47 protein-coding genes, 1 rRNA gene, 1 other RNA gene and 1 other annotated feature (1 of these 50 running past the window's edge) are annotated in these 57,671 nt (G+C 49.5%); of the genes, 28 read left to right on the top strand and 21 right to left on the bottom strand.

The window, feature by feature from the left end; genetic code table 11:
- Positions 1 to 10 precede the first annotated feature (10 nt).
- The 5 genes from OGV52_RS10770 to rluD all read right to left on the bottom strand — a co-directional run bounded on the left by OGV52_RS10770 (position 11) and on the right by rluD (position 6,380).
- Positions 11 to 1,552 (bottom strand): 16S ribosomal RNA (locus tag OGV52_RS10770).
- Positions 1,553 to 1,745: 193 nt separating this feature from the next.
- A complete protein-coding gene (locus OGV52_RS10775) occupies positions 1,746 to 1,997 on the bottom strand; it encodes a hypothetical protein (protein ID WP_287108478.1) in 252 nt (83 codons plus the stop codon).
- The gene (gene clpB / locus OGV52_RS10780) at positions 1,969 to 4,542 is read right to left on the bottom strand and encodes an ATP-dependent chaperone ClpB (protein ID WP_016154061.1); all 2,574 of its coding nucleotides are present in this window, start codon (positions 4,540 to 4,542) and stop codon (positions 1,969 to 1,971) included. The genes OGV52_RS10775 and clpB overlap by 29 nt, the downstream gene beginning before the upstream one ends.
- 129 nt (positions 4,543 to 4,671) lie before the next feature.
- Positions 4,672 to 5,403 (bottom strand): purine nucleoside phosphorylase YfiH, encoded by a 732-nt coding sequence (gene yfiH / locus OGV52_RS10785; protein WP_016154062.1) that lies wholly within the window; start codon positions 5,401 to 5,403, stop codon positions 4,672 to 4,674.
- Entirely contained in the window at positions 5,400 to 6,380 is a 981-nt protein-coding gene (gene rluD / locus OGV52_RS10790; protein WP_016154063.1) for a 23S rRNA pseudouridine(1911/1915/1917) synthase RluD, read from the bottom strand. The genes yfiH and rluD overlap by 4 nt, the downstream gene beginning before the upstream one ends.
- 131 nt (positions 6,381 to 6,511) lie before the next feature.
- Between rluD and bamD the strand changes: the two genes are divergently transcribed.
- The 4 genes from bamD to pheA all read left to right on the top strand — a co-directional run bounded on the left by bamD (position 6,512) and on the right by pheA (position 9,267).
- Positions 6,512 to 7,249 carry an outer membrane protein assembly factor BamD gene (bamD, locus tag OGV52_RS10795; protein WP_016154064.1) on the top strand — a complete coding sequence of 246 codons (738 nt, stop codon included), beginning with the start codon at positions 6,512 to 6,514 and terminating at the stop codon, positions 7,247 to 7,249.
- Between the two features lie 268 nt (positions 7,250 to 7,517).
- Entirely contained in the window at positions 7,518 to 7,856 is a 339-nt protein-coding gene (raiA, locus tag OGV52_RS10800) for a ribosome-associated translation inhibitor RaiA (protein ID WP_003031244.1), read from the top strand.
- A 102-nt stretch (positions 7,857 to 7,958) separates the two neighbouring features.
- Positions 7,959 to 8,084: a sequence feature (Phe leader region), on the top strand.
- The gene (gene pheL, locus OGV52_RS10805; RefSeq protein WP_100250063.1) at positions 7,960 to 8,007 is read left to right on the top strand and encodes a pheA operon leader peptide PheL; all 48 of its coding nucleotides are present in this window, start codon (positions 7,960 to 7,962) and stop codon (positions 8,005 to 8,007) included. It overlaps the preceding feature by 48 nt.
- Before the next feature lie 22 nt (positions 8,085 to 8,106).
- Positions 8,107 to 9,267, top strand: coding sequence for a bifunctional chorismate mutase/prephenate dehydratase (gene pheA / locus OGV52_RS10810; RefSeq protein ID WP_080860763.1), 1,161 nt, complete (start codon positions 8,107 to 8,109; stop codon positions 9,265 to 9,267).
- A 99-nt stretch (positions 9,268 to 9,366) separates the two neighbouring features.
- On the opposite strand, the gene tyrA is transcribed toward pheA, so the two are convergent.
- Complete coding sequence (tyrA, locus tag OGV52_RS10815; RefSeq protein ID WP_287108480.1) at positions 9,367 to 10,488, bottom strand: bifunctional chorismate mutase/prephenate dehydrogenase; 1,122 nt, start codon at positions 10,486 to 10,488, stop codon at positions 9,367 to 9,369.
- A gap of 10 nt (positions 10,489 to 10,498) precedes the next feature.
- Positions 10,499 to 11,569, bottom strand: coding sequence for a 3-deoxy-7-phosphoheptulonate synthase AroF (aroF, locus tag OGV52_RS10820; RefSeq protein WP_016154067.1), 1,071 nt, complete (start codon positions 11,567 to 11,569; stop codon positions 10,499 to 10,501).
- A 215-nt stretch (positions 11,570 to 11,784) separates the two neighbouring features.
- On the opposite strand from aroF, the gene OGV52_RS10825 reads away from it, so the two are divergent.
- The 4 genes from OGV52_RS10825 (at position 11,785) to OGV52_RS10840 (ending at position 14,548) form a co-directional block, all read left to right on the top strand.
- Positions 11,785 to 12,159, top strand: a complete 375-nt coding sequence (locus OGV52_RS10825; RefSeq protein WP_016154068.1) for a DUF2799 domain-containing protein — start codon at positions 11,785 to 11,787, stop codon at positions 12,157 to 12,159.
- Between the two features lie 158 nt (positions 12,160 to 12,317).
- Positions 12,318 to 12,836, top strand: a complete 519-nt coding sequence (gene yfiR / locus OGV52_RS10830; RefSeq protein WP_153690124.1) for a regulatory sequestration protein YfiR — start codon at positions 12,318 to 12,320, stop codon at positions 12,834 to 12,836.
- A complete protein-coding gene (gene dgcN, locus OGV52_RS10835) occupies positions 12,829 to 14,055 on the top strand; it encodes a diguanylate cyclase DgcN/YfiN (RefSeq protein ID WP_141875541.1) in 1,227 nt (408 codons plus the stop codon). The genes yfiR and dgcN overlap by 8 nt, the downstream gene beginning before the upstream one ends.
- Before the next feature lie 10 nt (positions 14,056 to 14,065).
- Positions 14,066 to 14,548: an OmpA family protein gene (locus OGV52_RS10840; protein ID WP_016154071.1), complete on the top strand. Its 483-nt coding sequence runs from the start codon at positions 14,066 to 14,068 to the stop codon at positions 14,546 to 14,548.
- A gap of 127 nt (positions 14,549 to 14,675) precedes the next feature.
- Here OGV52_RS10840 and rplS read toward each other — a convergent pair whose 3' ends face one another.
- The 5 genes from rplS to ffh all read right to left on the bottom strand — a co-directional run bounded on the left by rplS (position 14,676) and on the right by ffh (position 18,307).
- Positions 14,676 to 15,023 (bottom strand): 50S ribosomal protein L19, encoded by a 348-nt coding sequence (rplS, locus tag OGV52_RS10845; protein ID WP_002914145.1) that lies wholly within the window; start codon positions 15,021 to 15,023, stop codon positions 14,676 to 14,678.
- A gap of 41 nt (positions 15,024 to 15,064) precedes the next feature.
- The gene (gene trmD / locus OGV52_RS10850; RefSeq protein ID WP_016157187.1) at positions 15,065 to 15,832 is read right to left on the bottom strand and encodes a tRNA (guanosine(37)-N1)-methyltransferase TrmD; all 768 of its coding nucleotides are present in this window, start codon (positions 15,830 to 15,832) and stop codon (positions 15,065 to 15,067) included.
- Between the two features lie 44 nt (positions 15,833 to 15,876).
- Positions 15,877 to 16,425 carry a ribosome maturation factor RimM gene (gene rimM / locus OGV52_RS10855; protein ID WP_003031230.1) on the bottom strand — a complete coding sequence of 183 codons (549 nt, stop codon included), beginning with the start codon at positions 16,423 to 16,425 and terminating at the stop codon, positions 15,877 to 15,879.
- Positions 16,426 to 16,443: 18 nt separating this feature from the next.
- The gene (gene rpsP / locus OGV52_RS10860) at positions 16,444 to 16,692 is read right to left on the bottom strand and encodes a 30S ribosomal protein S16 (RefSeq protein WP_003031228.1); all 249 of its coding nucleotides are present in this window, start codon (positions 16,690 to 16,692) and stop codon (positions 16,444 to 16,446) included.
- Between the two features lie 253 nt (positions 16,693 to 16,945).
- Positions 16,946 to 18,307: a signal recognition particle protein gene (gene ffh, locus OGV52_RS10865; protein ID WP_287108481.1), complete on the bottom strand. Its 1,362-nt coding sequence runs from the start codon at positions 18,305 to 18,307 to the stop codon at positions 16,946 to 16,948.
- 165 nt (positions 18,308 to 18,472) lie between these two features.
- Here ffh and OGV52_RS10870 point away from each other — a divergent pair, with 165 nt between their 5' ends.
- Positions 18,473 to 19,264: a cytochrome C assembly family protein gene (locus tag OGV52_RS10870; RefSeq protein ID WP_003031224.1), complete on the top strand. Its 792-nt coding sequence runs from the start codon at positions 18,473 to 18,475 to the stop codon at positions 19,262 to 19,264.
- An 18-nt stretch (positions 19,265 to 19,282) separates the two neighbouring features.
- Complete coding sequence (locus tag OGV52_RS10875) at positions 19,283 to 20,572, top strand: HlyC/CorC family transporter (protein WP_008785520.1); 1,290 nt, start codon at positions 19,283 to 19,285, stop codon at positions 20,570 to 20,572.
- Between the two features lie 50 nt (positions 20,573 to 20,622).
- Here the strand turns inward: OGV52_RS10875 and grpE are convergent, their stop codons facing one another.
- A complete protein-coding gene (grpE, locus tag OGV52_RS10880) occupies positions 20,623 to 21,216 on the bottom strand; it encodes a nucleotide exchange factor GrpE (protein WP_003031221.1) in 594 nt (197 codons plus the stop codon).
- Between the two features lie 122 nt (positions 21,217 to 21,338).
- Here grpE and nadK point away from each other — a divergent pair, with 122 nt between their 5' ends.
- The 3 genes from nadK to bamE all read left to right on the top strand — a co-directional run bounded on the left by nadK (position 21,339) and on the right by bamE (position 24,458).
- Positions 21,339 to 22,217, top strand: a complete 879-nt coding sequence (nadK, locus tag OGV52_RS10885; protein ID WP_103766802.1) for an NAD(+) kinase — start codon at positions 21,339 to 21,341, stop codon at positions 22,215 to 22,217.
- A gap of 85 nt (positions 22,218 to 22,302) precedes the next feature.
- A complete protein-coding gene (gene recN / locus OGV52_RS10890; protein ID WP_019077416.1) occupies positions 22,303 to 23,964 on the top strand; it encodes a DNA repair protein RecN in 1,662 nt (553 codons plus the stop codon).
- 149 nt (positions 23,965 to 24,113) lie between these two features.
- Positions 24,114 to 24,458, top strand: a complete 345-nt coding sequence (bamE, locus tag OGV52_RS10895) for an outer membrane protein assembly factor BamE (RefSeq protein WP_003826401.1) — start codon at positions 24,114 to 24,116, stop codon at positions 24,456 to 24,458.
- Positions 24,459 to 24,508: 50 nt separating this feature from the next.
- On the opposite strand, the gene OGV52_RS10900 is transcribed toward bamE, so the two are convergent.
- Together OGV52_RS10900 and ratA are read right to left on the bottom strand one after the other, a co-directional pair.
- Positions 24,509 to 24,805, bottom strand: coding sequence for an RnfH family protein (locus OGV52_RS10900; RefSeq protein ID WP_003839823.1), 297 nt, complete (start codon positions 24,803 to 24,805; stop codon positions 24,509 to 24,511).
- The gene (gene ratA / locus OGV52_RS10905; RefSeq protein ID WP_003031213.1) at positions 24,789 to 25,232 is read right to left on the bottom strand and encodes a type II toxin-antitoxin system toxin RatA; all 444 of its coding nucleotides are present in this window, start codon (positions 25,230 to 25,232) and stop codon (positions 24,789 to 24,791) included. Before ratA ends, OGV52_RS10900 begins: the two co-directional genes overlap by 17 nt.
- A gap of 154 nt (positions 25,233 to 25,386) precedes the next feature.
- Here ratA and smpB point away from each other — a divergent pair, with 154 nt between their 5' ends.
- The 10 genes from smpB (at position 25,387) to OGV52_RS10950 (ending at position 47,507) form a co-directional block, all read left to right on the top strand.
- Entirely contained in the window at positions 25,387 to 25,869 is a 483-nt protein-coding gene (gene smpB / locus OGV52_RS10910; protein ID WP_003031211.1) for an SsrA-binding protein SmpB, read from the top strand.
- A 581-nt stretch (positions 25,870 to 26,450) separates the two neighbouring features.
- Positions 26,451 to 37,730, top strand: a complete 11,280-nt coding sequence (locus OGV52_RS10915; RefSeq protein ID WP_287108483.1) for a BapA/Bap/LapF family large adhesin — start codon at positions 26,451 to 26,453, stop codon at positions 37,728 to 37,730.
- 100 nt (positions 37,731 to 37,830) lie between these two features.
- Complete coding sequence (locus OGV52_RS10920; protein ID WP_287108485.1) at positions 37,831 to 39,240, top strand: TolC family outer membrane protein; 1,410 nt, start codon at positions 37,831 to 37,833, stop codon at positions 39,238 to 39,240.
- The gene (locus OGV52_RS10925) at positions 39,237 to 41,423 is read left to right on the top strand and encodes a type I secretion system permease/ATPase (RefSeq protein WP_153690122.1); all 2,187 of its coding nucleotides are present in this window, start codon (positions 39,237 to 39,239) and stop codon (positions 41,421 to 41,423) included. Before OGV52_RS10920 ends, OGV52_RS10925 begins: the two co-directional genes overlap by 4 nt.
- A gap of 7 nt (positions 41,424 to 41,430) precedes the next feature.
- Complete coding sequence (locus OGV52_RS10930; RefSeq protein WP_085951071.1) at positions 41,431 to 42,594, top strand: beta-barrel domain-containing protein; 1,164 nt, start codon at positions 41,431 to 41,433, stop codon at positions 42,592 to 42,594.
- A 72-nt stretch (positions 42,595 to 42,666) separates the two neighbouring features.
- Positions 42,667 to 43,030, top strand: a transfer-messenger RNA (tmRNA) gene (gene ssrA / locus OGV52_RS10935).
- Positions 43,031 to 43,197: 167 nt separating this feature from the next.
- Positions 43,198 to 44,424: an integrase domain-containing protein gene (locus tag OGV52_RS10940; RefSeq protein WP_162660833.1), complete on the top strand. Its 1,227-nt coding sequence runs from the start codon at positions 43,198 to 43,200 to the stop codon at positions 44,422 to 44,424.
- Positions 44,425 to 44,974: 550 nt separating this feature from the next.
- Complete coding sequence (locus OGV52_RS10945) at positions 44,975 to 45,574, top strand: hypothetical protein (RefSeq protein ID WP_123907451.1); 600 nt, start codon at positions 44,975 to 44,977, stop codon at positions 45,572 to 45,574.
- Positions 45,571 to 45,810: an ABC-three component system middle component 6 gene (locus OGV52_RS23440; RefSeq protein WP_353622598.1), complete on the top strand. Its 240-nt coding sequence runs from the start codon at positions 45,571 to 45,573 to the stop codon at positions 45,808 to 45,810. The genes OGV52_RS10945 and OGV52_RS23440 overlap by 4 nt, the downstream gene beginning before the upstream one ends.
- The gene (locus OGV52_RS10950; RefSeq protein ID WP_213761272.1) at positions 45,801 to 47,507 is read left to right on the top strand and encodes a DUF2326 domain-containing protein; all 1,707 of its coding nucleotides are present in this window, start codon (positions 45,801 to 45,803) and stop codon (positions 47,505 to 47,507) included. The genes OGV52_RS23440 and OGV52_RS10950 overlap by 10 nt, the downstream gene beginning before the upstream one ends.
- A gap of 381 nt (positions 47,508 to 47,888) precedes the next feature.
- On the opposite strand, the gene OGV52_RS10955 is transcribed toward OGV52_RS10950, so the two are convergent.
- A complete protein-coding gene (locus tag OGV52_RS10955; RefSeq protein ID WP_162660829.1) occupies positions 47,889 to 48,200 on the bottom strand; it encodes a conjugal transfer protein TraD in 312 nt (103 codons plus the stop codon).
- An 821-nt stretch (positions 48,201 to 49,021) separates the two neighbouring features.
- Here OGV52_RS10955 and mobQ point away from each other — a divergent pair.
- On the top strand, positions 49,022 to 50,509 hold the full coding sequence (mobQ, locus tag OGV52_RS10960; protein ID WP_162660827.1) for a MobQ family relaxase: 1,488 nt from the start codon (positions 49,022 to 49,024) through the stop codon (positions 50,507 to 50,509).
- 83 nt (positions 50,510 to 50,592) lie between these two features.
- Here the strand turns inward: mobQ and OGV52_RS10965 are convergent, their stop codons facing one another.
- The 3 genes from OGV52_RS10965 to OGV52_RS10975 are packed head-to-tail and all read right to left on the bottom strand — an operon-like array spanning position 50,593 to position 52,409.
- The gene (locus OGV52_RS10965; RefSeq protein WP_064839910.1) at positions 50,593 to 51,252 is read right to left on the bottom strand and encodes a hypothetical protein; all 660 of its coding nucleotides are present in this window, start codon (positions 51,250 to 51,252) and stop codon (positions 50,593 to 50,595) included.
- A gap of 14 nt (positions 51,253 to 51,266) precedes the next feature.
- A complete protein-coding gene (locus tag OGV52_RS10970) occupies positions 51,267 to 51,827 on the bottom strand; it encodes an SEN1982 family lipoprotein (protein WP_049110045.1) in 561 nt (186 codons plus the stop codon).
- A gap of 15 nt (positions 51,828 to 51,842) precedes the next feature.
- Positions 51,843 to 52,409 (bottom strand): hypothetical protein, encoded by a 567-nt coding sequence (locus tag OGV52_RS10975; RefSeq protein ID WP_106481986.1) that lies wholly within the window; start codon positions 52,407 to 52,409, stop codon positions 51,843 to 51,845.
- A 342-nt stretch (positions 52,410 to 52,751) separates the two neighbouring features.
- On the opposite strand from OGV52_RS10975, the gene OGV52_RS10980 reads away from it, so the two are divergent.
- From OGV52_RS10980 to OGV52_RS10995, 4 genes are all read left to right on the top strand, one after another.
- Positions 52,752 to 53,201, top strand: a complete 450-nt coding sequence (locus OGV52_RS10980) for a hypothetical protein (RefSeq protein ID WP_149843242.1) — start codon at positions 52,752 to 52,754, stop codon at positions 53,199 to 53,201.
- Between the two features lie 125 nt (positions 53,202 to 53,326).
- Positions 53,327 to 53,797, top strand: coding sequence for a hypothetical protein (locus tag OGV52_RS10985; protein ID WP_162660825.1), 471 nt, complete (start codon positions 53,327 to 53,329; stop codon positions 53,795 to 53,797).
- A 114-nt stretch (positions 53,798 to 53,911) separates the two neighbouring features.
- The gene (locus tag OGV52_RS10990) at positions 53,912 to 54,190 is read left to right on the top strand and encodes a hypothetical protein (RefSeq protein WP_227699799.1); all 279 of its coding nucleotides are present in this window, start codon (positions 53,912 to 53,914) and stop codon (positions 54,188 to 54,190) included.
- A gap of 123 nt (positions 54,191 to 54,313) precedes the next feature.
- Positions 54,314 to 54,721, top strand: a complete 408-nt coding sequence (locus OGV52_RS10995; RefSeq protein ID WP_108704824.1) for an H-NS family histone-like protein — start codon at positions 54,314 to 54,316, stop codon at positions 54,719 to 54,721.
- 63 nt (positions 54,722 to 54,784) lie between these two features.
- On the opposite strand, the gene OGV52_RS11000 is transcribed toward OGV52_RS10995, so the two are convergent.
- Together OGV52_RS11000 and OGV52_RS11005 are read right to left on the bottom strand one after the other, a co-directional pair.
- Positions 54,785 to 56,035 carry a conjugal transfer protein TraW family protein gene (locus OGV52_RS11000; RefSeq protein ID WP_162660823.1) on the bottom strand — a complete coding sequence of 417 codons (1,251 nt, stop codon included), beginning with the start codon at positions 56,033 to 56,035 and terminating at the stop codon, positions 54,785 to 54,787.
- Between the two features lie 376 nt (positions 56,036 to 56,411).
- Positions 56,412 to 57,671, bottom strand: partial view of a DotA/TraY family protein gene (locus tag OGV52_RS11005; protein WP_162660821.1) — the 3' portion only. 1,401 nt of this gene lie beyond the right edge of the window; 1,260 of the gene's 2,661 nt are visible here — the last part of the coding sequence; its start codon lies beyond the right edge, outside the window; its stop codon occupies positions 56,412 to 56,414.

The following is a 57,671-nucleotide window of genomic DNA, read 5'->3' on the forward strand; positions in this document are numbered from 1 at the left end:
TTCTTTAAGGTAAGGAGGTGATCCAACCGCAGGTTCCCCTACGGTTACCTTGTTACGACTTCACCCCAGTCATGAATCACAAAGTGGTAAGCGCCCTCCCGAAGGTTAAGCTACCTACTTCTTTTGCAACCCACTCCCATGGTGTGACGGGCGGTGTGTACAAGGCCCGGGAACGTATTCACCGTGGCATTCTGATCCACGATTACTAGCGATTCCGACTTCATGGAGTCGAGTTGCAGACTCCAATCCGGACTACGACATACTTTATGAGGTCCGCTTGCTCTCGCGAGGTCGCTTCTCTTTGTATATGCCATTGTAGCACGTGTGTAGCCCTACTCGTAAGGGCCATGATGACTTGACGTCATCCCCACCTTCCTCCAGTTTATCACTGGCAGTCTCCTTTGAGTTCCCGGCCGAACCGCTGGCAACAAAGGATAAGGGTTGCGCTCGTTGCGGGACTTAACCCAACATTTCACAACACGAGCTGACGACAGCCATGCAGCACCTGTCTCAGAGTTCCCGAAGGCACGTTCGCATCTCTGCAAACTTCTCTGGATGTCAAGAGTAGGTAAGGTTCTTCGCGTTGCATCGAATTAAACCACATGCTCCACCGCTTGTGCGGGCCCCCGTCAATTCATTTGAGTTTTAACCTTGCGGCCGTACTCCCCAGGCGGTCGACTTAACGCGTTAGCTCCGGAAGCCACGCCTCAAGGGCACAACCTCCAAGTCGACATCGTTTACGGCGTGGACTACCAGGGTATCTAATCCTGTTTGCTCCCCACGCTTTCGCACCTGAGCGTCAGTCTTTGTCCAGGGGGCCGCCTTCGCCACCGGTATTCCTCCAGATCTCTACGCATTTCACCGCTACACCTGGAATTCTACCCCCCTCTACAAGACTCTAGCCTGCCAGTTTCGGATGCAGTTCCCAGGTTGAGCCCGGGGATTTCACATCCGACTTGACAGACCGCCTGCGTGCGCTTTACGCCCAGTAATTCCGATTAACGCTTGCACCCTCCGTATTACCGCGGCTGCTGGCACGGAGTTAGCCGGTGCTTCTTCTGCGAGTAACGTCAATCACTGCGGTTATTAACCACAATGCCTTCCTCCTCGCTGAAAGTACTTTACAACCCGAAGGCCTTCTTCATACACGCGGCATGGCTGCATCAGGCTTGCGCCCATTGTGCAATATTCCCCACTGCTGCCTCCCGTAGGAGTCTGGACCGTGTCTCAGTTCCAGTGTGGCTGGTCATCCTCTCAGACCAGCTAGGGATCGTCGCCTAGGTGAGCCGTTACCCCACCTACTAGCTAATCCCATCTGGGCACATCCGATGGCAAGAGGCCCGAAGGTCCCCCTCTTTGGTCTTGCGACGTTATGCGGTATTAGCTACCGTTTCCAGTAGTTATCCCCCTCCATCGGGCAGTTTCCCAGACATTACTCACCCGTCCGCCACTCGTCACCCAAGGAGCAAGCTCCTCTGTGCTACCGTTCGACTTGCATGTGTTAGGCCTGCCGCCAGCGTTCAATCTGAGCCATGATCAAACTCTTCAATTTAAGTTTGATGCTCGTGAATTAAACTTCGTAATGAATTACGTGTTCACTCAGAGACTTGGTATTCATTTTTCGTCTTGCGACGTTAAGAATCCGTATCTTCGAGTGCCCACACAGATTGTCTGATAAATTGTTAAAGAGCAGTGCCGCTTCGCTTTTTCTCAGCGGCGCGGGGTGTGCATATTACGCCATCCCGCTACAGAGTCAAGCGTTTATTTTCGCTCTTCTCCGCTGACCCGGCGGTTTGTAATCCGTTGTTCCGTGTCAGTGGAGGCGCATTATAGGGAGTTATTTCAGGCTGACAAGTTAAAAATACAAAAAACTTATCAAGCGGCTGCTTTTCAACCGTTACATTGCTTTTCGCTTTGTTTTTAAACAAAAACGAGCCCCACAGGGCTCGTTTATTGTCATTTTGTGACTTACTGCACTGCCACAATGCGATCGTCATTCACTTCCAGCCGAATCGTTTTGCCAGGAATCAGCTCACCAGACAGAATTTGCTGCGCCAGCGGGTTTTCGATCTGTTGCTGGATAGCACGTTTGAGTGGACGTGCGCCATACACCGGATCGTAACCATTCGCACTCAGCAGTTTAAGCGCCTCGTCAGAGATATGGATTTCATAGCCACGCTCTTCCAGACGTTTATACAGACGTTGCAGTTGGATCTGTGCAATAGAAGCAATGTGCTGCTCACCCAACGGATGGAATACAACAACTTCATCTATACGGTTGATGAATTCCGGGCGGAAATTATGGCTCACGACGCCCAGGACCATATCCTTCATGTGGCCGTAGTCCAGCTCACCGAAGCGTTCCTGAATCAGATCGGACCCCAGGTTCGAGGTCATGATGACAACCGTATTACGGAAGTCGACCGTTCTCCCCTGCCCGTCAGTCAGACGACCATCGTCAAGCACCTGCAACAGAATATTGAACACATCCGGGTGCGCTTTCTCCACTTCATCCAGCAGAATGACAGAGTAAGGACGGCGACGTACCGCTTCTGTCAGATATCCACCTTCCTCATAGCCGACATATCCCGGAGGCGCCCCGACCAGACGAGACACCGAGTGTTTCTCCATAAACTCGGACATATCGATACGCACCATGGCATCGTCACTGTCGAACATAAAGTTTGCCAGCGCTTTGCACAGTTCAGTTTTACCGACACCGGTTGGGCCGAGGAACAAGAATGAACCAATCGGGCGATTTGGATCGGACAAGCCAGCACGGCTACGACGGATGGCGTTAGAAACGGCTTCCACCGCTTCGTTCTGGCCAATCACGCGGCTGTGCAACTGCTGCTCCATACGCAACAGTTTTTCCCGTTCGCCTTCCAGCATGCGAGCAACCGGGATACCGGTCCAGCGCGCCAGCACTTCTGCAATTTCTGCATCCGTGACTTTATTACGCAGCAGACGCATGGTTTTGCCTTCAGACTGGGTGGCTGCTTCCAGTTGTTTTTCCAGTTCAGGAATTTTGCCGTACTGCAGTTCAGACATCCGCGCCAGATCGCCGACGCGACGCGCCTGTTCGATGGCGATTTTCGCCTGCTCCAACTCAGCCTTGATAGTTTGCGTTCCCGAAAGGGATGCTTTTTCAGCTTTCCACTCTTCTTCTAATTCAGAATACTGGCGCTCTTTATCGTCCAGCTCTTCGTTGAGCATATCGAGACGTTTTTTACTCGCCTCATCAGACTCTTTCATTAATGCCTGCTGTTCCAGTTTGAGCTGGATAATCCGGCGGTCGAGTCTGTCGAGTTCCTCAGGCTTGGAGTCAATCTGCATACGAATGCTGGATGCCGCCTCATCGATAAGGTCGATAGCTTTGTCCGGCAACTGACGATCGGCAATATAGCGATGAGACAGCGTAGCTGCCGCAACAATCGCCGGGTCAGTGATCTGCACATGGTGGTGCAGCTCATAACGTTCTTTCAGGCCACGCAGAATCGCGATGGTGTCTTCTACTGAAGGTTCGGCTACAAATACTTTCTGGAAACGACGTTCCAGTGCCGCATCTTTTTCGATGTACTGGCGATATTCATCAAGCGTTGTTGCGCCTACACAGTGCAGTTCCCCGCGTGCCAGCGCCGGTTTCAGCATGTTCCCGGCGTCCATTGCGCCATCAGCTTTACCCGCCCCAACCATAGTATGCAGCTCATCAATAAACAGGATGACATTGCCTTCCTGTTTCGAGAGATCGTTCAGCACGCCTTTTAAGCGTTCTTCAAACTCACCACGATATTTGGCCCCAGCCACCAGCGCGCCCATATCCAGCGCCAGCACACGGCGACCTTTTAAGCCTTCCGGCACTTCACCATTGATAATTCGTTGGGCCAGCCCTTCAACGATGGCCGTTTTACCAACACCTGGTTCGCCGATTAACACCGGGTTATTTTTAGTACGCCGCTGCAGTACCTGAATGGTACGGCGAATTTCTTCATCACGCCCGATAACCGGATCGAGTTTGCCCTGCTCGGCACGTTCAGTCAGGTCGACGGTATATTTTTTCAAGGCCTGACGTTGGTCTTCAGCCCCCTGGTCATTCACGCTTTCACCTCCACGCATTTGTTCAATTGCCTGAGTGATATTCGCGGTCGTCGCACCTGCTGATTTTAGTAAATCGGTCAGCGTACCGCGTGACTCAAGCGCCGCCAGTACGAACAGTTCTGACGAAATAAAGTTGTCCCCACGTTTTTGCGCCAGCTTGTCGCAAAGATTCAGTACACGCACCAGATCCTGAGAAGGCTGCACATCACCGCCGGTACCTTCTACCTGCGGCAACCGGCTCAACGCCTGGTCAATGGCTGTACGTAACTGGCCAGCATTAATGCCAGCAGACGTTAATAAAGGACGTACCGATCCCCCTTCCTGATTCAGCAAGGCGCTCATTAGATGAAGTGGTTCGATGAATTGATTGTCGTGCCCCAATGCGAGTGACTGGGCATCGGCAAGAGCAAGCTGGAATTTATTAGTAAGACGATCCAGACGCATAACTCCTCCCATAACAGGTCAAAATTGCTACTGGAGATTAAATGAGGTCATCCCTCAATTATTCAAGGTGAATGACCTGAATTATGTGAAAAGAAAATTACACGCACCGGATCGTCTTGATTCTTTAGGTTATATCAGCCAAATAAAACTTGCCATACGACCCGTGGTATTGTCGCGACGATAAGAGAAGAACGTCTCACTTTCGCTGAAGGTGCAACGGTCGCCACCGTAGATGTTCTCTACTCCGATATTTGCCAGACGCTGACGCGCAAGCTGGTAAATATTCGCCAGATATTTATCACCATGCGGTACAAATGCGAGGTCCGCTTGCGGATCTTTCGCCATGAACGCTGCGCGAACTTCTGCTCCCACTTCAAACGCGTTCGGGCCAATCGCCGGGCCTAGCCAGGCAATAATGTTTTCAGGTTTGTCGGCAAAACACGCCACCGTCTCTTCCAGCACGCCGGCGCATAATCCGCGCCAACCCGCATGTGCCGCCGCGACTTCCGTTCCAGCGCGATTGCAAAACAGCACCGGCAGACAGTCGGCCGTCATCACTGCACACACGGTGCCCGGCGTATTGCTGTAAGAAGCATCCGCACGTTTGGAGGCGTAAGGCTCGCCGGTCAGTTTCAGGACATCCTTACCGTGGACCTGCTCCAGCCAGACTGGCTTTGACGGCAGATTGCCCGCAGCAAACAGCCGCTTGCGGTTCTCTTCAACATGCTCCGGGTTGTCGCCGCAATGGGCGCCCAGATTCAGCGAATCATAAGGCGGCATGCTAACACCGCCAATACGGGTAGAACTACACGCCACAACACCTTGCGGTATCGGCCACTGCGGGACAATTAGCTTACTCATAGCCAGGCAATATCATCCTTATGTTCTTCGAAATCAGCGCGCATCACTTCAATCAATTGCACCATATCTTGTGGAATAGGTGCGTGCCATTCCATTTCGATACCTGAAATTGGGTGATATAAACGCAGCATAGTCGCGTGCAGCGCCTGACGATCGAACTTACGCAGAACGGAGATAAATTCGTCAGAAGCGCCTTTCGGTGGACGCGGACGACCGCCGTAGACCTGATCGCCCACCAGCGGATGGGTGATATGCGCCATGTGCACGCGGATCTGGTGCGTACGTCCGGTTTCCAGACGCAGCCGCAGACGCGTGTGCACACGGAAGTGTTCCATTATGCGATAGTGCGTCACCGCCGGTTTCCCCATTGGGTGTACCGCCATGTGCGTACGCTTGGTCGGGTGGCGGCTAATCGGTTCCTCAACGGTTCCGCCTGCCGTCATATGACCAATCGCCACGGCTTCGTACTCACGGGTAATTTCACGTAGTTGCAGCGACTCCACCAGACGCGTTTGCGCCGGAACGGTTTTTGCCACCACCATTAATCCGGTCGTGTCCTTATCCAGACGGTGCACGATACCAGCACGTGGAACATCCGCGATTGGCGGGTAGTAATGCAGTAATGCATTCAATACCGTGCCATCAGGATTACCGGCACCCGGATGCACTACGAGATCACGGGGTTTGTTGATGACAAGAATATCGTCATCTTCATAAACGATATCCAGTGGGATATCCTGAGGTTCAAAACGAACCTCTTCATCAATTTCTGCAGTGATGGAGACGCGCTCTCCACCCAACACTTTTTCTTTCGGTTTATCGCAAAGATTGCCATTTACCAGTACGCGCTGGTCAAGGATCCATTCTTTTATGCGCGATCGCGAATAATCAGGGAACAATTCGGCCAAAGCCTGATCTAAGCGTTGACCGAGCTGATTTTCGGAGACTGTTGCGGTGAGTTCTACTCGTTGTGCCATAAACTGCTTCTTCGTTTAACGTTGGGTTTTACGGCTTTGCCGTTTAATATAGTGTGCTATTGTAGCTGGTCTTAACCGGGAGCAGGAACAGAGAATCTCCCGTAAAACATTTTGAGGAAAGTCAAAACGTCATGACGCGCATGAAATATCTGGTGGCAGCAGCCACGTTGAGCCTGTTTTTGGCGGGTTGCTCTGGTTCAAAGGAAGAGGTGCCCGATAATCCGCCAAATGAAATCTACGCGACTGCTCAGCAAAAGCTGCAGGACGGTAACTGGAAACAGGCAATAACGCAATTAGAAGCGTTGGATAACCGTTATCCATTTGGACCGTATTCTCAGCAGGTGCAATTAGATCTCATCTACGCCTACTACAAAAACGCCGATCTGCCACTTGCTCAGGCTGCCATCGATCGTTTTATTCGTCTTAACCCGACACACCCTAACATTGATTATGTCATGTATATGCGTGGCCTGACCAATATGGCGCTGGATGATAGCGCACTGCAAGGATTCTTTGGTGTTGATCGCAGCGATCGCGATCCGCAACATGCCCGAGCTGCGTTTAATGACTTTTCCAAACTGGTACGTGGCTATCCAAACAGCCAGTACACCACTGACGCCACCAAACGTCTGGTATTCCTGAAAGACCGTCTGGCGAAGTATGAATATTCCGTTGTGGAATACTACACTGCCCGCGGTGCATGGGTTGCCGTGGTAAACCGTGTGGAAGGCATGCTGCGCGACTTCCCGGATACCCAGGCAACACGCAATGCCCTGCCGTTAATGGAAAATGCTTATCGCCAGATGCAGATGAATGCGCAGGCAGAAAAAGTAGCGAAAATCATTGCCGCCAACAGCAGCAATACCTGATTTATCTCAGAATGCAAACGGCAGCCCAAAGGCTGCCGTTTTTTTATCCGTAAACGTCACAACTGAAGCGGTTTAGCTGCAACGCATCTCATCAAATATGGCCTGCTTTCAGGTATTCCTCAAGTAAAAAATCGCTTGTTCCTGCGGTGCCTCACAAAAAGGTTTTCTTGACAAAAAGCGACAAAAAAATGTGATTAATATCACACATTTTGACATTAGGAACGGTATGCTGGAATCACCAAGACGGGAAAGACAAGAGGTAAAATTTATGACAATGAACATTACCAGTAAACAAATGGAAATTACTCCGGCAATTCGCCAGCATGTCGCAGACCGTCTCGCCAAACTCGAAAAATGGCAAACTCATCTGATTAATCCACATATCATTCTGTCTAAGGAGCCGCAGGGTTTCATTGCTGATGCCACCATCAATACACCGAACGGACATCTGGTTGCCAGCGCAAAACACGAGGATATGTACACCGCAATTAACGATTTGATCAACAAGCTGGAACGGCAGCTCAATAAAGTGCAGCACAAAGGCGAAGCCCGTCGTGCAACAACTTCAGTCAAAGACGCCAACTTCGTCGAAGCAGAAGAAGAGTAGTCCCTTACATTGAGTGTATCGCCAACGCGCCTCCGGGCGCGTTTTTTGTTGACAGGGTGAAAACAGTACGGGTACTTTACTGACGTAGCCAAAGGAAAATTACATGAAACTTGTCCCGTTCTTCTTCGCATTCTTTTTTACCTTCCCCTGAATGGGAGGCGTTTCGTCGTGTGATAAAGAATGCGAAGACGAACAATAAGGCCTCCCACAACGGGGGGCCTTTTTTATTGATAACAAGAAAGGCAACACTATGACATCGGAAAACCCATTGCTGGCGCTGCGCGATAAGATCAGCACGCTGGATGAAAAATTACTGGCCCTGCTGGCTGAGCGACGTGGACTGGCCGTAGAAGTTGGCAAAGCTAAGCTCCTTTCACATCGTCCAGTTCGTGATATCGACCGTGAGCGCGATCTGTTGGACCGACTGATTCAGCTTGGCAAAGCACATCATCTTGATGCTCACTACATCACTCGCCTGTTCCAGCTCATAATCGAAGACTCCGTCCTGACTCAGCAGGCACTGCTCCAGCAGCATCTGAATAAAATTAACCCGCACTCAGCACGCGTTGCTTTCCTCGGGCCAAAAGGGTCATATTCTCATCTTGCCGCACGTCAGTATGCTGCCCGCCATTTTGAACAATTTATAGAAAGCGGCTGCGCGAAATTTGCCGATATCTTTAATCAGGTCGAAACCGGACAAGCTGACTACGCAGTGGTTCCGATTGAAAACACCAGTTCCGGTGGGATTAATGATGTTTACGACCTGCTGCAGCACACCAGCCTGTCTATCGTTGGCGAGATGACTATCACGATTGACCACTGCCTACTGGTGTCCGGCACAACAGATCTCGAGACCATTGAAACGGTATATAGCCATCCGCAGCCATTCCAGCAGTGCAGCAAATTCCTGAGTCGTTACCCACACTGGAAGATTGAGTACACCGAAAGCACCTCGGCGGCGATGGAAAAAGTTGCGCAGGCTAACTCACCGCGCGTGGCGGCTCTGGGGAGCGAAGCCGGAGGCGTACTATACGGTTTGCAGGTTCTTGAGCATATCGAAGCTAATCAGACGCAAAACATCACCCGCTTCGTGGTACTGGCGCGCAAGGCAATCAATGTTTCCGATCAGGTGCCAGCAAAAACCACGTTGCTGATGGCGACAGGACAACAAGCCGGTGCGCTGGTAGAAGCTCTGCTGGTACTGCGCAACCATAATCTGATTATGACTAAACTGGAGTCACGCCCGATTCACGGCAATCCGTGGGAAGAAATGTTTTATCTTGATATCCAGGCCAACCTGGAATCACCCCAGATGCAAAAAGCATTGAAGGAGTTAGGTGAGATTACGCGCTCGATGAAAGTACTTGGCTGCTATCCAAGTGAGAATGTGGTGCCGGTCAATCCAGGCTAACGTTTGACAATGCCGGATGGCGCTACGCTTATCCGGCATTCTTTAGCCGATCCTTGTATGACTGATACAACGCATCAGCGTTGCCATCAAGCATCGTATTTATTGGCGACTATCGTTAGCCTGGCGCAACAAAGTACGGCTTTCGTTCTGGAAGCGTTTCGCATAATCACCAAACCAGTGCTCCACCTTACGGAAGCTGTCGATGAACGCTTGCTTATCGCCCTGCTCCAGTAAACCGATCGCCTCACCAAAACGTTGGTAGTAGCGTTTGATCAGCGCAAGGTTACTCTCAGACGACATAATGATATCGGCATAGAGCTGCGGATCCTGGGCAAACAGACGTCCGACCATCGCCAGTTCAAGGCGATAAATCGGCGAAGAGAGTGCCAGTAACTGCTCCAGTTGAACATTCTCTTCCGCTAAATGCAGACCGTAAGCAAAGGTCGCAAAGTGACGCAATGCCTGAATAAATGCCATGTTCTGATCGTGTTCAACAGCACTGATCCGATGCAGTCGCGCGCCCCACACCTGAATCTGTTCCAGAAACCACTGATAGGCTTCCGGCTGGCGTCCGTCACACCAGACGACGACCTGCTTTGCCAGACTGCCGCTGTCCGGGCCAAACATGGGGTGTAATCCCACCACCGGGCCGTCGTGCGCCGCCAGCATCGCCTGCAAAGGACCATTTTTCACCGAAGCCAGATCCACCAGGATGCAGTCGGACGGCAGACGCGGTAATTTGGCGATCACCTGCTCAGTGACGTGGATCGGCACGCTGACGATCACCATGCCAGCATCAGAGACGATCTCCGGCGCACGCTCCCAGTCCTGCTGTTCCAGGATCCGTACCTGATAACCTGACAGGGTGAGCATTTTTTCGAACAGACGTCCCATCTGACCGCCGCCGCCGACAATCACCACCGGTCGCAGAGAAGGACAAAGCGTTTTAAATCCTTTGTCGTTCTCACTGGAGTAAGACTCGCGCATAACCCGGCGCAGCACATCTTCAATCAGGTCCGGCGGCACGCCAAGGGCTTCCGCTTCCGCCCGGCGGGAGGCCAGCATAGAGGCTTCCCGTTCCGGCACGTAGATAGGCAGCCCAAAGCGGCTTTTTACTGCACCGACTTCGGCCACCAGCTCCAGGCGACGTGCCAGTAAACCCAGCAGCGCCTTGTCGACTTCATCAATTTGATCGCGTAATGCGGTCAATTCAGCAACCATAACCAACCTCTTATGCTACACGCGCCGACAGCTGGCCGTTTAAATCCTGGCTAATTTCACGCAGTAGCGCATCCGTCATTTCCCAGCTAATGCAGGCATCAGTTACAGACACGCCGTATTTCATTTCGCTACGCGGCTGTTCAGAAGACTGGTTGCCTTCGTGAATATTACTTTCAATCATCAAGCCAATGATCGAGCGATTGCCATCTTTGATTTGTGCAATCACGGATTCAGCCACGGCAGGCTGGCGGCGGTAATCTTTATTGGAGTTACCATGACTGCAATCTACCATCAGAGAAGGTCGTAGTCCCGCCTGCTCCATCTCTTTTTCGCACTGGGCGACATCTGCCGGGCTGTAGTTCGGCGCTTTACCACCGCGCAGGATCACGTGACCGTCTGGGTTACCCTGAGTTTGCAGCAGTGCAACCTGTCCGGCCTGGTTAATACCAACAAAGCGGTGCGACTGTGCCGCCGCGCGCATCGCGTTAATGGCGGTCGCCAGGCTACCGTCAGTACCGTTCTTAAAGCCGACCGGCATCGAAAGACCGGAAGCCATTTCGCGGTGAGTCTGCGATTCCGTGGTACGCGCACCGATTGCAGACCAGCTAAACAGATCGCCCAGGTATTGCGGGCTATTGGGATCCAGCGCTTCAGTTGCCAGCGGAAGTCCCATATTCACCAGTTCAAGCAGCAGCTGACGCGCAATTTTCAGGCCAGCTTCAACATCAAAAGAGCCATCCATATGAGGATCGTTAATTAACCCTTTCCAGCCGACGGTGGTACGGGGTTTTTCAAAATAGACGCGCATCACCAGGTAGAGGCTATCGCTGACCTCTGCGGCAAGGGCTTTAAACCGACGAGCGTACTCAATAGCCATTTCAGGATCGTGAATGGAACACGGGCCACATACCACCAGCAGGCGCGGATCGCGACCAGAGATAATATCTGAAATGGTTTTACGCGACTGAGAGATTTGCGCTTCTTGCGCCTGGCTCAGCGGGAATTCAGCTTTCAGCTGCTCCGGAGTCATCAGAACCTGTTCGTCGGTAATATGTACGTTGTTCAGCGCGTCTTTTTGCATGATGGTGATCCTGTTTAGCTCGTTTGCGATAGTTGATCCTCAGCGAGGAGGTGATAACGATAACACAACAGGTAAAGATTTCAATCCACAAACCGTAAATTTTAATTTACAGCATGCAATTTAATGACAAAACACGCCCTCCAATGTGTACATTAAAATTTACACCATCCGATATTGAGATCCACTATGCTTAAAAAAACGAGGGAGTACAGGCAATGAAGCAACTCATCAGCACCCTATTTCTATTACTTCTTAGCGGATGTCAGATAGATCCTTATACCCACGCTCCCACATGGACGGGAACCGCCTGGTACGACGCCGGAATACAAGATGCCATTTCGGGGTATGCCGTTAAAGATAATGAAACTCTTGCCGACAACTACAATGACCCCGAAGTCGATCGTACGGAATATCTTAAGGGTTATGCCGAGGGACAACGTAAAATCTGCCAGCCGGATTTTGTTTACGCCAGAGGTTTGACCGGGAAAACCTTTCCCCCAAGTTGTGATACGGTCGAAAATATTGACCAGTTACACAGTGCCTGGCAAAAAGGAGCAAATGAAGGTGCAGCCTCAATAAGATTAAATTAAACAATAGCTTATATTTTATAAATCACTAAGACTTAACTTAAATTACTAATAGCTTTCAACCTGGCATAATGACGGCTTAGTAAAATAATGTTATTTTGTCCTAAATAATCTTGAATGTATTTCGACGTTTTACGGCAAACGCTGGTAGGTAACTATTCATGAGCTATTCTTACCGACTCATACTTCTACTGGCACTGCTCCTGACCGGATTACCGCTGTACGCCCAAAGCGTTACGGAAGAAGCAAAATCTGTACGCGCTATGGTTTCCGGCATCGTCAGTTATACGCGCTGGCCTGCACTGTCCGGGCCCCCCAAACTGTGTATTTTCTCTTCATCGCGTTTTTCCAGTGTCCTGGGAGATACCAGTGCCGGAGCATTACCCTATCTTCCCGTCATCATTCGTACGGAACAAGAAATATTAATTTCGCAGTGTGACGGTTTTTATTTTGGAAAAGAATCCCCTACTTATCAGGTGGAATTAAAGAATAAATATCCGTCTAAGGCATTGCTATTAATTGCCGAACAGAACCCCGAATGCGTTATTGGCAGCGCCTTTTGCCTCATAATTAAAGATGAAGATGTGAGATTTTCCGTAAATATGGATTCCCTTTCACGCAGTGGCGTAAGGGTCAGTCCGGACGTATTAATGCTTGCACGGAATCAGAAGCATGGATAAGGGCCATTCTCCCATAACACGCCCGACGTTTAAGCGGACATTACGGCGTATCAGCATAATCAGCGTTCTGGTAACTATGACGCTGATCTGGCTGCTGCTCAGCATTTCTTCGGTGCTGGCATTGAGACAGTATGCGCAAAAGAACCTGGATCTGACCGCAGCAACTATGACCCGCACGCTTGAAGCAGCATTAGTTTTTTCTGATGGCTTCGCGGCCACTGAAACGCTGGCAGCACTGGGCCAGCAGGGGCAATTTTCCGTTGCAGAAGTTCGTAATAAAAACCAGAAGGTGATCGCCACCTGGCGCTATAACGCGCAGGATACCACTGAAAAAATCAGCGGACTTATCAGCCACTGGCTGTTTCCCCAACCGGTCACTCAACCTATTTTGCATAATGGCAACGTCATCGGCGAAGTACGATTGACTGCGCGCGATAGCGTTATCAGCCATTTCATCTATTTGTCGCTGGCCGTCCTTACCGGGTGCATTCTGTTGGCCTCTGGCATTGCATTAATGCTCACTCGTTATTTACATAATGGCGTCGTGGAAGCCCTGCAAAATATAACCGAGGTGGTACATGATGTTCGTACCAACCGTAACTTTTCACGGCGCGTTTCAGAAGAGCGCATTGAAGAGTTTCACCTTTTTGCCCAGGACTTTAATAGTCTGCTGGACGAGATGGAGGAGTGGCAACTTAAACTGCAGGCAAAGAACGCCCAGCTTTTGCGTACGGCGCTACACGATCCGCTGACCGGCCTGGCGAATCGCGCCGCATTTCGCAGCAGCATTAACGCCCTGATGAATGACCATGCCGCCCACAGCAGCTCCGCACTGTTATTCCTTGATGGTGATAATTTTAAATTTATTAATGATACCTGGGGCCACGCAGCGGGGGATCGGGTCCTGATTGAAGTTGCAAACAGGCTGTCCGAGTTTGGTGGTAATCGACATCACCCCTACAGACTTGGCGGCGATGAGTTCGCTATGGTGCTGTACAGCGTTCACTCTGAATACGAAGTTCAGCGGATCTGCGCGGCACTATCACACGAGTTTAACCGACCTTTTGACCTGCATAACGGTCATCAGGCAAGCATGACACTCAGCATTGGTTTTGCGCTGACGTGGGAACATGCCTCTGCCGAGAAATTACAAGAACTTGCCGATAAAAATATGTATCAGGCCAAAAATTTGCGTTCTGAACGCATTATTAAAAAATAAGGACTTACACATGCTAAAACGTCTATCATCCCCGTTTCTTCTGCTTTTACTGATTTTGGCAGGCTGTCAGGCACCTCAGGGAAAATTTACCCCGGAGCAAATTGCAGCCATGAAATCGTACGGATTTACCGAAGCTTCCGGAGACTGGTCTCTTGGTCTGTCTGACAACATCCTGTTTGATAAAAACGACTATAAGCTCCGCCCTGAAAGTGAAAAGCAGATCCAGGAAATGGCATCCAAACTGGCAGCTACCGGGTTAAACCATGCGCGTATGGATGGTCATACCGATAACTACGGCGAAGACAGCTACAACGAAGCGCTGTCGCTCAAACGCGCGAATGTGGTTGCCGATGCGTGGGCACAGGGCGCCAACATTCCCCGCACTAATCTGACAACGCAGGGACTCGGGAAGAAATACCCGATCGCCAGTAATCAGACGTCAAAAGGTCGTGCTGAAAACCGCCGGGTTGCAGTCGTGATCGCTACGCCGTAAAAGTCCTCAACTGGCTGCGCGCCGCGCAGCCATCCAATTGCAATAAAACAAAAGAATAAGGTCGGAATAAAAAAAGGGCCAGCCTTTCGGCCAGCCCTTTTCTAACAGGATGTCGCTTGCGCGAATCTTAGTTAAGACGCTCTTTGATACGAGCAGACTTACCAGTGCGCTCACGCAGGTAGTACAGTTTAGCTTTACGAACAGCACCACGACGTTTAACAGCAATGCTGTCAACTACCGGAGAGTGAGTCTGGAAGACACGCTCAACGCCTTCGCCGTTGGAAATTTTACGAACAGTGAATGCAGAGTGCAGACCGCGGTTACGAATAGCGATAACCACGCCCTCGAATGCCTGCAGACGTTTTTTGGAACCTTCAACAACCCATACTTTCACTTCCACGGTATCACCCGGACGGAAGGAAGGTACGTCCTGCTTCATCTGCTCTTGTTCAAGTTGCTTAATAATGTTGCTCATAATTTAATCTCTTATCCTGGGTAAACTGATATTTGGGGGTCTCAGACCAGCCCATCATGTTTATGCTGCTGTTGTGCGTGTTCCGTTTTGAACTCCGCCAGCAACCTTGCTTGCTCTTCAGTCAGAGCCAGGTTTTCCAGAAGTTCAGGTCTTCTAAGCCAGGTCCGGCCCAGCGACTGTTTTAAACGCCAGCGACGTATCTCAGCGTGGTTCCCCGACAGTAACACTGCCGGTACTTCCATCTGTTCTAACACTTCAGGTCGGGTATAGTGCGGGCAATCCAGCAACCCATCAGCAAACGAATCTTCGATTGCCGAAGCTTCATGACCCAGAACTCCCGGAATAAACCGAGAAACGGAGTCGATCAGCGTCATTGCCGGTAACTCACCACCGCTGAGAACGTAATCGCCGATTGACCATTCTTCGTCAATTTCGGTTTGAATCACGCGCTCATCTATTCCTTCATAGCGACCACACACCAGAATCAGCTTTTGATTCGTGGCCAGTTCGCTAACGCCCGCTTGATCAAGCTTGCGTCCCTGAGGTGACAGATAAATCACCTTTGCGCCTTCACCAGCCGCAGCTTTTGCTGCATGAATGGCGTCCCGTAAAGGTTGCACCATCATTAACATCCCCGGTCCGCCGCCGTAAGGACGATCGTCCACGGTACGGTGCCGGTCATGAGTAAAGTCACGAGGACTCCAGCTCTGGATGTTCAGCAGGCCATTTTTTACTGCCCGGCCAGTTACCCCGTAATCGGTAATTGCGCGGAACATTTCTGGAAACAGGCTAACGATACCTATAAACACAAGCCAATCCCCATAACGCCGACTTTTACCGTTTATCCGGTGGTTTAAAAACCAGGATCCCAATCTACTTCGATAGTACGAGTAGCGAGATCGACTTTCTTGATAACCTGCCCATCGAGGAACGGTACAAGACGTTCCTTGATACCAAACGCATCTTTCAGGTTTGCCTTAATGACAATGACGTCATTCGAACCGGTTTCCATCATATCGACGACTTTACCGAGATCGTAACCTTCAGTGGTCACTACCTGGCAGCCCATAAGGTCTTTCCAGTAGTAGGAACCATCTTCCAGCGCTGGCAACTGCGAGGAATCCACGACAATTTCGCAATTAGTCAGTAGATTCGCCGAATCACGATCGTCAACGCCTTTCAGCTTGATGATCAGATCCTGATTGTGGTGCTTCCAGCTTTCCAGCTGTACTTGCTGCCACTGACCCGCCTTCTGGATAAACCAGGGCTGATAGTCAAAAATGCTTTCGGCGTCTTCAGTGGAAGAAAACACTCTGAGCCAACCACGGATACCGTAAGAAGACCCCATTTTCCCCAAAACGATGGGTTCCACAGGAGCCTGCGCGGCGAGTTGCTTGCTCATCATGACCACCGTGACAGATTAAGCTGCTTTGTTTGCTGCTTTGATCAGCGTAGCTACGCGATCAGAAATAGTCGCGCCCTGGCCAACCCAGTGAGCGATGCGATCCAGATCCAGGCGAGTGCCTTCTTCTTTTTCGCTAGCGATTGGGTTAAAGAAGCCAACGCGCTCGATGAAGCGACCGTTGCGTGCATTACGGCTGTCGGTAACAACAACCTGGTAGAACGGACGCTTTTTAGCGCCGTGACGAGCTAAACGAATAGTAACCATAACATCCTCTTGTGTGAATAAAACACCCAGGCCCCATCGAGGAACGGAGCCCGGGTGTCATATTAAAAGCCCGAAAATTTTACTGATTTCTGGGAAAAAAGCAATCAACATGTGATGAGGCTTTATACCAGGGCGTTACCATTGCAGCCAGTTTGGCGTCGGCGTGCGCGCAGAAAGCGGAACGTACATGCAGTACGTGAGCATTTCGAGCCCACCCCGACGTCAAAAAGGCAAATTAGGTAGCCCGATATATTTATCTACCAGGGAAGCCTGGCGGCATCATACCCTTCATGCCACGCATCATCTTCGCCATACCGCCTTTCTTCATTTTCTTCATCATGCGCTGCATGTCGTCGAACTGTTTCAGAAGGCGGTTTACGTCCTGTACCTGCATACCGCAGCCGGCAGCAATACGGCGTTTACGGGAACCTTTGATGATTTCCGGCTTAGCGCGTTCTTTCATCGTCATCGAGTTGATGATGGCTTCCATACGCACCAGCACTTTATCGTCCATCTGCGATTTCACGTTGTCTGGGATCTGCCCCATGCCCGGCAGCTTGCCCATCAGGCTTGCCATGCCGCCCATGTTTTTCATCTGGTTGAGCTGCTCAAGGAAATCGTTGAGATCGAAGCCGTCGCCTTTTTTCAGCTTGCTGGCTAATTTCTCTGCCTGCGCGCGGTCAACCTTGCTTTCGATATCTTCGATCAGCGACAGCACGTCACCCATGCCGAGAATACGCGAAGCAATACGATCCGGGTGGAACGGCTCCAGCGCTTCGGTTTTCTCGCCGACGCCGAGGAATTTAATCGGCTTGCCGGTGATATGACGAATAGAGAGCGCCGCACCACCACGAGCATCACCATCAACTTTGGTCAGCACGACACCGGTTAACGGCAGCGCTTCGTTGAAGGCTTTTGCGGTATTCGCGGCATCCTGACCGGTCATGGCGTCGACCACAAACAGCGTTTCAACCGGCTTGATAGAAGCGTGGACCTGTTTAATTTCGTCCATCATCGCTTCATCAACGTGCAGGCGACCGGCGGTATCCACCAGCAGCACGTCGTAGAATTTGAGTTTGGCTTCTCTCAGCGCGGCGTTAACGATATCGACCGGCTTCTGGCCAACATCCGACGGGAAGAAGTCCACACCGACCTGCTCGGCCAGCGTTTCCAGCTGTTTTATCGCCGCCGGGCGATAAACGTCCGCGGAGACCACCAGCACTTTCTTCTTGTGCTTCTCACGCAGGAATTTCCCCAGCTTACCGACGCTGGTCGTTTTACCCGCCCCCTGCAGACCAGCCATCAGCACAACGGCTGGCGGCTGTGCAGCCAGATTCAGGGTCTGGTTTTCTTCGCCCATTGCCGCAACCAGTTCGTTACGGACAATCTTGACGAACTCCTGACCCGGCGTCAGGCTTTTGTTAACTTCATGACCAACCGCTTTCTCTTTTACGCGATTGATAAACTCACGCACTACCGGCAGCGCTACGTCAGCCTCCAGCAGCGCCATGCGCACTTCGCGCAGCGTCTCTTTAACGTTGTCTTCAGTAAGGCGTCCACGGCCACTGATATTGCGCAGCGTGCGCGACAAACGATCGGTTAAATTATCAAACATTGTCTCTCGCCTGGGGTGGAAACGGTCGGTCGCGACAGCGACACATCAACAGAAATTTGTCGCAGTATAACATGAAGCCGCCTTTGTTGTTATGCAACGGTTGGAGCAGCGGTCACGTAACGCTATACTGCTTTTCTTTATCACTGGCCAACTGTCGACACCTATATGCCCGTTTTTGCTCTGCTCGCCCTTGTCGCCTACTCAGTCAGCCTTGCGCTGATTATTCCCGCTCTGCTGCAAAAAAACAGCGGCTGGCGGCGTATGGCTATTCTCTCTGCGGTCGTCGCGCTGGTAAGTCATGCTATCGCCCTGGAAGCGCGAATTCTGCCCGGCGGTGAAAGCGGACAAAACCTGAGTCTGTTGAACGTCGGCTCACTGGTTAGCCTGATGATCTGTACGGTAATGACTATCGTCGCTTCCCGCAATCGTGGCTGGCTATTGCTGCCCATTGTCTACGCCTTTGCGCTGATCAACCTGGCCTTCGCCACGTTTATGCCGAACGAGTTCATCACCCATCTCGAAGCTACGCCGGGCATGATGATTCACATTGGGCTATCGCTATTCGCTTACGCCACGCTGATTATCGCCGCACTCTATGCGCTGCAACTGGCATGGATCGACTACCAGTTGAAAAACAAAAAACTGGCCTTCAGCAATGAGATGCCGCCGCTAATGAGTATTGAGCGGAAAATGTTTCATATCACCCAAATTGGCGTGGTTCTGCTGACGCTCACCCTGTGCACTGGCCTGTTTTACATGCATAACCTGTTCAGTACCGAGAACATTGATAAAGCCGTTCTCTCTATCGTGGCATGGTTTGTCTATATCGTTCTGTTGTGGGGGCATTACCATGAAGGCTGGCGCGGACGTCGCGTCGTATGGTTTAACGTCGCAGGCGCAGGCATTCTAACGCTGGCCTATTTCGGCAGTCGTATCCTGCAGCAGTTCGTGAGTTAAATCTTTAAGGAACCCTACGTGGAACACATCTCCACCACCACGCTCATTATCACGCTTCTCATCATGGTGGTCATTTCCGCCTATTTTTCCGGTTCTGAAACCGGAATGATGACCCTGAATCGCTATCGTCTACGTCATCGGGCCAAGCAGGGGAATCGTCAGGCAAAACGCGTTGAAAAGCTACTTCGTAAGCCGGACCGCCTGATAAGCCTGGTGCTCATCGGTAATAATCTGGTGAATATTCTGGCCTCCGCGCTCGGCACCATTGTCGGTATGCGCCTGTATGGCGATGCGGGTGTCGCTATTGCCACTGGGGTACTGACGTTTGTCGTGCTGGTTTTTGCCGAAGTACTGCCCAAGACTATTGCCGCGCTGTATCCAGAAAAAGTCGCCTATCCGAGCAGTGTACTGCTGGCTCCACTGCAGATTCTGATGATGCCGTTGGTGTGGCTACTCAACACCATCACGCGGCTACTTATGCGCATGATGGGCATCAAAACGGATATCGTGGTGAGCGGTTCGCTGAGTAAAGATGAACTGCGAACGCTGGTGAATGAATCGCGCTCGCAAATTTCACGCCGTAACCAGGATATGCTTCTGTCAGTGCTGGATCTGGAAAAAGTCAGCGTCGATGACATCATGATCCCGCGTAACGAAATCATCGGCATTGATATTAACGATGACTGGAAGTCAATCGTGCGTCAGCTTTCGCACTCTCCACACGGCCGTATTGTGCTGTACCGCGACTCGCTGGACGACGCCATCAGTATGCTGCGCGTACGTGAAGCCTGGCGATTGATGGCAGAGAAAAAAGAGTTCACCAAAGAGACTATGTTACGTGCCGCCGACGAAATTTATTACGTCCCGGAAGGTACGCCTCTCAGCACCCAGCTCATTAAGTTTCAGCGAAACAAGAAGAAAGTGGGTCTGGTTGTCAATGAATATGGCGATATTCAGGGGCTGGTCACGGTCGAAGATATTCTGGAAGAGATTGTCGGCGACTTCACCACTTCAATGTCACCCACGCTTGCCGAAGAGGTAACGCCGCAGAATGATGGCTCGGTGATCATTGACGGCAGCGCCAACGTTCGTGAAATCAATAAGGCGTTTAACTGGCACCTGCCGGAAGATGACGCACGTACCGTGAATGGTATTATTCTTGAAGCGCTGGAAGAGATCCCGGTTGCTGGCACGCGTGTGCGTATTGGACAGTACGATATCGATATTCTCGACGTGCAGGATAATATGATTAAACAGGTGCAGGTATTGCCGGTCAAACCGCTACGGGAAAGCGTGTCGGACCAGTGAGAATAATTCAGGCCGGTTAGCGCGTGAGCATTACCCGGCCTGAAGGCTGATTAGCCTTTGGCTTTCGCCACAGAGACCATCGCGGCGCGGATGGTACGTCCGTTCAGGGTATAGCCTTTCTGCATTACCATCAGCACATTACCGGCAGCAACGTCGTCAGACTCTACCATTGCAATTGCCTGGTGCACGTTCGGGTCCATCGGCACATCGATATCCGCAACCACCTGTACACCAAACTTCGCCACGACATCCAGCATTGACTTACGGGTCAGCTCAATACCTTCAACCATCGCCGCCATAGCGTCATTATCTTTATCCGCCACTTCCAGCGCGCGGTCCAGGCTATCCAGCACCGGCAGCAGTTCGTTGACGAATTTTTCCAGCGCAAACTTATGCGCTTTTTCTACGTCCAGTTCGGTACGACGACGCAGGTTTTCCATTTCCGCTTTGATACGCAACACGCTGTCGCGCTCGCGAGTTTCGGCCTCAGCAAGCTGAGCTTCCAGATTCGCAATTTTTTCATCGCGCGGATCCACCTGCTCAGCAGAAGCGTCTGATTCAACCGCCTCAACTTCTTCGTGCTGATCCATGATAATTTCTTCCGGGGCTTGCCCCTCAGGCGTTTTCTGTTCTTTACTACTCATGAATTTCTCCGCGTTTTTTTCGCATTCATCTCGCTAACTTGGCTTATTATGGGGATCAGATTCAGGGATTCAAGGGAAGTACTCACATTGTCACTAATCTTCGTTACAAGGACCTCGAGAAAATGAACAAACATTTCAAGTGTATTGGCATTGTGGGGCATCCACGTCACCCCACTGCACTGACCACACATGAAATGCTCTACCGTTGGCTGTGCACCAAAGGTTATGAGGTTATCGTTGAGCAACAAATCGCCCACGAACTGCAGCTGAAAAATGTGAAAACCGGCACGCTCGCAGAAATTGGCCAACAGGCAGACCTCGCCGTGGTAGTCGGCGGCGACGGCAATATGCTGGGCGCCGCACGCACCCTGGCACGTTATGACATCAAGGTTATTGGCATTAACCGCGGCAACCTCGGTTTTTTGACCGACCTTGACCCAGACAATGCCCAGCAACAGTTAGCTGACGTGCTGGAAGGCCACTACATCAGCGAAAAGCGCTTTTTACTCGAAGCTCAGGTGTGTCAACAGAATTGCCAGAAGCGCATTAGCACTGCCATCAATGAAGTTGTGCTGCACCCCGGGAAAGTGGCGCACATGATTGAATTTGAAGTCTATATCGATGAAATTTTTGCCTTCTCCCAACGTTCAGATGGGCTGATTATCTCGACGCCGACCGGCTCTACCGCCTACTCGCTCTCTGCCGGAGGCCCAATTCTGACGCCTTCTCTGGATGCCATTACGCTGGTACCCATGTTTCCGCATACGCTTTCCGCGCGACCGCTGGTGATCAACAGTAGCAGCACCATTCGCCTGCGCTTTTCTCATCGCCGTAACGATCTGGAGATCAGCTGTGACAGCCAAATCGCCCTACCTATACAGGAAGGTGAAGACGTATTGATTCGCCGCTGTGATTATCATCTGAACCTGATACATCCAAAAGATTACAGCTATTTCAACACATTAAGCACTAAGCTTGGTTGGTCAAAAAAATTATTCTAATTTAACGCTAACCTCTTTACTGTATAAAAAACCAGTTTATACTGTATGAAATCACAGTTATGGTTTTTCATACAGGAAAACAGCTATGTTGGCACAACTGACCATCAGCAATTTTGCTATCGTTCGTGAACTTGAGATCGATTTCCAGAACGGAATGACCGTTATCACCGGTGAGACCGGTGCGGGTAAGTCCATTGCCATTGATGCTCTCGGTTTGTGTCTGGGCGGACGCGCAGACGCAGACATGGTGCGTGCAGGCGCCATGCGAGCCGACCTCTGCGCCCGTTTTGCCTTAAAAGATACCCCCGCAGCCCTGCGCTGGCTGGAAGAGAACCAGCTTGAGGAAGGCCGTGAGTGTTTGCTGCGTCGCGTTATCAGCAGCGATGGCCGCTCCCGTGGGTTTATTAACGGAACCGCCGTTCCGTTATCGCAGTTGCGCGAGCTGGGCCAGTTACTTATTCAAATCCATGGCCAGCATGCGCATCAGCTCCTGACAAAATCAGAACACCAAAAATCCCTGCTTGATGGTTACGCCAATGAAGCGTCTCTGACCCAGGAAATGGCTGCGCGCTACCAACTGTGGCACCAAAGTTGTCGTGACCTGGCGCATCATCAGCAACAAAGCCTGGAACGCGCAGCCCGGGCGGAATTGTTGCAATACCAGTTAAAGGAACTGAACGAATTCAATCCGCAGCCGGGTGAGTTTGAGCAAATTGATGAAGAGTACAAGCGCCTGGCTAACAGTGGGCAATTGCTCACCACCAGCCAACAGGCGCTGGCTATCCTGGCTGATGGTGAAGACATCAATCTGCAAAGCCAACTGTACACCGCAAAACACCTGGTCACTGAACTGGCAGGCATGGACGGCAAACTTTCAGGTATTCTGGATATGCTGGAAGAGGCCACCATCCAGCTCAGCGAAGCCAGCGACGAGCTGCGCCACTATTGCGATCGTCTGGATTTAGACCCTAACCGCTTGTTCGAACTCGAACAGCGTATCTCCAGGCAAATCTCGTTGGCGCGTAAACATCATGTTGCCCCTGAAGTGCTGCCACAGTTCTATCAGTCGTTGCTGGATGAACAACAGCAACTGGACGATCAGGCCGACTCGCTCGAAACCTTAACCCTGGCGGTGAACAATCACCACCTGCAGGCGCTGGAAACGGCAAAAATGCTGCACCAACAGCGTCAGCATTATGCGCAGGAACTGGGGCAACTTATTACAGAGAGCATGCATGCTCTCTCGATGCCGCACGGTGTCTTTTGCATTGATGTGAAATTTGAGGAGCACCATCTGAGCGCAGACGGTGCCGACCGCGTGGAGTTTAAAGTGACCACTAACCCAGGTCAGCCGTTACAGCCAATTGCGAAAGTCGCTTCCGGCGGGGAACTGTCACGTATTGCGCTGGCTATTCAGGTCATTACAGCACGTAAGATGGAAACGCCTGCGCTAATTTTCGATGAGGTGGATGTTGGTATCAGCGGCCCGACGGCTGCGGTAGTGGGTAAAATGTTGCGACAGTTGGGCGAGTCAACGCAGGTAATGTGTGTTACTCACCTGCCGCAGGTTGCGGGCTGTGGTCATCAACATTTCTATGTCAGCAAAGAAACAGATGGCGCGATGACGGAAACACACATGCAGCCGCTTGATAAACGCGCTCGCCTGCAGGAATTAGCCCGTCTACTTGGCGGTAGCGAAGTGACGCGCAATACCCTCGCAAATGCAAAAGAACTGCTGGCGGCATAAACTTTTTTACCTTGTGAAGGTCTGAGTTCAACATAAAATCGCCGACCGACCCGACAGCAAAAGGTTTTAAAGTGGTGAAAGGTCTATTATCATCGGCATATTACATATGAGCCGCGTACTGCTCGGGCCCGAAAAGGAATCAAATCACTATGCGCTGTAAAACGCTGACTGCTGCTGCAGCAGTACTACTGATGTTGACTGCAGGCTGTTCCACTCTGGAGCGAGTGGTTTACCGCCCTGACATCAACCAGGGAAATTATCTGACACCTACCGATGTCGCTAAAGTGCGCACGGGTATGACGCAACAGCAGGTTGCTTATGCTCTGGGTACACCAATGATGTCCGATCCTTTTGGCACTAACACCTGGTTTTATGTGTTCCGTCAGCAACCTGGACATGAAGGCGTAACCCAGCAAACGCTGACGCTGACCTTTAACAGCAGCGGCGTATTGACCAACATTGATAACAAACCCGCTTTGACCGATAACAAGTAGGTTTGAGAGATCAAAAAAAGGTGCTCAATGAGCACCTTTTTTATTGTTTGTTACTTTTTAGCGGATTTCTCTGCTCGCTGTCTGCGCAGCTCTTTTGGGTCAGCAATCAGTGGCCGGTAAATTTCCACCCGATCGCCGTCATGCAGAACATCAGCAAGCTTTACCGGACGGCTGTAGATACCCACTTTATTTTTACTGAGATCGATATCGGTACGTAATTCCAGCAGCCCGGAAGCGCGGATAGCCTCTTCCACCGTTGCGCCCTGCTGCAGCGTTACGCGCTGTAAATACTGTTTCTCGGGTAGCGCGTACGCCACTTCAACGACAATTTTAGCCGACGCTGACACTGTAAACCTCTTTCGCGCGAACCGTGAAGGCCTGCACCATATTTGAAGCCAGTTCTTTAAAGATACGGCCAAACGCCAGCTCGATTAACTTATTGGTGAACTCAAAATCAAGGTGGAATTCAATACGACACGCTTCATGACTCAGTGGCGTAAACTTCCAGCCGCCAATCAGCTTCTTGAACGGCCCATCGACCAGATGCATCAGAATGCTCTGATTACTGGTCAGTTGATTGCGCGTGGTGAACGTTTTACTGATCCCTGCTTTCGAGACATCCACAGCGGCCGTCATTTGTCCCGGAGTCGACTCCAGTACGCGGCTACCGGTGCAACCCGGCAAAAACTGAGGATAGGACTTAACATCATTCACTAGCTGATACATCTGTTCCGCACTGTAGGGTACTAAAGCGGTCCGGCTAATCTGAGGCATAACAATTCCCATCAATATCAATCACACAAATAATACCATTTATCACCCGCTAAAAAAAACGCTATAGCCTAACTCGTGCTAAGATAGCGCCTTGCGCCCCGCTGGATGAAATGGGGTGTTTTTCGATTCCAGATTACCTATACTGAGCGGCATTATGACGAAGAAAAAAGCACACAAACCTGGCTCAGCCACAATCGCGCTAAACAAGCGCGCACGACACGAATACTTTATTGAAGAAGAGTTCGAAGCAGGACTCGCCCTGCAAGGTTGGGAAGTCAAATCCCTGCGCGCGGGTAAAGCCAACATCGGCGACAGCTATGTCATACTCAAAGACGGCGAAGCGTTCCTGTTTGGCGCCAACTTCACGCCGATGGCGGTGGCCTCAACACACGTGGTATGCGACCCCACTCGGACCCGTAAACTGTTGTTAAACCAGCGTGAACTCGACTCCCTGTATGGTCGTATGAATCGTGATGGTTATACCGTCGTTGCGCTTTCGTTGTACTGGAAGAATGCCTGGTGCAAAGTGAAAATTGGCGTTGCGAAAGGTAAGAAACAGCACGACAAGCGCTCTGATGTGAAAGAACGCGAATGGCAGTTAGATAAAGCGCGTATCATGAAAAATGCTGGCCGCTAAACGCTACTCCCCTGTGACCAGTCTCCCCTCCTGAGACTGGTTCTTATTTTTTAGTTATCGAAACCCACACAATACATTCACCGCGTTTATAGTTTATTTATGCTGAATCGTTCAGATATGAAATAAACCCCCTGTCATTACCGTTGCGGTCTATAGTCCAATAATATAAAAGTTCAAGACCATAGCATTCATATTTCCATTTATTTAATAACACTATTATTACTATTGTTTATTATATTGGCATTCATTTCAATGAAAACAAACCCATTTAAATACAATTAGTTACCATAAAAACAACCGTTAAAAGCAAACTAAAAAGTATCCTTTCCAAATGACTAATTACTTTTTTAATATGGATAAGTTGCAGAATACTTTCTTTCTGACTATATCATCTAATACGAAAGAACTATTCAGCAGAAAGGGCCCGGACGTATTTAATCAATAAACTAACATCTATGTGACCTAATCAATGAAATTACATGTGTAAATTCATCTTTATGATGAACTGAGCCTCTGTCAGCTCATTTTCCCAGCGCGCTGTTGCGGATTAATACTCCCGGCATGCCATCAGGAGTGAACATATGCGTCTACTCGCCGTTGTATCAAAATTAACTGGCGTTTCCACAAATGTTGAAGCCTCTGAAGTTACGCTCAGTTCACCTTCTATCGTGAAACTGTCTGTGTCGCGTGAGGAGGTGAGTCAACTCACGCGCGTTAATCAGGATCTGGTTGTCACACTCCGCTCAGGTGAAACCATCACCATTAAAAATTTCTACCTCGGAAAAGGTGAAGCGCAAAACCAACTTGTTCTGGAAGACAGTAATGGCGCACTGTGGTGGGTTCAGGATACTGACGGAGCATTCCATTTCCAGCACCTGGACGATCTCACACCGCTGATGACGGCCGAAGGCAGTCATGAAGGCGGCGCCGTCTGGCCGTGGGTTCTTGGCGGGATCGCTGTCGCTGGCGGGATTGGCCTCGCTGCGGGTGGTGGCGGCGGCGGCGGTGGCGATAATAACGCTGGGAACGGTAATGCCGGGAACGGGAACGGCAATGGTAGCGGCGGCAATGGCAACGGCGGCAACGGCGAAGGTAACGGTAACGGTAACGGTAACGGTAATGGTAATGGTAATGGTGACGGTGACGGTGATGGCGGCACACCGCCAACGACAACCCCTAACAGGCCTGACGTCCCCGTTATCACCAGCATAATCGATAACCAGGAGCTGATTACTGGCCCTGTCAATCAGCAGGAATCCACCAACGATAATACGCCGACACTCCAGGGCACCGGCCCCGCGAATGCCACATTACATATTTTTGATAACGGCGTCGAAATAGGCCAGGTCACAATCGATGCCAACGGCAACTGGTCGTTTACGCCATCCTCTCCTCTGGCAGACGGCACACACCAGTTTACCGTCAGCGCTTCAAACGGTGCTGGCAGCAGCGGCATGTCTGACAGTTGGGAAATTATTGTCGATTCGCTTGCCCCCGACGCCCCCGTGATCACTCAGGAAACCGACAATGTCGGTTCCATTACCGGCTTTATCGCCAATAACGGCGTAACCGACGATGCTACGCCGACGCTCACTGGTACAGGCGAAGTAGGTAGTTTCATCAGCATTTCTGATAACGGCATTCTGATTGGCATGGCCCGGGTGGATGACAATGGGAACTGGACATTTACACCGGACATTCCGCTCAGCGATGGTGTTCACAATCTGACGCTGACGCAAACTGACGCCGCAGGTAACGTGAGCGCGGAAACGCGCGTGCCGACATTCACCGTTGATACCACCCCGCCTGCAGCCGCAGTCATTTCCTCCGTTAATCCGGAAGGTACAACGGTAACCGGTAGCGCTGAGGCGGGAAGCCTGGTCATTATCATCGGCAGTAATAATCAGGTTTTGGGTTCAACAACGGTCGATCAAACCGGCAATTTCTCCATCGCGATTTCGCCCTCACAGACGCACGGTGAAACGCTGATCGCGAAAATTCAGGACCAGGCAGGCAACATCGGGCCAGATACCTCTTTCAATGCCACCAACTCTGGCTACCCGGGCGTGCCCGTTATCGTCAGCATAATGGATGATTTTGCACCCTCAACCGGACCATTGAGCAATAATCAGGCCACCAATGATAATACCCCCACGCTCTCTGGCACTGCCGACGCCAACAGCACGGTGACTATTTACGACAACGGCACAATTATCGACAGCGTACTGGCTGACGGTAACGGTAACTGGACATGGACTTCCAGCTCCCCGTTATCAGATGAGCTACACGCCTTCAGCGCCACCGCGACAAACCAGTCAGGTACAGGAGGCATGTCACCAGCGTTCAATATCAACATCGACACCCAGCCACCGTCGCCACCTGATGATCTCAACGTATCTGCGGATGGGACTGTCGTCACCGGAACGACCGAACCAGGCAATACCGTGGTTATCACCGGCAGTGGCGGAACTCAGATCGGCAGCGGCGTCGCCGGAACGGACGGCTCATTTACCATCACCATTAACCCACCACAGACCAATGGCGAAACCATTGAAGCCATCGCAACCGATCCGGCAGGAAACCCAAGCCTGCCAGAAACGGCGCTTGCACCAGACATTACCGCGCCACAGCCCCCAACAAACCTGCTAGTTAATGGCACTGGCGACCAGGTCACCGGCAAGGCCGAACCCAACAGTACGGTCAATATTCTGGATCCAGATGGCAATATCATTGGTACGGCAACTGCCGATACGGATGGGGATTTCACCGCAACGCTGGTTCCGCCGCAAACCAACGGCGAGACCCTTACGGCAAATGCGACCGACACCGCAGGCAACAAGGGCGACGACGCCTCTGTCAAAGCACCGGACACCACCGCACCTGATGCGCCAACCGGCGTCACCGTCGCCGGAGACGGCGGTTCTGTAAGCGGACATGCTGAAGCGGGAAGCACCGTCACCGTTAAAGACAGCAACGGTAACCCGATTGGCATAGGCCAGGCTGACAGCGGCGGCAATTTCACCGTGTCTATCGCGCCGTCGCAAAAGAACGGCGAAACGGTAAACGTCACCGCAACGGACAGCAGCAATAACGAGAGTCAGCCTACCTCCGCGTTGGCTCCGGATATCACTGCACCAAACCAGCCAGTTATTATTGCCGTTACTGATGATGTTGACGATTTCACTGGCCCCATCAATAACAATGGGTTAACCAACGACGATAAACCGAAAATTGAAGGCATCGCCGAAGCAGGTTCGCGGGTCAAAATTTATGATAATGGCACCCTGCTTGCGACCGTTAACGCTGATAACAACGGTAACTGGAACTATACGCCCACCGCAGCACTAAGCCAGGGCGCGCACGTATTTACGGTGACGGCAACAGACGCTGCCAACAACACCAGCAGCGCCGCCAGTTGGAAAATTATTGTCGATAGCATCGCCCCAACCGTTCCAGTAATAACGTTGGTTAACGATGATGTTGGCAGCATTACGGGCAACGTTGCAAATAACGGTTGGGTCACCAACGATAACACGCCAACCCTCTCGGGTACCGGTGAACCAGGTTCACTGGTGAGCCTGTACGATGGCAGTCTGTTGATGACGGTTATTCTTGTCGACAGTTCGGGCACCTGGAGCTATACCGTTCCGGGAAATCAGGTGCTCAGCGACCGCACTCATCAGTTTACGGTATCGGCAACCGATGCTGCCGGTAATGTCATCACCTCACCCACAGTGGTCAGCGTTACCGTAGATACTCAACCGCCAGGCGATCCTGTCATTTTGGCTGCCACCGACGACGTTGGGAATGCGCCGATCGATCTGCCTTCCGGAAGCCGTTCAAACGATACCTTACCAGAGCTGAAAGGAACCGGAATAGCCGGTTCTACAATCACCCTCTATGAGGGTTCCACGCCAATTGGCACCACAACGGTTTTACCCGCCGGCACCTGGAGTATTCAACTCAGCCAACCGCTCAGTGAAGGCGCACACAATTTATCCGCTATCGCCACGGACGCTGCAGGCAACGCCAGCAATGCCGGGAACTTTACGCTGACGATTGATACCACCCCACCAGTTGCCCCGGTTATCAGCTCTGCAGAAGGTCTGATTGGGACAAATCTACAAACGCTGAGTAACGGCAGCAGTACCAAGAGCTCGAATCCCGAACTCTCCGGAACCGGCGAGCCCGGCGCGAAGATTACGATTTATGATAATGGCGGTTCTATTGGCACCGTCACCGTACAGCCAGACGGCTCCTGGACATTTACCCCAACCTCACTCGCCGACGGGCCGCATAAATTTACCGCCACGGCGACTGACGTCGCGGGCAACACGGGGATCCCGTCGGCAAGCTTTACTCTGACAGTAGACAATACGCCTCCCGCACAACCAGCCGCGCCAATCATTACCGACGATGTGGCTCCGGTAACGGGTGTGGTCACTAATGGCAACACCAATGACACCACGCCAACCTTTAGCGGCACGGGGAACGTCGGGGATCTGATTACCCTCTATCTTGCCGGTACTCCCCCATTGCAGGGAACAACAACAGTAGGTGCAGACGGTACCTGGAGCTTCACTCCGTCAGCACCGGTTGCTCCTGGTAGTTATCAGGTAACTCTCACCGCAACCGATCCAGCAGGCAACGTCAGCCTGCCATCTAACGCCATAACACTGAACATCGACACGACGCCGTCTGCACCACCGGTGATCATCGCCGCCAACGATAATGTCGGTGATGTCACGGGCGACCTTGCGCCAGATGCCGTGACTGATGACACCACACCAACCATTCGCGGTACTGGCACAGACGGGGATACCATCACCCTGTATAACGGGGGGACGGTGATCGGTACTACAACGGTGGCTGGTGGAACCTGGAGTATTACGCCAGGGACTGCGCTGGCGAACGGAAGCTACACATTAAGCGCCACCGCAACCGATCCGGCAGGTAACATCAGCAACAATTCAAACAGCATTTCGTTTACGGTTAACAACACGAAGCTGACGTTGCCGCAGGTAACGGATATCCAGGATAACGTTGGAATCTTTACCGGTTCGCTAACCAGTGGCAGCGTCACGGACGATACCACCCCGACCATTAGCGGGACCGGCACACCGGGCAGTACAGTGTTAATTTTCGATGGCAATAATCCCGTCGCAATTGCTACGGCTACCGTTGCTGCTAACGGCACCTGGAGTGTGGATGTTCCCCTCACGCCGAACGTCACTCACACACTGACGTTCGGCGCAGTGGATGCCGCAGGTAACTCACTGGCTGCAGATAACCCGCTGACGTTGATTGTCGATACGCAGCCGCCTGCAACGCCTACGGTTACCAGCGTAGATCCTAACGGGACGCTGGTAAGCGGTACGGCCGACGCCGGCAGCACCGTGATTATTCGCAGCGGTAACACCATTCTCGGCCAGGGGGTGGCAGACGGTTCTGGTAACTTCTCTGTCACCATTTCGCCAGCGCAAACAACCGGTCAGGCGCTCAACGCCATCGCTCAGGATACCGCCGGAAATCAAAGTGATCCGACAACGTTTAACGCCGCTACCTCCAGCGTTCCGCATCCACCGACTCTTGAGATCGTTGATGACATCGCGCCCATCATGGGGGTGATTGGCAACGGTAAAACCACCAACGACACCTTACCGCTGCTGCAAGGGACCGCCACTGCTGGGGCATCGGTGACTATCTATCAAAATGGCGCATCCATCGCCACGGTAACCGCCGATGCCGTGTCTGGCGCATGGAGTTATCAGCTACCCACTGCGCTGACTAACGGCATAACCTATAACTTCACGGTTTCACAAACGGTGGACGGTACCCCAAGTGGTCTGTCGCCCAACTACGCAATCACCATCGACACCACGCCCCCGCAGGTGCCAACTATCACCAGCATTATTGACGATATTGCCCCTGGCACCGGATCGTTGGATAAAGGGCAAATTACCAACGATTCACGCCCAACGTTTAACGGAACCGGCGAAGCGGGGGCAACCATCACCCTTTACGATAATGGCATCGCTTATGCCACTACCACGGTAAACAGCAACGGATTCTGGAGTTTTACCCCGACCGCTCCGCTGGGAGAAGGCGACCATATCTTTACCGCTCGCGCAACAGATGCCGCAGGCAACCAGGGAGATCCATCCGGTGATTTCCAGATCATTGTCGATACCCTGGTGCCGAATGCCCCCTCTATTGTGACAGTCACGGACAACGTTGGTGCGATTCAGACCCTGACCTCCGGGCAGTTGACCAACGATAATACTCCAACGCTTGCTGGCGTTACCGAGGCGGATTCGATTGTTACCATCCGCGATAACGGGGCGGTCATCGGCACAACCATCAGCGATGAAAACGGCAACTGGAGCTTTACGCCTGCGCCTGCCCTCGGTGAAGGCAGCCACTCGCTGACTGCCACCGTCACAGATGCCGCGGGCAATATCAGCCCGGCAACGCCGCCGTTTGTGGTTGTCGTCGACACGCTACCGCCAGCGGCACCGACCATTACCTCCGTAATTGACGATCAGCCTGGCAATACAGCGCTGACCAACGGACAGTTGACGAACGATGCACAGCCTACGCTGAACGGCAAAGGCGAAATCGGTACCATCATCACGATCCGTGATAACGGCGACGCCATCGGTACAGCGCAGGTGGACGAGTCAGGCAACTGGCGCTTCACACCGGATGCACCGCTGGGACAGGGACAACATATATTCACCACCGTTGCCACCGATCAGGCAGGTAACTCCGGCGGAGTATCATCATCGTTTACTATTGAGCTGGACTCAGTTGCCCCGTCAATCCCAGTCATCAGCTCAGTTCAGGACAGCACCGCACCGACAACAGGCCCGATAACCAACGGGCAGACCACGAATGAATCCCGTCCGGCCCTGAGCGGCACCGGTGAAATTGGCGCGACCATAACCGTCCTGAGCGATGGTCAGCCCATCGGCACCACCACCGTTGGGGCTAACGGCACCTGGAGCTTAACCCCAACGGATGCACTCAGTAACGGCCCGCATACGCTGACCGTCACCGCCACCGACAGCGCCGGTAATACCAGCCAGCCATCCAATAGCTTCACGCTTATCGTGGATACCGTGTTGCCTGGTACGCCAGCGATTACTCAGGTTGCAGATGATGTCGGCCCGCTGATCGGTAATCTGAACAACGGTCAGGCCACGAACGATCCACTCCCGACGCTTAGCGGCACGGCTGAAGCCAATGCCACGGTAAGAGTTTACGATAACGGATCGTTTATCGGCTTTACCTCAGCGGATGGCACGGGCGCCTGGAGCTTCACGCCAGGAACCGAGCTTGGCAACGGTAACCACGCGCTGACGGTGACAGCCACCGACGCAGCCGGAAACGTCAGCCCCACGTCCGCTGGATTTAACATCGTTGTTGATACCGTCGCCCCGCTTGCGCCAACGATTATCCAGGCTTTTGATGACATGCTACCGGGAACCGGAACGCTGTCGAGCGGGGCCTTTACCAACGACACCCGTCCCGTACTCAACGGCTCGGCGGAAGCCGGTGCCCGGGTAGCCATCTACGATAATGGCACGCTGCTGGCAACGGTAACTGCGGCGATAGACGGCACCTGGGAATATCTGCCTGCCGCGCTGGGTAACGGTCAGCATGTGTTTACCGCTATCGCCACCGATGCCGCCGGAAACGTAAGTCCCACCTCCGGCGGGTTTATTATTAATGTCGACACCATTGCGCCATCCGCCCCGCTGCTGGTCTCAGTGGTGGATGATATCGCAGGCGGCGTGTTCAATGCGGCGCTCAACAACGGACAACTGACCAACGATGCGCGCCCGACGCTGAACGGTACCGCCGAGGCAGGCAGCACCGTCAGCATCTATGATGGAAGCACCCTGCTGGGTACGGCGCTGGTGCAAAGTAATAACAGTTGGTCGTTTACCCCAACTACGCCGCTGACGAATGGATCGCACACCTTCACCGTCACCGCGACAGATGCGGCTGGCAACACCAGCAGTGCGACGGCAGGCTTTAGCGTGGTGGTCGACACCACAGCGCCGACGCAGCCTTCAATCAGCAGCATTATTGACGACGTCGGGCCAAACACCGGGGCGATTGGCGCTAATCAGCCAACCAACGACGCACGCCCAACGTTAAACGGCACCACAGAAGCCAACGCGCGTGTCGATATTTACGATAACGGCAGCTTTGTCATCAGCGTGACGGCGGACGGCAGCGGCAACTGGAGTTACACCCCAACCACCGCGCTGGCACAAGGTACTCACTCCTTTACCATCACCGCAACGGACAGTGCGGGTAATACCAGTGGCATATCATCTGCGGCAGCGATCGTGGTCGATACCGTCGCCCCGGGCATTCCTACAGGGCTGGCGGTAAACGCCAACGGTACCACGCTCACCGGCGTTGCCGAGCCAAACAGCACGGTCATTATTACCTCCAGCGGTGGAACGGTGCTCGGCACGGCAACCGCCAACGCCTCCGGTAATTTCACCTTCACGCTGAACCCACCGCAAATCAGTGGGCAAACGCTGCAGGTCAGCGCCCAGGATGCCGCAGGCAACATTGGCACGGCGGGTAACGTTCTGGCACCGTTTACTGGCGTACCGCCTGCGCCGGTTATTGCCAGCGTACTTGATGACGTCGGTACGATCACGGGGCCCGTCGCCCCCGGTAAAACAACCAATGATACGCTGCCAACGCTCAGCGGAACGGCGCAGGCTAACGCCATCGTCAGCCTGTACAACAACGGCGTGCTAATGGGCACCACGACCGCAGACGGTAACGGCATCTGGAGCTTTACCCCATCCGGGGCGCTCAGCGAAGGTAACCACGCGTTTACCGCCACTGCAACAAACGCCAACGGCGCAAGCGGGTTGTCCAGCTCGTTCAGCGTGATTGTGGACACCACGCCACCGACCGCGCCAACGATACTGATCAGCGCCGATGGCGGCACCGTCAGCGGCGTCGCCGAAGCGGGAAGCACGGTCACTATCTCCCTGCCCGGCGGCACCAGCGTGACGGCAATCGCCAACAGCAGCGGTGTCTACAGCGTCAACCTGCCGGTTCGCCAGATTGAAGGCCAGTCGCTGTCCGCCACGGCGACCGATGCGGCGGGCAATACCTCATCGCCGACAAGCGCTATCGCACCGGTATTGCCACTGCTGGCTGAAGACAACGTCACCAGTCTGCCGCTGCAAACCGATGTTATCGTCAGCACCGATCATCAAAGCGATTATGGTTTCCTGCTGGTTAATGCGTTGGGGAATGTCGCCAACGTGTTGGGGAACGATACGGCAAGCGTTAATTTCAGCATCGCTTCTGGCGGCAGCGGGTCCATTACGATCAATGCCGCCGCGACCGGCGTGGTGCTGTCCCTGTTAAACACGCTGGAGATCGTCATCCAACGCTTTGACACCTCGCTGAATGCCTGGGTAACGGTGGTGGATACCGGTAAATCAGACTTTGCCAGCTTGCTCACCCTGGGCGCCTCGGGCGTAACGCTCAATTACGGCGGACTGACTGGCGGTGATTACCGCGTGGTCAGTTACAACACCAACCTGCTGGCGACCGGGGCATACACCAGCCTTGATGTCTCGGTGGTAAAAGCCAGCGCAGGGACCATCATCGGCGGTACCACGGAATCCGGGAACATCATCACGGATACCGATCCCGCCAACGGGCAGGATAATGCGCCTTCCGGCACGTTGGTCACCTCCATCACCGACGGTAACGGCAACGTCGTGAATATCCCGGCGGGCGGCATTGATGTGCAGGGGAAATACGGCATCCTGCATATCAATCAGAACGGTAGCTACACCTATACCCTGACCAATACGTCAATCTCGGTGTATGGGCGCTCCGAAAGCTTCACCTACACGCTGACGCATGGCAGCGATCACTCCTCGGCAAAACTGGTGGTAACGCTCGGTCAGGCTCCAACCACCAGCACGGTAACCGCGGCAGACGATGCAGCAGTGCTGACTTACGGAACGCAGGTCATCGCGGTTGACCACTTGCCATCACAACAAACCGGCTTCACGCTCGCCAGCGTCGGACTCGGCAATGTGCTGGACGTCAGTCTGGTCAACGGTCTGACTAACCCGATTAAGTTCAACGTTGACGATGGCGCAACCCGCACGCTGACCGTACAGGCGAATGTTCTCGGCGTGACGCTTGGCGGCTTCGATCTCTATGTTTATCGCTTCAACGAGTCAATTCAGCAGTATGAGCAGTACCGGGTACAGCCAAACTGGGTCACTGCCCTACTGGGCGGAAGTTCGTCAGCGTATACCATTACGCTACCGGGTGGCGATTATCTGTTCCTGCTTAACGCTTCCGGCGGCCTGACGCTGCTGACCAGCTATACCCTGAATATTCAGGCCGATCACACCTACGCCGTCGACAGCCTGAGTGCGACAACCAATGGCAATCTGCTGGTCAACGACTCGGCTCCGGCCAATACCGTTATCACCGAAGTAAACGGTATCGTCGTTAACGGGACGGGCACTACCACTATTAATGGGCAGTACGGCACGCTGACTATCGATGCGAAGGGGAACTACACCTACACGCTAAGAAGCGGACTGGGTGCAGACGGTATCAACACCCCGGACAGCTTCGTGTATAAGGTCAGAGCACCAAACGGCGATACCGGCAGCGCCTCGCTGAATATCAAACCAACGCCGCAGCCGCTGGACGCCGTAAATGACATCAGCAGCCAGATGGCGGTAAGTACCGTTCAGGATTCTGCTGCATACGGAAGCGGCGCGCTGGGAACAGCGACAATTCCGACGCTTGGGAACAAAGCAACCGGTACAGGTTCGTTTGATATCGCGACAAATGACGTACTGAAAAGCGCTACGCTCAACTTCAACATCGGCACGCTTATCACCGTCGGTACGCTGGGCATTGCCTGGACAATCACCGGTCCCGACGGATTCTCGCTTTCTGGCTCTGTACCCGCCAGTTCCATCAGCCTGTTAGGCAGTTCAATTGCCATCTCGCTGGGTAATGCCGAGCTGGCCGCAGGCCATTACAACATCAGCTTCACCGGAACAATGGGAGGACTAGCAGTTGGCAACGTCAGCATTACGCCAAACGTCACGGGCACGACATGGCACCTCAATACCTATGACGTTAACGCCACCACGGTGAATGGCAATATTTTTGATGGCAGTGATGCCGCCGGCGCGCACGATCAGCTCTCAACCGTCCATACCCAGCTCACCGTCACCGGCTTTAACGGCAGTACTGCCACCCTCAATCCGGCCAGCAGCGCCAGTAGCGCAATAATTCAGGGTCATTATGGATCACTGACCATGAACCTGGATGGCTCATACATCTACACGCTGAAGCCGGGTGCAACCGTAGCATCGATCACCAGCAAAGAGACCTTTACCTATACGCTTAACGACCAAAACGGGCATACGGACACCGCTACGCTGACCATCAATATGAATCCGCAGATGGTAAGCACCGCACAGCATGAGGTGATCACCGGATCGGTCTACGGCGATACGCTGATTTATCACCTGCTCAACGCCAACGACGCTACCGGCGGCAACATTAGCAATGGCGCTACCGACAACTGGACCAACTTCTCGCTGGCCCAGGGCGACAAAATCGATATCGGCGACCTGCTGGTGGGCTGGAACGGGCAGAACGCTACGCTCGGCAACTACCTCACCGTGACCACCAGCGGTAACAACACGGTGATTGCTATCGACCGCGACGGTACGGGCAACACTTATCACTCAACCAATCTCATAACGCTGGAGAACGTACACACCACGCTCGATGAGCTGGTGCAACAAAATCACATTGTGCCCTGAAGCTAACGCATAACGTTAAAGTGCCATAACTACAGCCCCGGATGCCATGACGTCCGGGGCAATAACAGTCGTCGCTGCCGTATTTTGTAAGGGATAAACTATGAGAAATGTCGCGCCTGTTGCCTTACTGCTGGCATTAACGCTCTGTACCCTGCGGGTGAATGCCGAAGATGAACCGCAAATTATTACGCCGGAAGGCCTGGCCACCAGCCAGAGGCTGCCCTCGCTGGACGGCGCGGTTGCCGATCTGCCGCTAAGCGCCGCCGCCCCCGGCAGCCTGACGCTCAACGACGCAGTGAGTCGCGCCGTGAGCTGGCATCCTTCTATTCGTGAATCCATCGGCAAACTGCTCTCACAAAATGAGCAGATCGATGTGGCGAAATCAAAATATTACCCGCAGGTTTCTGCCGGGATGAATAACGGTTACAGCAATACTTACACCGATCACGGCTTTAGCCCGGCCCTGGTTATTTCAGTGTCGCAAATGCTGTACGACTTCGGCAAAGTGGCAAGCCAGGTCCGTGCTGAAACCGCCGGATCTGCACAACAGCAGGCGAATGTATTACTCAGTATTGATACCATCGCCCACGCAACCGCCAACGCGATAGTCCAGGTGCAGACGTGGCAGCAAATGGTGGACGCCGCTGAAGAGCAGCTCAGCGCCTTGAACGGTATTGGTCGGCTGACCCGTCAACGCAATGATGAAGGGGCAACCTCGCTATCCGACGTGGTGCAAACCGATGCGCGTATCGAGTCTGCACGTTCTCAGTTGGCGCAGTATCAGGCCAATCTCGACAGCAGCAAGGCAACGCTGATGAGCTTCCTCGGCTGGAACTCGCTTAACGGCATCAGCAACGAATTTCCGGTCAAACTGGACAGCAGTTGTGATGTGGTCAAACCGGACGATAAGCTGGTTCCCGCGGTGCTGGCGGCATGGGCGCAGGCGAATGTGGCCCAGGCAAATCTCGATTACGCCAACGCGCAGATGACGCCCACTATCTCCCTGGAGCCGTCGGTTCAGCACTATCTCAACGACAAATACCCCAGCCATGAGGTGCTCGACAAAACCCAGTACTCCACGTGGGTAAAAGTCGAGATGCCGCTGTATCAGGGGGGCGGACTCACCGCCAGACGCAACGCCGCCAGTCACGCGGTAGAGTCTGCACAGTACTCCATCCAGCGTACCCGACTTGAAGTGCGGCAGAAATTACTGGAATCCCGCAGCCAGGCGATGAGCCTCGCCACTGCCCTGCAGATCCTGCGTCGCCAGCAACGGCTGAGTGAACAAACGCGCGAGCTTTATCAACAGCAGTATCTGGACCTCGGGTCACGCCCACTGCTCGACGTGCTTAACGCCGAGCAGGAGGTATATCAGGCCCGTTTTGCTGAACTCCAGACTCAAAACCAGCTGCGCCAGCTCCAGTTGAACTGCCTCTATAACACCGGCTCGCTTCGCCAGGCGTTCGCCTTAAATAACCGCAGTATTCAATCGGTGGAGATAAAGCTATGAGCGACGTCGATACACATGCGGAAGATGCGATTGGCGAACACGCCCTGAGCCAGTGGGCGCTGGCGATGACGCATATTGCCAGCCACTATCGCGTTGCCTGTTCGCCCGGCGCAATCCAGGCCAACGCCCCGTGGTTTGCGGGAAAAAGCCGAGCTATGGCCCTGGCGCAGCTGGCGCGTCAGGCAGGGCTGTCATTTCATGCGCTGGATACCGCCACGCAGGCATTCGGCCAGTGGCGTCTGCCGGTGGTGGCGGAACTGCGCGACGGCCAACTGATGGTGATAGAACATTTCAACGGTGAAGATGCGTTGGATGTTTTTATCATCGCCGAAGAGGGCCAGCGTAACCGACTCACAGTTGCAGAACTTCTGCCGGAGATCGTGAGCATTACCGCGCTGCGCCCGCTGTCGGCGCTGAAGGACAGTCGGGTAGACCGCTATATTTCGCGCTTCAAGCCCGACTGGATGCGCGAACTGGTGTTACAGGACATCCGCCCTTACCTGCCGGTCATGGTTGCCGCCTTTCTGATTAACGTCCTGTCGCTCGCCGGGATTATCTTTTCGATGCAGGTCTATGATCGGGTGATCCCCGCCCAGTCTTATCCAACGCTGTATGTTCTCTCCACCGGCGTTCTGGTGGCGGTGCTGTTTGGCTTTTTGCTGCGCGAAGCGCGTACCCACATAATGGACCTGCTCGGCAAACGCGCCGATATGCGCATTTCCGATCGCGTGTTCAGCCACGCATTGCGGCTGCGCAACAGCGCTGTTCCCCGCTCGACGGGGAGCTTTATTTCTCAACTGCGCGAGCTGGAACAGGTTCGCGAGATGATCACCTCCTCGACCCTGTCGACGATTGTCGATCTACCGTTTTTCTTTTTGTTTATCGTGGTGCTGGCCTTTATCGCCCCGCCGCTGGCGTGGATAGCCCCCGTCGCGGCCCTGCTGATGATCCTGCCTGGTTTGCTGTTACAGAAGAAACTGGCGGTGCTCGCCAACCAGGCAGCGCATGAATCCACCCTGCGCAACGCGGTGCTGGTCGAGAGCGTTCAGGGGCTGGAAGATATCAAGCTGATGCAGGCGGAAAACCGCTTTTTACAACAGTGGAACAGCTACATCCGTATTACCGGAGAGTCCGGGCTGCGCACGCGCAAGCTGACTCAGGGGCTGATTGGCTGGGGCATGTCGGTACAAAGCCTGGTCTACGCCGCCATCATTATGTTCGGCGCGCCGATGGTCATTGAAGGCACAATGACCACCGGGGCGGTGGTGGCCGCGTCGATGCTCGGTTCCAGAATGATTGCCCCGATGGCGAACCTGTGCGGCGTGCTGGCCCGCTGGCAACAGGTCAAGGCGGCGAAGATGGGGTTAGACAGTATCATGCAGCTTCCCACCGAAACGCAGTACGATGAAGACCGGGTGCATCAGGAGATTTTTCACGGCCATTATCTGTTTGAAAACGCGCACTTTCGCTACCACAGCGACGATCAACGCGTTCCGCTGCGCATCTCACGTCTGGAGGTCATGCCCGGCGAACGGGTGGCGATCCTCGGGCGTAACGGCGCCGGGAAATCAACACTGCTACAGGCCATGGCGGGCGGCGTGGAGATTATCCAGGGCGATGTCCGACTCGATAACCTGAGCCTGGCGCAGATCGATATGGCCGATTTACGCCGCAATATCGGTTTTCTCAGTCAGAATGCGCGGCTGTTTTTCGGTACCCTGCGCGAAAATCTGACACTCGGCGCACCGCATGCCAGCGACGCGCAGATCTTCGAAGCGCTGGAGGTGAGCGGCGCGGCGGCTTTCGTTAAACAACTCGCCAAAGGGCTGGCGCACCCCATTATGGAGGGCGGCAACGGTCTGTCCGGTGGACAACGGCAGTCGATCCTGCTGGCAAGAATGCTGCTGCGATCGCCCAATATCGTGCTGCTCGACGAACCCAGCGCCTCGCTGGATGAACATACCGAACGAGAGTTTATTCAGCGCCTGAACCAATGGCTGGGCAACCGAACATTGATTGTCGCCACCCATCGTGTACCGGTTCTGGAGCTGGTCGAGCGCGTAGTGGTGTTAAAAGAAGGTCAACTGGTCATGGATGCCCCGAAAGCGCAGGCGCTGAATGCGAGCCGGGCACCAGCCCCTACTCACGGTCGGGAGTGGAAAAATGAAAACCAATCCGCATGACGCTGCCATGGACGACCTCGATATCCGCCGCGAGCACCGTTTTTCCGGGGCCAGCCGCATTATTCTGCTCAGCACGCTGCTGTTTGCCGTCCTGGGTATCTGGGCGTATTTCGGCAAGCTGGATGAAGTCTCGACCGGCAGCGGGAAGGTAATCCCCAGCTCGCGCGAGCAGGTCTTGCAGTCGCTGGATGGCGGCATTCTCGCCGAGCTCACGGTACGCGAGGGAGATAAAGTACAGGCTAATCAGATTGTCGCGCGCCTCGACCCCACTCGCTCTGAGTCCAACGTTGGGGAGAGCGCCGCCCGCTATCGCGCCTCACTGGCTTCCAGCGCAAGGCTCAATGCCGAAGTTAACGATCTGCCGCTCGTGTTTCCCGCTTCACTACGCGCCTGGCCGGATCTCATCGCCTCCGAAACGCGCTTGTATAAAAGCCGCCGCGCGCAGCTCGCTGATTCTATGGCAGAACTGCAGGATGCGCTGGTCTCGGTAAATAAAGAGCTGGCCATAACCCAACGGCTGGAAAAAAGTGGTGCCGCCAGCCACGTTGAAGTGCTGCGTCTGCAACGACAAAAAAGCGATTTAGGATTAAAAATCACCGATCTGCGCTCACAATACTTCGTGCAGGCTCGGGAAGCGCTGTCAAAAGCCAATGCCGAAGTGGATATGCTGGCGGCTATTTTGAAAGGACGCGAGGATTCCGTCACCCGCCTGACCGTGCGCGCGCCGATGCGCGGTATTGTGAAAAACATCCAGGTCACTACCATTGGCGGCGTTATCCCGCCCAATGGCGAGATGATGGAGATTGTACCGCTGGACGATCATCTGCTGATAGAAACCCGCCTGTCTCCGCGCGATATCGCGTTCATCCACCCCGGCCAACGGGCGCTGGTGAAGATAACCGCTTATGACTACGCGATTTACGGCGGTCTGGAAGGCGTAGTCGAAACTATTTCCCCGGACACTATTCAGGACAAAGTGAAACCGGAAATATTCTACTACCGCGTGTTTATCCGCACCCATCAGGACTTCTTACAGAACAAACTGGGACGCCATTTCTCCATCGTACCGGGAATGATTGCCACAGTGGATATAAAAACAGGTGAAAAAACCATCGTCGACTATTTAATCAAACCGTTTAATCGCGCAAAAGAAGCGCTGCGCGAGCGGTAAATCCTTGAGGATTAGGGGTTGCGGGGGCTGGTCACACGTGTCACAAGTCTGTTATACTTGCTCTAACACATTGGGGCTGATTCTGGATTCGACGGGATTCGCGAAACCCAAGGTGCATGCCGAGGGGCGGTTGGCCTCGTAAAAAGCCGCAAAAAAATAGTCGCAAACGACGAAAACTACGCTTTAGCAGCTTAATAACCTGCTCTGAGCCCTCTCTCCCTAGCTTCCGCTCTTAAGACGGGGATCAAAGAGAGGTCAAACCCAAAAGAGATCGCGTGGAGGCCCTGCCTGGGGTTGAAGCGTTAAATCTAATCAGGCTAGTCTGGTAGTGGCGTGTCTGTCCGCAGGTGCCAGGCGAATGTAAAGACTGACTAAGCATGTAGTACCGAGGATGTAGGAATTTCGGACGCGGGTTCAACTCCCGCCAGCTCCACCACTTTTTAGTAAAATGACGTCTACTCAAGTCTACAAAGGCCGCATCCCACAAGGGTTGCGGCCTTTTTCATGTCCAGTGAAGTCTACTGAGAATTGCTAGAAACTACTTGTTATGACACCCTGTTTAGTACCCCGACCATTCAGGCTACTAAAAATGGGATACTAAAAATGGCAAGAATCGTTACTAAGCTCAACGACACTCAGATCAAGAAGGTCAAGGCAACAGACGATAACAAAGAGATAACTCTGTATGACGGCGATGGCTTGATGTTGAGAGTCAAACCCAGTGGCAAAAAAATATGGTACTTCAACTATCAAGTGCCAGTGACCAAAAAACGAACAAAAACAAAGTTAGGAAACTACCCCCATCTTACCCTTGCTCGTGCAAGAGCTATGCGTGATGAATACCTGTCTTTACTTGCAAACGGCATCGACCCACAGGTTCATAATGAAAAAGTGGCTAATGACCTGAAAGATGCTACTGAAAATACATTGCAAGCCGTTGCTGAACGCTGGTTAGAAGAGAAGAAGAAGACAGCAGGACTCTCGCAAGACCATGCTAACGATATCTGGCGTAGTCTTGAACGGAACATCTTTCCAACGCTGGGGGATGTCCCAATTAAGGAAATCCGCCCCAAAATGCTCAAGCAGCATCTAGACCCAATTGAGCAACGTGGTGTTCTTGAAACTCTACGCCGTATCATTTCTCGCCTGAATGAAATTTTTCGCTATGCTGCCACTGAAGAACTTATTGAGTTCAACCCGGCTGACAATCTCGCTCAGCGTTTCAGTAAGCCTAAAAAGCAGAATATGCCCGCCCTACCACCCGATGAACTACCCCGTTTCATGGTAGCTTTATCTAACGCATCTATACGGTTAGAAACTCGTATGCTGATCGAGTGGCAATTGTTGACATGGGTAAGGCCCGGTGAGGCTGTTCGTGCTCGTTGGTCCGATATTGATGAAGAGAACAGATACTGGAACATTCCAGCTGAGTTCATGAAGATGAAACGTCCTCACAAAGTGCCGTTGAGCAAAGAAGCTCTTCGCATACTTGAAAACATGCGCCCTATCAGCGGTCATAGAGAATGGGTTTTTCCCAGCATCAAAGCTCCCCTCAGTCATATGCATGAGCAAACAGCAAACGCCGCCATAATCAGAATGGGATTCGGTGGTGAACTGGTAGCTCATGGTATGCGGTCTATCGCCAGAACAGCAGCAGAGGAGTCAGGTAAGTTCAGAACGGAAGTTCTTGAGGCCGCCCTCGCCCACTCAAAGAAAGATGAAATCATCGCAGCTTACAACCGTGCCGAGTATTTAGCAGAACGAGCAACACTAATGCAATGGTGGGGAAGTTACGTTCAAACACAAAGGGTTAAGGCTTTAGCTGCATGATAATAGCAACGCAGTATTAGTTCATGGCAATTTCCGTTGATTGAACAGGCCAAACAGGCTATCCCACACAGCAGTGACCATCTTCTATTCTAATGACGAGACCAGCTCAAAGACATCTGGACTGGTTCCGCCGTGATGGCTGTGAGTAATCTCTAGCGGTGAGGGTTGACTGACGGATAGATGAATCAGCTTGCAAAAAATATTTTTGATGCAAATCCATGCGTTACAATGCATTATTCTTACATAGTCATAATGATAAGAGAGTTCTAAGCATCTCTCGGTCGATTTACGTGGAGTTAAAAGTGATCAGAATTTCTATAAGAATCCTCAGCTTAATTGGAGCTTTATGCGCTCTAACCGCTGGCTTTTTATTGAAAAATAACGCATTTTACTTTACATCACTAAGCTTATTTTTGGCATTTTTGGGAACGTTTGTAAAAAGCCAACAGGCCAATTCCGATGCCAACATCCATGTAACTCAGAAAGGCGGGGCGCACTCGACTAACACCCAAACCATATCCTTTGGGAGTAAACCCGGAGATAGCGATAAATGAATGAAATAACTCAAAAAGGTGGATTCCGCTCAACTAATACTCAAAATATTTTCAATAATTCATCATTGGATATTGTGCGCTCACCTTCTATTTTTATGAATTTAGTTTCTATCATTTCATCCGGTGATTACTTACATGGGAATGATTCCTCGGATGATTATTCATCTTATGATATTGATGAAAAAATAGATTATAATGATGTAGTAAAATACAGAGATAAAATTGAAGATTATTATCTCTACAATAGTATGATAGAGAAATCATATGTTTCACTGAACGAAAAAATTCCAACTGCTAGAGAAAAGGCCTTAGTTCGCATAAATTCCTGCTATAAAGACTGCGTAGGTGATATAAAGTTCAAGAACAAGGAAATCTTGAAGAAAATAATTAACAAAGAAGAAAGAAAAAAATTCGAAAGAGATCTTATAAAAAATAACTCAGATAATATAATAGCTTGTGTTATTGAACATGTTAGACAAACATGTATTACCTCCATAGATGCAGGAACAGTAACAATAGAAGAAATAGAAATGCATGCCGAGTATATTGTCTTCCATGCTTTTGTAGAATGTAAAGTTCTGGAGAAACCAGCATGATTCTGTCTAATAGCATAAGACCTCAATATACTATTTACTTTCTCGGAGCAAAATTGATACAGTGCATACAAGAGCAAGCGTCAACTACCCTTGATAGCATTGATTTATTTGATAAATTCAAAGATAAAATAACATCAAAAATAACGTTTGTACAATATATGTACACACTAAATTGGTTGTACCTTCTTGACTTGATAGAGCTAAATGAAAATGGAGATATTGTAATATGTTTCTAAAGGAGCTTGTTGTCACTTCGCCTTATTTAGGGGAAATCAGAAGGATTTCATTTCATAAAGGTGTTAACCTGATATTAGATAAAAGCACCACAGATCTATCAGGGACTGGTAATAGCGTTGGTAAAACAACTGTTTTAAGATCTCTGGATTTTTGTATGGGAGCAAAACAAGAATCTTTCTATACAGATCCAGAATTTAAAACAACAAATGTACTTATAAAAGACTTCCTAATTGATAATGAAGTTGAGTTCAAGCTAACTTTAACGTTAAGTAAAAATGATGAATTAACAATCAAAAGAAAAGTATTACCTGAACCCAAAATATTTTGTAAGATTGACGATAAAGAATACAACAGCCTCAAATCTTTCTGTCATGATTTGAAAATTGCACTATTTTTCAGTGCGGCAGATAAACCTAGTTTGCGTCAGATAATGAGCAGAATCATTCGTGACACCTCTGATAAAATGTCTAATACATTAAAGACATTGTATAATAAAACATCAAGTGCTGAATATGAAACTTTAAATCTTTTTCTATTCGGATTTGAAAACCCTTCAATACTTTCAGAAAAACAAACTACAAATAGAAAATTAAAAAAATTAGAGTCTGAGCTTATCATTCTAACAAAAATAAGATCAAAAAATTCATTAGAACAATCTCTTGAAATTATAAATCGAGATATCGGCGAACGGAATAATGCAATTGAAAACTACGATCTAGGTGAGTCTTATGAGTCACAAATGAGAGAGCTAAATTCTATAAAATTAGAAATATCAGCTTTATCTCTAGATTTAGCATCTTTACACATGAAAAAGAGCTTAAATTTACAAGCTATTGATGAATTACTTCAGCAACAAGATAATTCAGACCCTAATGATTTAAAAGCTCTATACTTGGAAGCAACAAATAGAGTTGAAAAATTAAGTAAAACATTTGAGGATGCATTAAACTTCCACAACCAAATGATCCATAAAAAGGTTGAGTTTATTAAATCACAAATGGATCGGGTAAACGAAAAAATAAATAACAAGAGTGAACTGCTGACAGCTTGGCTAACAAAGGAATCCAGTATCCTTAAAGAATTATCAAGCCTTGGCAGCCTAAGCGACTTACAGTTGCTCCAAAAAGAATTAAATAAACTATACGAAAGCAAAGGAAGTTTCGAAAGCTCATTGGAGCAAATAAAAGCGTATGAATTAAAAATAAGCAACCTTACAGAAAAAATAAATGAAATATCTATTAAAATTAATAAAGCAATTGATAATTTCGACAATAGAGTAAAGATCTTCAATAACTTTTTCTCAATATATACAAAGAAACTTTATGATGAAGAATTTATTTTAACATTCACAGAGAAGAATGGTGTATATGATTTCAAGGTTGACCCAGTTGGGGTCGTCGCTTCAAAAGGAAATCTAGGAGATGGTAAGAAAAAGGCTCAAGTTTCAGCTTTGGATCTGGCATACTTATCCCTTCAAGCTGAAATAAAATCTAAATCTGTCAGGTTCGTTGCACACGACGGGATAGAGGCCATACATCCCAACCAAATAAGAGTGTTATTTGATATTGCATCATCAATTGATGGCCAATATATCCTTGCAATATTGAGTGATAAATTATCTAGCATCGAAAAAAAATTTATTACTGAACATACAATCTTAGAACTTAGTGAAGATAACAAGTTCTTTAAAATATAATCACTCACCCTCAACGACTTAGAAGGAATAATGCAAATTAGTACAATTTTTTCTTTAAAAATAAAATATGATTTGCTAGGTTTTGGGCGGAGGAGGCATTAGCCACCTCCCCACTAATAAAAATAAGCTGGATTATTATCTAAAAGGCTGCTATTAGCTGACACTCCTTTCCCCGTTGCTGTTTCCTATAAAAGAGCCAGAGATAGATAATAGCATTTATATTTCTATCCTATTCACTCTGGATCGCTCGGCTCACAGCTTATTGGGGCGCTCGGAACATCAACATAGGATAAAACACCTACCATTTAAATAAATCATAAGATTTTACATGTCAAGATAAAGCATAAAATTATATAGAAGTTTATCACGGCTATAGATACTTCACTTCTGCCTCCCAACCATATCCTCAAGAAATCTTTTTCCTCTTAATTTTAACCTTGCTTTATCTTCAATGCTAATATGCGAAGATTGTAATATCAATCCTAATATTAACTCTTTATCCACCTCTTCTACTTTACAGCCCACAGCTTTAGCTACTTCAGCACCAAGGATGATCTTCAGGCGTGTCTCCGCTTGCTTGGACAGCGATTTTTCTTTACTTTTTAGTCTATTCAAACGCATCTGCGCTGAAGCTATTTTTTGGTTAATTGTTTTTTCTGTTCGTGGTTTTCTGTTTTTATAATCCGTATTCATAATTACTTTTCCTCTTAGTTATTAAAAAACTGAAATACAATTAAAAAAGGAAAAGGTCAAACTATAGGATGAAAATTTCAAACAGAACCACGCAGCGAAAGATGATTTTTTCAAACAATCACCTGCTGAACAGGCTTGCCCTGTTAATAATTGGATTCATCCAGAAAAAATGGCGTTTTGGTTTTTAAAATGATATTTCAGTAAGATCAAAATAAAATCACGCAACACATACGAGTGCAATCACTAGCATTAATTATCTGATACTCTCCGCGTTACTTATTTTATTAAATCAATGAAAACCATTTTACCTGTTGATTTTAAACTCTTATTTTTTGTCTTAACCTGTGAATTATGCAACACATAAAAGCATTTGTTATTTTCACTATTTTATCTTAATTCCACTTTCCCGCCTGACGGCGGGAGACTAATTTAACTATTTTTGCCCTTACGGGCGTTCTCTAAAACCAAAATACCGAATATTATTACTCTACCTCAACCGTTTATCCGATTTCACCCTCATTAATTTCACAGACTTTAAAACTAGCGTTATTATTTAAGTATGGAAAAACTTTAAACATTGTCGTTATTTTTAGCTCCTTTAGGAGATATAAAAATAAAGCAATGCCCACCTATACACTCACTTCGTGAGCGTGTGGGGTCTACCGACGGTTGCCTGCCGCAGGCTAACACCGTTTCCTTCGGAAATAAGGTCAACGTCAACACCAGAGTTTTTCTTACGAAAAACTAAAACCATCTGGGTCGCATTTGAGATTTATATTTTGGTTTGATATTTAATTTTATATTGAGGTTGTTTTTATTGTATGGCTATTTTTCATCTGGATTTTAAAATTGTGAAACGAAGTGAGGGCAGATCTTCCGTTGCGAAGGCTGCTTATCATGCTCGCTGCAGAATCACAGATGAAAGAACAGGTGATACCTATGATTATAGCCGCCGTACTGATTTATACGGACATTTCATATTAGCACCTGTTAATGTTCCAGAACATATTGTTAAAGATTCTACAGCATTGTGGAATGAAGTTGAAAGGGTCGAGCGCCAGCAAAATGGTCAAACAGCCCGTTATTTCGATGTCGCCATTCCTGCCGAGTTAAATAATGATGAAAAGAAAAAACTTGTCCTTGAGTATTGTCAGAAAAATTTCGTTGATAAAGGTATGATTGCTGATATCGCTTTCCATGATCTCGATAGCGACAACCCACATGCTCACGTTATGTTGACGTTAAAAACCATTGGCCCGGAAGGGTTTGGTAAAAAAGAAAGAAGCTGGAATGACAGAAAAATGTCTGTGTTGTGGCGTGAATCATGGGCATCTATGGCGAACAGCTACCTTGCTGCTGCTGGTTCGTCAGAACGTATTGATCATCGTTCCCTTCAGGCCCAGCATGAAGAGGCATTAGAAAAAGCAGCGGTTGCTCTGGATAATGAAGAAAAAGCGCTATGGCTTGCTAAAGCCGCCGAAACAAACCGCCCTGCAATGAAACGTATCCACAGTGCCAAATGGCGTAATAAGGCGGCTCAGGAACAAAGAGCTGCAGAACAAGCTGTTCGTTATGCTGCCAAACAAGAAGCGGTTGAAGTCTATAAGACATTCAGGGAACTTGATCTTGAAATCGTTGTTGATGTTAGAAGCTTTACGATTACACATCTTGCTGAACCAGAAGAAATTGTATTACCAGAAACGCGCTCCGGTACTTCTACTGTTGAGGGGCAAAGACCTTCATTGGTAGCGCCAGCTCCTAATACTCGTATGCGCGGAGTTAAATCTTACCGTGATAAAACAAAAGTCAGTAAGGTCGTTGCTGGTAAGAAACCATCAGTCAGTATTTCTGATTCTGGAACAAATACTATCCTGAAAACATCCTCCTCTCAAAACCCAAACAGGGCATCCAGAAGCGCCCCTGAACGTGTTAAGAGGACACAGGCTATTCCACGTCAGGATAATATTTTTAAACGCTTCACAACTCTTGTCATAGATTTTTTCAAGCAGAAGTTTGTATGGGCTAAAGCAAATAAATCCCAAATTGATCTTATCAGTGAAGAACATGATAAACGTATTGCTGAAAACTACGTCTTTGACGAGGTATTAGGCCGTCATATCTCTCGCACTGAATATGAGAAAAAAGCCAAGTTTAACCAAGATGACTATAAACCAACACCGGATGAGATCAGCCGTTTCCCAAACCGCCCTAAGAACGAACAGCCGGAAAGCGATCATCGCATGGATCTCATACCACATGCCAGCAAAGATAAAGCCCCACGTATGAGGCCACCGGGATATAGAAAATAAAAGGCCAGATTTATGCCAATGAATTTCAATAAGAAACATCAAAGCCGATTTCCATCGGCTTTATTAAGTAATATAAATATATTTTACCAATCTTCTCTTTCTTTTTTCTCAAGAGCATCCCGATAACGCTGCTGCTCAACAATACTCAGATTGGGATCAGACAGAACACTCCGCCCCTTTACAGCAATATCGTAGTCAATTTGAGATTGTGTTTCATACTCTTTGGTCGGTTTAGAATAATCAGGTTGCGATGCAGATGACGGTGCAGAATAACCAGAATATGTTTTACTCCCAGAGCAACCGATATAAGCCAACAGACTGGCAAACAGGAAGAACAACGTCCACACCACATTGTATCCATTAAGCGTATATCCACCTCCATTCACATCTGAAAACACGCCATTAAATCTGACAGCATAGACAATAAGGAATGATGAGAGGATAACAGCCCTGCTTTTCCCGACAGTTAAATGCTTACGCACAAATTTTACCGTTGGTACTAACGTGACCGCAAACAGCACTATTGCAGCTAACACCAGCCATACTGGAAACAGCCCGTATTTTTGCGTGATATTCTGCGATAGCGTCACAAGGGACAGCACCAAGAAAGCGTTAAGTAGAAAAAGTCTGATCGCAATAGATATCTTCACGTTCTTTTGAGTCTGACGGAGAAACAACACAGGAACCAGTGATGGTATGTTCAACAGCAGTCCCATGAATATCACCCAATAGATAGAGTTCATAGCTTTTCCTGTAATTACCTTGTGGCCCAGCCGTTATTGGTTTTCACCAGAATAATTTTTGCTTCTTCTGATTCTGACACTCCTTTCACGCTGGAGAAAGCATCTTTATCAACCCAGCTTGGAATATCTGAGAGTTTCCATGTATATGATACCCGTGTTACTTTTTGACCACCAGCATCGCTGGGTTCAGTCCACTCTTTTATTTCATCCACTGTTCTAGTACCTACGCAAGCCCCATGCTCCTTATCCCAAAATTTCGCTTTAGCACCTTTATCTGTTGCTGATAAGGCTGCAACACGGGTAAACCCTTGTTGTTCGAATTCAATATCGATTAACCCCGATTTTTTAAGTCCTTCCAAGATAGGACTCACATCATTTCCTCGAACATTAACTCTGACGAAAACTCCGGGTTCGCTGAAGCTTTCATAAGCATCACTGTTATTTTCTTTTGTATTAAAAGAATAACAAACAGGCTCCTTACTGATTTCTTTATTTATCGTTTTCTCAAAATCTCCCTTATCTCCACAACCAACAAGCAAAATAGCCCCCACGGCCACTAACGATATTTTATGCATTTTATTAACCCTGAATTAATGATTGATAGTGCCATTTCTCAGAACAACCAGACGAACTGGCATATCGGCATTGTTGACGGTAGCGAAGCCACGAACTTCGAAGTTGTTGACTGTTCCAGTGACACTGACTTTCTGACCTTTTTTGTAAGTCAGAACCGCATCATCAAGGCCAGAATAGTAATCAATCCAGACCATACCACCACAATAGCTTGTATCGGCTGTTTTGAATAGCAGGTAATAGTTAGGGGTTGACATGGGCATTCCCGTCATCATATCGCTGGCACTTCTGCCCTTCGTAACCTCGAGAACAGTGGCATTGATGATAGAGATCCTTTTGCCAGTCCATTTCTTTTCTGCTGCCATTGCATTTTCTTCATAGTCTTTGCAGACAGCACCAAGGCCAGATACTGGCGATACCGGGCCAAGGCTTTGAGTGGTGGCAGTTCCCCCCAGCGCTTTACCTGCTGAAGACAACGAAGAACTGATTGCTCCATTAACTGTATTCACGCCATCGTTGAGCTGCTGGCAGCCAGAAAGAAACACCAGAGAGACCGCCAGTGGTAATAAGGTATGTCCTTTCATTTATTCCTCAAGGATTTAGTCAGATTTGTATACCCCAATCCCGGCAAACTGACCTACAGATCAGGAGTTATCGTCTAATCAATTGATAGAATTGAATTATTTTTAGTGTTCGTCACATCGTTTAAATCGATCGATACAAAACAAATGATAGTTATAGGCTATCATAAACACTATATCGATCGATTAAATCAATTAAAAAACCGATCGATAAACCTTTTTTAATCGTTAATATCTATCAATATAAATTAATCGATCGATTTTACAGATCATTTTGCTTGAGTATGTTGCCACTGGAGACTATGCTGGTCTGAGATAAAGCAGTAAAAACAGCGAGGGATGAGCATGGAAAACAACAACGAGCGAAGCTCTATGGAAATCTTCGAAAAAGATCAAAAAATCGCTTTTATTGACTCGTTCAGCGATGCTGCTTTGTCTTACGAATACGAACAGGCGGGCTTCACCATTAATTTAATGCAACGCTCGGTTCTTCTCTTTAACCATAATATAAAGAAAAACGTAACAGCCAAGCAGTTGCGTAAAAATAATATAAAGAAAAACGTAATGTCTTCGACATTGCGTAAAAATATGAACAGCACATTTATATATCCATATAGCAACATCAGGGAAATCAACTACTCGCTGCCTGATTGCAGATCCGATGATGCCGAGATCTGTATTATGACTGATGATGTATTAAATCCAGTCTGGACGTTCAGGGTTCCATCCCACGCACATTATATTTGCGAGCAATGGGTGGAAGTATTTAATAACCATATTTTATTTGGTCAATAAAAAAAGCATTAAACAAAAGGGAATTAAATATCTGACTGATGATATTAATTAATAGAATTATTTGCTTTTTAGCAAATTAATGTTTAATTATATACACATATAGTATTTGATATCGAGGTATATTTATGTCTAGCAAAAATCCTTTTTGGAATTATGATTATAATGCAGCACAACGTAACAGAGAAATTGTTGACTCTTACCAACAGGCCAATGAAGCAAGACTGGATTCCCAGCAGGCTCAGTTTGAAGCATCTATGGCTAATGACAGGGTTAGTAGAATACAGATGCAGTTGAATAACACAATCAACAGCCATAAGAAGGTTGTCGCTGATTATGAGCAACGTCTTGAGGGATATAAACAAAATTTCTTTCGTGTAGCTTTACATAAAAACATTCTCTTCAGAACGGTTCGCAGACTACAGGAGGAATGGCCGGATAAAAAGGAATTCATCCTTGATGAAATGCAAAGACAAAGAATTTTGTGTAATCAACAGGACTATAGAGAAAGATGGTGGAATGCCATAAAAGATAATAATCTTGCTGACGATTATCTTGAGTTTCCATTTCCTAATAGAGAGATAAAAAATAAACCATAATAGGGAACTAACTATTCGTTCATAACATTATATTTATTTTAATAAGACACTAACCTGCTGTGTCTCCTAAAAACACGCCTATACATCAATCATCCATTTTATGGAATACTCATTATGACAACTACTTTGCATCCAAATTATGTTGTTGTATCAAAGCTAATATCTAAGTTTGACATTACACATGACAGTAGGGATGAGAATATTAATATCTTGATTTCTGTCATTTATGACTTGGATAACGGCAATACAATCGAATACTACATTAATAATCAGGAAGAGGCTGAGAAAAAATGCATTGAGAAAAACAGATTTTCAAGAAAATTTAAAAATCGCATTGATAATATATCATCTGAAGAAACCCGCTCGGCTAAAGATAATCACAAACCCAAATAAAAAATTTGAACTCAGGATGGAACTAATGTCTATACCATATAATGTATTGATTTTGTGCACAGGAACGATTAAAACTATGATGTTATTGCTTGTATTCTTTACCACAAACATTAGGGAAATCGCATGTCTGATGCTTTAAAGATCATCAACAATATTCGTACTCTCCGTGCTCAGGCTCGTGAACTGACACTCGAAACCTTGGAAGAGATGTTAGAAAAACTCACTATCGTTGTAGAAGAACGTCGTGAAGAAGAGGCCTCATTTCTCAAACAGCAGGAAGAGAAACAGGCCAAGCTGGAAGCATTCCGTCAGAAGTTGTTGGAAGATGGCATAGACCCGGCAGAGTTGCTTTCAACTGTTAACTCATCTTCTTCCAAGACCGGAGCGAAACGCGCTCCACGTCCAGCTAAGTATAAATACATCGATACCGATGGTTCTGAAAAGACATGGACAGGTCAGGGCCGAACTCCTCGTGCTATCGCTGCTGCGCTCGAAGCCGGTAAGACGCTGGAAGATTTCGAGATCAAATAATCTTCATACCAAGTCTACCAAATCCGCTGGCCCAGCGCTGGCGTTTTTTTTTAATGACTTCAATTATTTTGTTGCCTGAGTCGCTCTTGTCGCATTTGTTTTTAAATTATTCAGCATTTGCTTATCAACTGGTTGTAGTTGTTGTCCTAACAGAGCCGCAAGCAAAATATTTGTGTCTTCTGTTCTTTCGATTTGAAGCATTTGTAATCTTAAATCAAGTGCCTGCATTCTTGCCTGCTCATGCGCAGTTTCTTTTTCATCAGCACTACTGATTTTTACCTGCCAAGCGTCAGCGCCTGTTGTATCTGCATAGCGTGAATAGATCTCATATCTTAACATTTCCCACTCTGAAGGATTATCCGGGAATGTTGTGCCGGGAAATAAGGTCGCATACTTGTTTTTTACGGAAGCATCTGACCAAGCAAGGTTTGCTCCCTGCGTAGAGCCTAATGTGGATCCTATTTTGGCTCCTCTTGAGTTCACTGATACATTACTTGCTTTTTTCATTGCCAGTACGGAATCAATAGCGTTTGTTCCAGCAGTGCTTCTGGAGACAAAGCTCGAAAAGGCCGATAAATATTCTCGTCCTTCAGTTGTATCTTCTAATCCCTTGTTCTTTAATGGTTCAACTGGTAAGTTCCCTATCAGATTTCTTTTTGCCGCTTCAGCAACTTCAATCTGCTCAACAGAATAGGACTGATTCGAAACCTTATTAGACAATGCATCGGATTTAGATAATGGTGGTGTAATTAGGCTTGATGCCGACTTATCTTTATCAGGATACTGACCTATAGTATTGCACCCACCTCTGTTATATTTCACATCATCTTCGGAGCAAACACTTATTGATACTCTGCCCATGATGTTTTTCTTGGCCTCATTTATTCCGGTATTTGCTTGTGTAAACATCTTAACGCTGTTTTCAGATAAAGCCTCTTTCGCTGAGCTTGTATTCGATCCTGCTGCACCACGACCACCTGCGTTCGTGACTTCTTCACAGGCATTGGCATCAGGTATTCTGTTTAAGATATTTTTCATGCGCTGTTCTTGGATTGCCTGACTGGCATTACTGACAACAGCATTCTTCTGATTCTCATTTGCTGTTATTGTTGCTTGTGCCAGCTTGTCGTTCATTGAAACTAATGTTTCAATTATTCCATTGCCCATAGATTGAGGTGAAGCCCCCATAAGATACGGTGTCAAAACCTCTTCTGTGACGGGCCAGACAGCAAAAGCTGTATTTGTATATAACACAGAAAAACACAAAGCCGAAACCACTGTTATTCTCTTTAATTTAAATTTATTGTTCCTCATCACAATACTCCTGTTAACTTATTACCTTCTTTATTATTTAACCAATTTAATATGAACTGTCAATTTTAACAAAAAAACATTTATTTGGCATCCAACTTAAAAATCAGTATAACAGGAAGCGTACAAATCCAACGAAATAGATCCCATGAAATAGAAAGGTGCTTTTATAGCTTTATTGATGGAAACAGACGACATGAAGAAACTTGTTTTTTACGGGAGCATAAATCTCTATAGGATTAATATTTTCATTCAAAAATTCCGTGGCAATATTTTATTTTGACGGTGCCATTTCAACTTTGTTTATAAGGGGAAAATATAAAGTGAGTTTCATTACAGATAATAATCAGTTAGAAAGAGGACCGAAGCCCTCTTAATATCACATTCCGTCATTACCTTCTTTTGATGATGAACTACCACCGGAATATCCACCACCATTCCCTTTATCTGGAGCCTTAAAGCTTTCAATTGGTGAAGCTTGGGCCTGAAGGTTTATAGGCAGCAACGGTCTGTTATGCTCACCAAATGATACAGCCCTGTTAGCAGCCTTTTGAGCTACATTCATATAACCTGCTGCGCCGGCTTTATCACCAACAGCATCTGCTGCCTCAGCCGCATTATAAGCAGAGTTAGCACTTTCAAGAGACTGATATTCATCCTGCTGATCCAGTGGGCCAGCATTACTCATATGAGTTCTGAATGCAGATCCCGTATCATTGGCTCTATTAGTCGCCTGTGCTTTCCCCTGTTTGGCCTGTTGCTGTTGTTGAAGCTCACGTTGCTGTTCACGGTCTTTGTTGATTTGCGCATTCCTGATCTGATTACCCATCGCATTTGAGGTATGAGAAACCTGATCCAACACGGTTTTGGTAAACATAGCACCTTCGACACCTTTTGATGCCGACTGTGCGTAACCCGACATGCTCTGACCACCATGAACACCAAGCCACTTCATAATTTCATCAGGGATGATGTGAATCAGAGAAAGTGATTTCTTCACTACCGTGAACATCATGGCAATATATACAGCAATGAGAGCCAGTGACTCAATGATACCTATCCCGGCATTGGCTGACATCATGCCAAACGCCCCTGAGAACGTTTCATTAACGATCCCACCAAGGATAGGGAGCATCGTATAAGCTGCTATCAATCCTGTTATCATTAGTGCTGGTCGCATGGTTAACGATAAAACCAGACCATAACCAGCGCCACCACGACCCACTACGCCATCACCGTCTGGATGTAAATGTGTTATTACCCATAATGGTGCTGCGACCATTGCTTCAAGGCACAGGATCATCCAGCCGACGCAAACACCAAACCACATGACGTAAGGCAACATAGGAATAACGACGGCTAAGGTATCACCAGCTATCCATAAAGGGATAACCAGTGGCATAACAATCCCCATAGCGCCAAATGCACCCGATACCCAGCTTGCAGTCCATGAAGTCCATGCACCAAGACCTGCGCCAACAACCGCAGAACTTCCTAATAACGTCCAGCCAGCGGCACTGATCGTATCCCCAAGCCCTTTAACGGCTAATAACGGGTTTATCGCCTGTAAATTGGCAGCAGTTGTGTCGGTTGAAAACGAAACAATTTTCCCTTGTTTTCTGCCATTGATAACGCTGGA

The organism is Citrobacter sp. Cb041 (genome assembly GCF_030336655.1).
In the GTDB taxonomy this organism is placed as follows: domain Bacteria; phylum Pseudomonadota; class Gammaproteobacteria; order Enterobacterales; family Enterobacteriaceae; genus Citrobacter; species Citrobacter braakii.

Coding starts and splice junctions, on each gene's coding strand:
- OGV52_RS10870 (WP_003031224.1), top strand. CDS start 18,473: ATGCCCGTTTTTGCTCTGCTCGCCCTTGTCGCCTACTCAGTCAGCCTT.
- mobQ (WP_162660827.1), top strand. CDS start 49,022: ATGGCTATTTTTCATCTGGATTTTAAAATTGTGAAACGAAGTGAGGGC.
- OGV52_RS10930 (WP_085951071.1), top strand. CDS start 41,431: ATGGACGACCTCGATATCCGCCGCGAGCACCGTTTTTCCGGGGCCAGC.
- pheA (WP_080860763.1), top strand. CDS start 8,107: ATGACATCGGAAAACCCATTGCTGGCGCTGCGCGATAAGATCAGCACG.
- raiA (WP_003031244.1), top strand. CDS start 7,518: ATGACAATGAACATTACCAGTAAACAAATGGAAATTACTCCGGCAATT.
- OGV52_RS10970 (WP_049110045.1), bottom strand. CDS start 51,827: ATGCATAAAATATCGTTAGTGGCCGTGGGGGCTATTTTGCTTGTTGGT.
- clpB (WP_016154061.1), bottom strand. CDS start 4,542: ATGCGTCTGGATCGTCTTACTAATAAATTCCAGCTTGCTCTTGCCGAT.
- OGV52_RS10925 (WP_153690122.1), top strand. CDS start 39,237: ATGAGCGACGTCGATACACATGCGGAAGATGCGATTGGCGAACACGCC.
- OGV52_RS10825 (WP_016154068.1), top strand. CDS start 11,785: ATGAAGCAACTCATCAGCACCCTATTTCTATTACTTCTTAGCGGATGT.
- OGV52_RS10955 (WP_162660829.1), bottom strand. CDS start 48,200: ATGAATACGGATTATAAAAACAGAAAACCACGAACAGAAAAAACAATT.
- nadK (WP_103766802.1), top strand. CDS start 21,339: ATGAACAAACATTTCAAGTGTATTGGCATTGTGGGGCATCCACGTCAC.
- OGV52_RS10840 (WP_016154071.1), top strand. CDS start 14,066: ATGCTAAAACGTCTATCATCCCCGTTTCTTCTGCTTTTACTGATTTTG.
- rpsP (WP_003031228.1), bottom strand. CDS start 16,692: ATGGTTACTATTCGTTTAGCTCGTCACGGCGCTAAAAAGCGTCCGTTC.
- OGV52_RS10980 (WP_149843242.1), top strand. CDS start 52,752: ATGGAAAACAACAACGAGCGAAGCTCTATGGAAATCTTCGAAAAAGAT.
- OGV52_RS10965 (WP_064839910.1), bottom strand. CDS start 51,252: ATGAACTCTATCTATTGGGTGATATTCATGGGACTGCTGTTGAACATA.
- OGV52_RS10775 (WP_287108478.1), bottom strand. CDS start 1,997: ATGACGATCGCATTGTGGCAGTGCAGTAAGTCACAAAATGACAATAAA.
- bamE (WP_003826401.1), top strand. CDS start 24,114: ATGCGCTGTAAAACGCTGACTGCTGCTGCAGCAGTACTACTGATGTTG.
- OGV52_RS10975 (WP_106481986.1), bottom strand. CDS start 52,409: ATGAAAGGACATACCTTATTACCACTGGCGGTCTCTCTGGTGTTTCTT.
- ffh (WP_287108481.1), bottom strand. CDS start 18,307: ATGTTTGATAATTTAACCGATCGTTTGTCGCGCACGCTGCGCAATATC.
- ratA (WP_003031213.1), bottom strand. CDS start 25,232: ATGCCTCAGATTAGCCGGACCGCTTTAGTACCCTACAGTGCGGAACAG.
- OGV52_RS10985 (WP_162660825.1), top strand. CDS start 53,327: ATGTCTAGCAAAAATCCTTTTTGGAATTATGATTATAATGCAGCACAA.
- yfiR (WP_153690124.1), top strand. CDS start 12,318: ATGAGCTATTCTTACCGACTCATACTTCTACTGGCACTGCTCCTGACC.
- grpE (WP_003031221.1), bottom strand. CDS start 21,216: ATGAGTAGTAAAGAACAGAAAACGCCTGAGGGGCAAGCCCCGGAAGAA.
- OGV52_RS10915 (WP_287108483.1), top strand. CDS start 26,451: ATGCGTCTACTCGCCGTTGTATCAAAATTAACTGGCGTTTCCACAAAT.
- OGV52_RS10945 (WP_123907451.1), top strand. CDS start 44,975: ATGAATGAAATAACTCAAAAAGGTGGATTCCGCTCAACTAATACTCAA.
- tyrA (WP_287108480.1), bottom strand. CDS start 10,488: ATGGTTGCTGAATTGACCGCATTACGCGATCAAATTGATGAAGTCGAC.
- bamD (WP_016154064.1), top strand. CDS start 6,512: ATGACGCGCATGAAATATCTGGTGGCAGCAGCCACGTTGAGCCTGTTT.
- OGV52_RS10920 (WP_287108485.1), top strand. CDS start 37,831: ATGAGAAATGTCGCGCCTGTTGCCTTACTGCTGGCATTAACGCTCTGT.
- OGV52_RS23440 (WP_353622598.1), top strand. CDS start 45,571: ATGATTCTGTCTAATAGCATAAGACCTCAATATACTATTTACTTTCTC.
- rplS (WP_002914145.1), bottom strand. CDS start 15,023: ATGAGCAACATTATTAAGCAACTTGAACAAGAGCAGATGAAGCAGGAC.
- dgcN (WP_141875541.1), top strand. CDS start 12,829: ATGGATAAGGGCCATTCTCCCATAACACGCCCGACGTTTAAGCGGACA.
- rluD (WP_016154063.1), bottom strand. CDS start 6,380: ATGGCACAACGAGTAGAACTCACCGCAACAGTCTCCGAAAATCAGCTC.
- yfiH (WP_016154062.1), bottom strand. CDS start 5,403: ATGAGTAAGCTAATTGTCCCGCAGTGGCCGATACCGCAAGGTGTTGTG.
- OGV52_RS10990 (WP_227699799.1), top strand. CDS start 53,912: ATGACAACTACTTTGCATCCAAATTATGTTGTTGTATCAAAGCTAATA.
- OGV52_RS10940 (WP_162660833.1), top strand. CDS start 43,198: ATGGCAAGAATCGTTACTAAGCTCAACGACACTCAGATCAAGAAGGTC.
- rimM (WP_003031230.1), bottom strand. CDS start 16,425: ATGAGCAAGCAACTCGCCGCGCAGGCTCCTGTGGAACCCATCGTTTTG.
- OGV52_RS10950 (WP_213761272.1), top strand. CDS start 45,801: ATGTTTCTAAAGGAGCTTGTTGTCACTTCGCCTTATTTAGGGGAAATC.
- recN (WP_019077416.1), top strand. CDS start 22,303: ATGTTGGCACAACTGACCATCAGCAATTTTGCTATCGTTCGTGAACTT.
- aroF (WP_016154067.1), bottom strand. CDS start 11,569: ATGCAAAAAGACGCGCTGAACAACGTACATATTACCGACGAACAGGTT.
- OGV52_RS11000 (WP_162660823.1), bottom strand. CDS start 56,035: ATGAGGAACAATAAATTTAAATTAAAGAGAATAACAGTGGTTTCGGCT.
- OGV52_RS10995 (WP_108704824.1), top strand. CDS start 54,314: ATGTCTGATGCTTTAAAGATCATCAACAATATTCGTACTCTCCGTGCT.
- smpB (WP_003031211.1), top strand. CDS start 25,387: ATGACGAAGAAAAAAGCACACAAACCTGGCTCAGCCACAATCGCGCTA.